The organism is Paraglaciecola hydrolytica (assembly GCF_001565895.1).
In the GTDB taxonomy this organism is placed as follows: domain Bacteria; phylum Pseudomonadota; class Gammaproteobacteria; order Enterobacterales; family Alteromonadaceae; genus Paraglaciecola; species Paraglaciecola hydrolytica.
In genome coordinates, this window is record NZ_LSNE01000005.1 from 51,629 (window position 1) to 93,524 (window position 41,896).

The following is a 41,896-nucleotide window of genomic DNA, read 5'->3' on the forward strand; positions in this document are numbered from 1 at the left end:
TTAGAAGATTTTTTGTCGATGAAACTTTTTATGCGAAAAAATCGCTCGTTGTTGTTAACCGATGAAGGTCAAAGCTATTTTCTGGATTTGAAAGAGATTTTTCGCAGCCTGCAAGATGCTACTGAGCGTTTAGTGGCCAGAGGCGCCAAAGGTACTATTACGGTGGCCTTACCGCCCAGTTTTGCTATTCAATGGTTGGTACCGCGTATTAGCCGTTTTAGCCAGCTTAATCCTGATATTGATGTGCGCATTAAAGCCGTGGATTTTGATGAGGGTTTTTTAAGCGATGATGTGGATGTAGCCATTTATTATGGTCGCGGTAAATGGTCGGGGGTCGTCGCAGAAAAACTCCATACAGAATATCTAACACCAGTTTGTTCGCCCTTATTATTCCAGAGTAACAAACCCTTAAGCCAGTTAGATGATTTACGTCACCATGTACTCTTACACGATTCATCGCGTGAGGCGTGGAAGGGCTGGATCAAACAATTTAATATCCAAGGCGTAAATGTTAATCACGGCCCCATATTCAGTCATTCAATGTTAATATTACAAGCCGCGGCTCTAGGGCAGGGCATTGCATTGGGGCATAGTGTTCTGGCGCGACCTGAAATTGAATCAGGCCGTTTGGTTTGCCCTTTTGAAGAAAAACAAATTACCAATAATGCTTATTATTTTGTGTGTCAGCAGTCGCAAGCCGAACTAGGCAAAATAGCAGCCTTTAGGCAGTGGTTGATGGAACAGGTGCGGGAAGATCAGCAAGATGAAGATTTTGTGTAAACCCTTCACCTTGATTGAAACTTAAGTTTGTTGGCCAGCAAAGCTGGCGGGCTGAAATCCGAGCTAAATATGATGCTAAGCTCATGGGGCTTCATTCATATGCCACCGCCGTGTAATTCCAATGATTTTTGGTAAAGCTCTAATGTATTAACCGAATAATTTAACCAAGAGAGATGTATGAAGTTTTATTTAGTCGCTGCAGCAACTAGTGCCATGTTAGCGGTGATCTTAGGTGCGTTTGCTGCCCATGGCCTTAAATCGAGATTAAGCGAAAGCATGTTAGCTGTGTTTCAGACTGGCGTGCATTATCAGTTTTTACATAGTTTAGGCATTATTTTATTAGTTCTACTTTATCGCCAGCACACTCAAAGTTTATTAGTTTGGAGTGCGGGTTTTATGCTGGCAGGTATTGTTTTGTTTAGTGGCAGTTTGTATGCCTTAGCGTTGACACAAATTAAGTGGTTTGGGCCAATTACCCCACTGGGTGGCTTATGTTTTATTCTAGGTTGGGCGATGTTGATCGTAGCAGCCATTAAAAGTGGACAATAATAAATGTTAGGATTATTACTCTATTGCCGTAGCGGTTTTGAAAAAGACCTGGCTAATGAAATCCAAGATAAAGCCAGTCAGCTCAACGTTTATGGTTTTGCTAAAGTAGAGCCTGAATCGGGTTATGTAGTATTTCAATGTTATCAGCCTGATGAAGCTGAAAAGCTGCTTAAAGGTTTAGATTTTTCCCGTTTAATTTTTGCCCGCCAGATGTTTGCCACTAGCGCACTGATTGAGGAAATGGATGTAGTTGATAGGGTCAAACCCATATTGGCTGCCTGTGCAGAGTTTCCATTGTGTGGTGATGTACGGGTTGAATACGCTGATACTACAGATGGCCGTGAACTGTCTAAATTTTGTCGTAAGATCAGCGTTCCTTTGCGACAGCATTTGCGTAAGAACAATAAACTCACTCACAAAGAAAACCCCAATAAGCCGGTATTACATGTGTTTTTTACTGCTACCGATGCGGCTTATGTAGGTTATTCGTTTAGCCATAATAATTCGCCTCTGCCGCTTGGGATCTTGCGTTTAAAAATGCCTCATGATGCACCAAGTCGTTCTACTCTTAAGCTCGACGAAGCCTTTCAAACCTTTATCCCAAAAAACGAGCATGATGAACGTCTACGTGGCAGTTTACATGCAGTTGATTTAGGCGCATGCCCGGGCGGTTGGACTTATCAATTGGTTAGGCGCTCTATTTTTGTTGAAGCCGTGGATAACGGCGCCATGGATAAAGCCCTGATGGACAGCGGTTTAGTCACTTATTGCCCGGAAGATGGCTTTAAATTTAAACCGCGTAAAAACAATATTTACTGGTTAGTGTGCGACATGATTGAGCAGCCACAAAAAGTCGCTAAGTTGATGGCCCAATGGGTAGCCAGTGGGCGCTGTAAAGAAGCCATGTTTAACTTAAAGTTACCCATGAAAAAACGTTATGAATCGGTACAAGAGTCTTTACAAATCATTGACGATGAAATTCAAACCCAACAAGCGGGTAAGTACCAATTACAGGTTAAACATCTTTACCATAATCGTGAAGAAGTGACTGTGCATTTGCGGCTTTTAAATAAATAAATTGTGTAGTAAATTTTTCAAGTTGGTAAAACTAGGCCATAAAGCAACGACCATATTAGAGTCATATTGTAATTGTATGGTTGGGGCGAAATCGCCCAGCCATGCACTGGCTGTCCTATTAGGTCAATGTTAAAACTGTGGTAGTTAAGCAGGGTAAAATACAGACTAAACATTTAAGATTTTGATTTATTGAATAAAACGTGGCATACAGGATTAATAATAACAATGCCTATAAAAATAGTAGTAAATAGCAACCATGACAATTACTCCACACAGGTCTAAACCTGCGACTAAATCAAAAATAAACAAACAAAAACCAATTCGCACCTTTAGTGCAAGTGCATTAAAACGGCGCAGCAAAGCTAAAGAAAGTAAACGCAAAGTGATTATGCATGCCGCACTTGATTTGTTTTCCCGCAGTGGTGTACATGGAACTAGCGTAGAGCAAGTCGCGGCACTGGCCGAAGTCTCAAAAACTAATCTGTTGTATTATTTTAATAGCAAAGAGCAACTCTATATAGAGGTTTTGCAACAATTACTGGATGTGTGGTTGTTGCCATTACAGGGTTTTAGTGTAGAGCAAGATCCCATCGTGGCGATCACTGATTACATCAGGGTTAAACTTGAGTTATCGCGGGATAATCCGGCGGAATCCCGCTTGTTTTGTATGGAAATTATTCAAGGCGCGCCCTTATTACTTAAGGAGCTTGAATCGCCCTTAAAAAATTTGGTGGAGTCAAAAGTTGAAGTTATCAATAGCTGGATTACCGAAGGTAAACTGGCACCCATCGACCCTTACCACCTTATTTTTACTATTTGGGCAACTACTCAGCATTACGCCGATTTTAGGGTGCAGGTTGAGGCTGTGAGTGGTAAAAATCTTAATGATCCAGAATTTTTTGCCCAGACCCTGCACAATATCCAAAATATTGTACTCAATGGCGTAAGCCCTCGGTAGTTTTCAAGGTTAAGCGCATTACAAGAACTGATGTTTACTCAGCTGGTTTTTGAGAAGTCTGAGTTCGCGGCGCATTGTGTTGATCGATTTTTTGTGTGATACAGATTTATGTTTATCCTGCCCTTGAGTTTGATAATTAAGCTGCAAATATGACTCAGTTAAACGTTTGAATGGTTGACTGATGGCCTCTGGCAGGTGTTGTTGTATGTGCAGGCTAAAATCTAGCGGCCCTTGCCAATGTGCGCGAATTTGCCCGTTTTTACCCAGTAAAGTAAGAGCTTTTTGATATAAAGCTTGCACAGGATTAAGACGATTAGCATACCAGTGAGGCATAAAAAACAAGGTTAACAATAAGCCTATTACCGCCACTATCGCCAGACCAAGCATGGCTAGCCGTTGAGGGGTTAACTTGCCGACTATGGCTTTAAATAAATCTTGTTGTTTTTGACTATCAAATCCAAGTACCCAACGACTCCAGTTGTAATCCATGTCGGCTAATAACAAACGCAAGTTATTAAACAGCGCGATATTGGTAAGCCGCGCCAAGGCAAAAGGCGAATCCGCCAAAAAACTCCCTTCTTCTTGCATGGCTTGACGTAAACCAAAGTTGATCCGATCAGGGGCAACTAGGGTAGTTGGGTCAAGTCTTGTCCAACCTGAGTCAGGCAGCCAAGCTTCGACCCACGCATGAGCATCATACTGATAAACACTTAAATATTGCTGCTGTCTGGCTTTGGCCATCAACTCGCCACCCTGATAACCCGCAACAATGCGCGCAGGTATGCCTCCTAGGCGCAAACTGTAAGCTAAGGCACTTGCATAGTGACTGCAAAAACCTGCCTGTTGCTCAAATAAAAAAGTATCAACGGGATCAACAAACATAGGTTTCGGGCGCAGGGTATAGCTAAAGTTTTCTGTTTTAAAATAGTCCAGTAAAACATTAATAAAAGCCTGCTCATGGGGATACTGTTGGCGTAAGGTGCTTACCCACTTTTGAGTGAGTGGGTTACCTTGTGTGGGCAGGCTTAAATTGAGTTTACGATCAAGCTCACTGAGGGGTTGGCGCGGCATCGTTTGCACATAGGAACGCAATGCATACTGATATTGGCTCACCAAAGGTTGGTGACTGATCAATTGAAATTCGTCACTTTGCCATATCTCACTTTGGCTTTTAACTGTGCGTGGTACAGCGATATCCAAAGCATATAACCAATGTTGCTGAGTAGGCTCGGCAATAACATCATAGTCAATACTAGGCCCTGCCACTATAGGTGAAAATTCTTGTTGGACTAATTGTTGGAAACGCCGATTTTGTTTACGCAAGGGATGAATTTGCCAACTCCTGCCGTCAAAATCCTCCATAACAATAGCGCGCCAATAACGATTTTGTTGGGTTGGTGCATTGCCCTCAAAGGTGGCTCTAAAAGCTAATTCGCTTGACTGAGATAGGCGGGCAATATCACCTGGGGTGATTTTATCGGCCAAACCAGTTTCGCTACTTTTTGCTTTTGGGGTTTGCCATAAAGGCGGCAACTGAGGCAGCAATAAAAACAGTAACAAACCAATTGGCAAAGCTTGCAGGCATAACATAGTGAGTTGTTTTAGTTGCTGTTTAACCTTTAGATTAGGGGCATGAAAAAATCCCAAAGCGAGGATCACTGCAAGACTTAACAGCGAATACAACAAGGTAAACGCCATGGATTGTTGGAAGATAAAACCACAACCAAGTAAAAATAATAAACTGACCACTAACTGGTAAAAATCACGCTGGCTACGTACTTGCATCAGTTTTAGTGCACAGGCTAAAACCAGTAAGTTAACCATGCCAATCAAAAAGCCCAGAGGCCAAGCTGAATATATCAGCCCAATAATACTCAGCAGCGCCAGTAAGTTTAAGGTGCGCAGGGTAGGCATATGTTTTTGATAGGCAAAATAAATCGCAATACGGATGGTGACACTGCAAGCGACCAACAGACTGATCCAACCAAGCACGGTATCGAGTAGACTTAAATCAAAAATTATAAGTACAAGGCTGCAGATAATAAAAGCCGGATTGTTTGCCTGATGCTGGCGATCTCGGGCGGCTGATTGTTTTACTTTGTTGCGTTTACTCTTAAATATGAACTTGTGCCACAGTGACATTAGTTAAACCCTGCTTTGTCCGCAATGGTCGGGTATTGTGCTAAAGCAGTCAGACACGCCAGCCGGTGATTTTCGCCCGAAGCAGGAGCGATGCGGATATAGGCTAAATCCAAACCAAATTGCTGATCTGCACGGCTGAGTTCAAGTACTTGAAAACACAATTTGCTGAGTGTCTTTTCAATGTGCTCAGCTGTGCTGTTGTTGAGTGTAAGCCAGGCCACGTTATGACTACTACCATTGAACTCTTTACTTAACATGCCGCGCCCTTTGGCCACCTGTTTCCAGGCTACATGACGTAAAGGCTCGCCAATTTGGTAGGCTTTCAAGTGGGAAAAATCATCTTGATTAGTATTGAGGCTAAGGTTATTTGAGGCTCTTGGTGTTTCTTCACTCGATAAGGGCGCAGGTACAAGTTCGAGCGGGCAGGCTAGTGGTTTGGGAAAAACCAAAATTTTGCGGTTAAAAGCCAAATGAGTCCAACATTTGAACAAGCCCAAGGGATAATAACAACTAAAGGTGATGCGCTCAGCCTGTTGCCAGCCGCGATGCTGGCATGGATAACTCAGGCTAACCGGGTTACTGAAGGCATCGCAGTCAAACCACTGATTGACTTTTTGCCCCATAAATCCGATGTTTACGATACCGTGCATAGGGGTTTTTAGGCTTTTGTCGGCATTGATCCATAAGGGCAAGTAAACATCGTCGCTGGCATAAACTTCGGGGATTTTTCCCATGCTTACTGACAGTCGCGCAAAGTTCACATAAGCGCTAAGTAGATTGACCAAAAACAATGCGAGTAAAAAATAGCACAGCAACAGCATCAAATTATTTTGATAGTTAGTGCCCAATAAAAATAACAGTAAACATAACATTAAATACAGCAGGCCAAACTTGGCCGGAAAGATAAAAATGTTGCGATGATCCAATTGAAAAGCATTGGCGGCCGGTATGCGTTTATCCAGCCATTGGTTAATACGTTGTTGGCTTATGATGTTCACAAACCCGCCTTTAGGCTAAAGGATCAACTGCTTCGAGCAGTGCCTGACTTAAACTGCCTTGGGCATTGATGTCGCTGGAGTTACTGCGCAATCTATGTTCTGCCACGGCAGGTAATATAGCTTGCACATCTTCTGGCAAAACATAATCACGATTATTGATAAAGGCCCAGCATTTTGCTGCGCTTAACAAGGCTTTTGTCGCGCGGGGGGATAAAGGGTTAGCAAACTGCTGACTTTCGCGGCTAAAGGTCACTAAGCGAATAATGTAGTTAAGCAATTCATCTGAAGCATGTACGCCGACAGTGAGTTGTTGGGCTGCGGTAAATTGGGCATAACTCATCACTTCACTGACTTGTGGTTTTTCACCATTATATTGCTGTAACAGCATGGTTTTTTCGGCTTCTCTATCAGGGTAACCCAGTTGGATACGCATTAAAAAACGATCTAACTGCGACTCGGGTAGCGGATACGTACCCGCTTGATGAGCAGGGTTTTGGGTACCAATTACAAAAAATGGTGAAGGTAATGTGCGGGTCACTCCATCCAAACTAACCTGACGTTCTTCCATGGCTTCAAGTAAGGCACTTTGGGTTTTAGGGCTAGCACGGTTTATTTCGTCAGCCAGTACAAGTTGACTGAATATAGGGCCGGGATGAAATTGAAAAGTTTGGGCCTGATTATCAAATATATTGATCCCCAACATGTCAGCGGGAAGCAAATCAGAGGTAAATTGAATACGTGAATACTGCAATCCCAGTACCTTAGCCAGAGTATGAGATAAGGTGGTTTTGCCCATACCGGGTAAATCTTCAATCAACAGATGGCCGTTGGCTAATAGACAAGTGATCGCCAGTTTAATTTGCTGCTGTTTGCCGATCAGGATACGGCTGCAGTGGTGAATAGCTTGGTTGAGAAGTTGTTGGGTCATTATTGTCCGTTTAATGTTGTAGTATGTTTATACTGTAGCCCATCTTACTGAGTTTTAAGATAATTTTGCTTAATACCTGCGTATTTATATTGCAAGGTAAGTTCACCAATCTGAACTCTTTTGCAATTAAACGGTGATTTGCCAATAGCAATCCGTATAATAAAATTCATCGTTAAATTTACCGCAGCAACTCATGAAAACAATCGAAATAGAAGAAGACCTTTACCATTTTATTGCCTCACAAACACAACATATTGGCGAGAGTGCCTCGGATATCTTACGTCGCTTGGTAATGCCAAATTCGCCTGTAGCACCGAAAGCATCCGCGCCTAAGGTGGTCATAAACAATGAGTCAGTCGCTGCTCATGTTACATTTTTAAGTGAACTAGAAAAATTAGATTTGCTGGAAATGCCAAAGGTGGTTAACCGCTTTTTAGCCGTGTTAGGTTTATTACATCATCATCATGCCAGCAGTTTTGCAGGCGTATTAAATATGAGTGGCCGTAATCGCACTTATTTTGCTACCAGTAAAGAGGCGTTATTAGCCACAGGAAGTAGCACCAATCCCAAACAAGTGCCTGATTCAGAATATTGGGTGATTACCAATAATAATACCCAAAAGAAAGTCACTATGATCAAAGAGGTGGCGCTATTATTGGGCTATTCTGGATCTCAGGTAGAAAAAGTGGTTAATTTATTTTGTCCAGAAGAACAAATCACACCCTAATAAAAGGAACGTTATGGCACTTCATCCCCAAGCTGGTAAACCAGCAACTAAGCAGCAGTTAGTTAATGTTGCACGTTTAATTAGCGCGTATTACACCAATAAGCCCGAAACAGGTAATGTAATGCAAGCCGTTGCTTTTGGTACATCAGGACATCGGGGCAGTGCATTTTTAAACACCTTTACGGATACACACATTGCGGCGATTTGTCAGGCTTTAGCCGAGTATCGATTGGGCCAGGGCACAACTGGCCCTTTGTACATGGGCATGGATACCCACGCCTTATCTGAAGCTGCATTTTCTACCGCAGTTGAAGTGCTAGCCGCCAATGGTGTGCATTTGTTGGTGCAAGAAAATCGTGGTTACACGCCCACTCCAGTTATTTCACATGCGATTTTGGACTATAACCAAGGCAAAACCTCAGGCTTGGCTGATGGAGTGGTGATCACGCCATCACATAATCCACCTGAAGATGGCGGCTTTAAATACAATCCTCCCCATGGTGGTCCCGCCGACAGTGATGTGACCAATATTATTCAGCAACGTGCCAATGAACTAATCGCTCAGGATTTACAGGGCGTTAAACGTATGTCATTGGCAGAGGCATATGCTTCTGAATTTGTTAAAGAAATGGATTTTGCCGAAAACTACATTGCTCAGCTTGATCAAGTCATTGATATGCAAGCCATTGCCAAAGCGGGATTGCGTTTAGGAACGGATCCTCTTGGTGGTGCAGGTTTGGCTTATTGGGATAAAATTGCAGCTCGCTACAATATAAAAATTGAGGTAGTGAACAACAATGTAGATCAGCAGTTTGGTTTTATGCGTTGTGACAAAGACGGCAAAATTCGCATGGATTGCTCTTCGCCTTATGCCATGGCTGGCTTAATAGATTTAAAAGACAAGTTTGATATTGCCTTTGGTAACGATCCTGACTTTGACCGTCACGGCATAGTCACTACTAAAAGTGGTTTAATGAATCCCAATCATTATTTGGCTGTGGCGATTAACTACTTGTTTCAACATCGTCCCAACTGGCCACAAAATGTCAAAGTAGGTAAAACTCTAGTATCGAGCAGTATGATTGACCGAGTTGTTGCTAGCTTAGGTCGTGACTTAGCTGAAATGCCAGTTGGTTTTAAGTGGTTTGTACAAGGGCTACTCGGTGGTGAGATTGGTTTTGCTGGTGAAGAAAGCGCCGGTGGGATCTTTTTGCGTCGTAATGGCCAACCTTGGGCTACCGATAAAGATGGCATTATCTTATGTTTATTAGCCGCTGAAATCATGGCGGTGACGGGCAAAGACCCAGGTGAACATTATCAAGAATTGACCAAACGTTTTGCTGCACCGGTTTATACCCGCATTGACGTTGCGGCCAACCATCAGCAAAAACAAGTACTGAGCAAAATGGATAAAAGTGTGATCACTAATACAGAGCTTGCGGGCGAAGCCATTTTGCAAATTCAAACCCATGCGTCAGGTAATAATGCGGCCATTGGTGGAGTAAAAGTCAGTACTGAAAATGGCTGGTTTGCAGCGCGTCCTTCAGGCACGGAAGATGTGTATAAAATTTATGCCGAAAGTTTCAATGGTCAAGCTCATTTAGATGCATTGGTAAAAGAAGCCCAAGCCTTGGTTGATCAAGTGTTCAAAACGGCAAATGTTAAATAGTAGCAGTTGGCTCGTTAATAAAATGTTAAATAATTGAGGTTAGACAGTGAAATGTCTGACCTTTTTTGTTTTTTTAACAAAGATTTAACAGAAACCTTGGAAAAATACTGCTAAAACTACCACCAGACAATTAAAATGTAATTTTATTACTACTTTTTTGGCTCAGAATAACTGAGCATAATGAATATAAAATTGTGACTTTGGATAAGGTAGAGGCAGCAGCTCATGACATCAAAAACGACAACTAAAACGCCAAAAGCTAGATTGAGTACTCCAATCGATAAGAGTATCAAGTTAGATAAAAAAATCATCAAGGATGCCATCGTCAGACATCTGCATTGCAGCTTAGGTACAGATGAAAACAAAGCGAATAATCATGCATGGTGGAAGGCAACTTGTGCCGCAGTACAAGAGCAAGTATTAGAACAATTACGCAAGACCCAAAAATCTCACTATTTAAACGATACTCGCGCAGTACACTATTTTTCGGCTGAATTTTTAATGGGCCGTTTAATGTCGAACAACCTGCACAATCTTGGCATGTTTGAGCAGACTCAGCAGGCTTTAACCGAACTTGGCGTAAACTTAACGGATATCATGGAAGAAGAGCCTGACATGGCCCTTGGCAATGGTGGTTTAGGTCGTTTGGCGGCGTGTTTTATTGATTCATTAGCTACTTTGGATTTACCGGCCGTAGGTTATGGTTTGCATTATGAACATGGTTTGTTTCGTCAAGAAATTAAAAATGGAGAGCAAATCGAGCGTCCGGATAGTTGGCGTGACTATGGTAATCCTTGGGAAATTTGCCGTCCTGAATCTATTCAGGAAATTCCGCTTTATGGATATGTTGAAACTAAATACGGTGACAATGGCCGTATCAAAAAAGAATGGCATCCAGGCCTTATCGTTAAAGGTTTACCTTGGGATATCCCAGTGGTCGGTTATGGCGGCAAAACGGTAAACGTCTTACGATTGTGGCAAAGTCAGGCTTCTGATTATTTTAATTGGGATGTATTTAATGCTGGTGGTTATTTAGATGCACAAAAAGAAAACGTGCAAGCTGAAACCATCTCTAAGGTACTTTACCCCAATGACGAAACCGAAGCGGGTAAAGAGCTGCGCTTAATACAGCAGTACTTTTTCAGTGCGTGTTCACTGAAAGATATTATTCGTCGTTATAAACGTGCTCATGGTGACAACTGGAGCCGTTTTTCTTCCCAAGTGGTAATCCAATTAAATGATACCCATCCGGCTATCGCCATCCCTGAATTAATGCGGATTTTACTCGATCGTGCAGAGCTTGATTGGGATACCGCGTGGGCTATATCCAGTAATACTTTTGCTTATACCAACCATACTTTGTTGCCTGAAGCCTTAGAAAAATGGCCTGCACGCATGTTTGAAAAAATCCTTCCCCGTCACTTAGAGATTATCTATGAGATTAACCATAGATTTATGCTCGAAGTAGAAAAAGTATGGCCTGGTAATGTGGCGATGAAACAAAAACTGTCCATCATCGAAGAAGGCAGCGATAAGATGGTGCGCATGGGTAACCTTAGCGTGGTTGGCTCTTTTAAAGTTAACGGTGTGGCAGAAATCCACTCGGCGCTGGTGAAAAAGAATCTCTTCCCCGAGTTTGATCACATGTGGCCGGGTAAACTGACCAATGTCACCAATGGCATAACACCACGTCGTTGGTTGAAGGCTTGTAATCCTAAATTATCTAATTTGATTGATGACAAGATTGGCAGTGATTGGCCCTTAGATCTGAATAAATTACAAGAACTTGCAAACTACGCAGACAATGCCAAGTTCCAAAAACAGTTTATGCAGATTAAGTTTGAAAACAAACAAGCGTTAGCCATCGAAATAAAAGCCTTAACGGGTATAGATGTTGATCCAAAAGCGATTTTTGATGTGCAAATTAAACGTTTGCACGAATATAAACGACAACATTTAAATTTGTTGCACATTATGGCCTTGTACCGTCGTTTATTGGCTAACCCCAATTACGACATGCACCCGCGTGTCTTTATCTTTGGGGCTAAAGCAGCACCGGGTTATAAGTTGGCTAAGGATATTATCTATGCCATTAACCAAGTTGCCACACGCATTAACAATGACAAACGAGTGAATGGCAAATTAAAAGTGGTGTTTTTGCCCAATTACCGCGTGAGTTTGGCAGAAAAAATCATCCCTGCGGCAGATGTATCTGAGCAAATATCTACAGCAGGTAAAGAAGCCTCTGGTACAGGTAACATGAAACTGTCATTAAATGGCGCGCTGACCATAGGTACGCTGGACGGTGCCAACATTGAAATAGCCGAAGAAGTGGGTGATGAAAACATCTTTATCTTTGGTTTGACGGTAGATGAAATTGATGCTCTGCATAAAACAGGCTACAACCCCTTTGATTATTACGATAACAATCGTGAGATAAAAGCTATTCTTGACTGGCTTGAGACCGATTACTTTACTCCAGGTAAACCAGGAGCTTTAGCCTCGCTTAAACATAGTTTATTGGAAGGTGGTGATCCTTATAAAGTATTGGCAGATTTTGAATCCTATTCAGCGGCCCATGAAAAAGTCGACGCCGCTTATAAAGACACAACACGTTGGGCCAAAATGGCGATCTTAAATTCAGCAAAAATGGGTAAGTTTACCTCTGATCGTTCAATTAAGGATTATGTTGAGCGGATCTGGAAATTAGAAGCCTGTAAAGTAGATGAGTAGAAATTATTACATTTATACCTTTCACTCTTGAAACTGCATGTTTATTGGCTGCACTCTTCGCCATAGCCCTGCAATTCCAATGGTAGGGGGTATATATAATATTTCTTTATGGTCTAAAGCAATGTTATTACGTTATAATTAGGTCTATTAAACAAGCTCAAACAGTTGTTTGGGCTTTTTTTATGGGAAACTTTCGTTAAGATGGACGAATAGTTAAGCCTAATAAATTTATCGACCAGCGAACACTCTTGGAGTGCATAGGATTTAATGAAGAAGTTGCATGATTCGTTAATTAGTATCCCTAATCGACACGTATTTTTAGAGCAAGTTAATCAGTTGATCCAAATCGATCCTGAGCAGTCATTGTTATTGGTTGATGTGGTCAGATTTTCGGATGTCAGCAGCAGTTTTGGTTATGACGTTGGCGATAAAATTCTGTTAGAAATTGCTAATCGAATCGCTAAGTTGTTTCACAGCAAAGCATTGCTTGGCCGCGTAAGTGGAGATATTTTTGGTTTAGTAATTCATGGCTTACATACTCATGATCAACTGCATGCTTTTTATTGCCATTTAGTCGAACACTTTAAAACACCGATATCCTGTGAAGACCATGCTTTTATCGCCGACTTTAATGTAGGTGGGGCGAGTAATCCTCTGAAAAATCGCAATGTTAATAGCTTTTTTTCTTTAGCCGAATCCGCCTTAAAACAAGCCAAAAGTAATAAATTTGATAATTTCCAATATGCTAAAGCTTTTAAGGATCAAAGCAGTGGGCGCTCGTTGGCCTTAAAAGCCGATATCGCTAGAGCGTTTAGCAATGATGAGCTAGAAATCTATTTTCAACCCAAGATTGATCTGCAAAATTTAAAAATTGTGGGTGCTGAATGTTTACTGCGTTGGAATCATCCACTGGATGGCGTTTTGTTTCCCGGCGCTTTAATTGAAGCGGCTGAATCATACAACATGATGAATGAAGTAGGGTATTGGACCTTAGAGCAAGCCTTTAAGAGTGCGGTAACGCTCAATAATTGTGGTTTGGAATTAAAAATATCCGTCAATATGTCACCCACTCAACTCTATGATTTAAATTTTGTCAGTAATTTGTCTCTTTTGGCGGCAAAGTATCAGGTGAACTTCAAACAATTTGAGCTGGAATTAACCGAAGATGTGGCCCTATCCAATTCGTTTTTAGTCAAAAATCAATTAGCGGAAATTCGTGCTTTGGGAATGACTATTGCGATTGATGATTTTGGGAAGGGCTATTCAAATCTTGCTTATATGCGGGATATCGTGATTGATACCATAAAAATTGATAAAACCTTTGTGATGGAGCTTGATCAAACGCCAGTAAATCGCGCGATTATCGAAGCAACCCAGCTTATTGCCAAAGCCGCCAATTGTGGGATCGTGGCTGAAGGGATCGAAACACTAGAGCACTTACATATCCTTAGAGAGATAGGAATAAGTCAGGGACAGGGTTTTTTGTTTTCTAAAGCCGTACCGATTGCGCAATTTATTGAACTTGCCCAACAAGAGTTAATTGTAGGTTCTTCTTTAGTCAGAAAGCAGCGAACTAGCGGCTAATCCAACATCATATTTCAACTTAAACGGCCAGAATAACACTATGTTGAATCACAGCGTGCAGCAAAACAAAGAATTGATTACCTTGTTAAAATCTACTGGTAAGTTTTTACAACTGAGCCGTATGCAACCAGAGTATTTTAGCCAGAGTCTTGAGTTTGTTTTGGATAATCAAACTAAGGTACTTATTACTGCACCAGGCATTATCTGTTTTGAACCTTGTTTGACTCAGGGTAAAGATATTGTGCTGTCGAGTGGTGTACATGGTAATGAAACCGCACCGATAGAAATATGTGAACAGTATGTTGAGCAAATAATACGTGAAGAAATAGTGCTGGCTAACCGTGTACTGTTTTTGTTTGGTAATTTACCTGCGATGGATGTGGGTAAACGTTTTATTGACGAAAACATGAATCGGCTGTTCAGTGGGGCACACAGTGATAACTCTCAACCGGTTAATACCGAGCGTTTGCGTGCTAAACAATTGGAAGAAGCAGTAAGTGCGTTTTATCAGAGTGCAAGCCAATCCAAACAGCGTATTCATTACGATTTGCATACGGCTATTAAGCCTTCAAAAAATGACAAATTTGCTGTTTATCCCTTCAGACATGGTAAACCGTGGAATAAAGCTGAACTGCAATTTTTACTAGCTTGTGGTATCAACACTATTTTATTGTCGGGCAGTGCCACAACTACCTTTAGTTATTACTCCTCTAATACCTTTGGTGCCGATGCCTTTACCGTAGAACTGGGTAAAGTGAAGCCCTTTGGGCAAAATGATATGGGTCAATTCAGTGCAGTTATCCGTAGTTTAAAAGCCTTAATCTGCGGCGCCAGTTTAGAGTTGAAACCCTTTGATAACAGTGATTTTCTGATCTATCAGGTGAATCAAGTTATTAATAAATGTAGTGACGCTTTTCGTTTTACCTTTAGTGATGACGCCGCTAATTTTAGTGATTTTCCTAAGAATTATGTGTTGGCAAACGATGGTGAAATTGAATATCGTTGCCAGTATGATGGTGAGGCGATAGTGTTTCCCAATGCTAATGTAGCTTTAGGTCAACGTGCAGTATTAACCGTGATACCAACCACAATTTAGAGGCTTTAAATGTCGGAATTTAGTTTGGCGCCGCAGTTAGCCGCAGACTGTGAGTGGATAGTTGATTTGGATTTGTGCAAAGTATTGTTACTCAAGGATGCAAATTATCCTTGGTTGGTACTGGTGCCTGAGGTGCCAAATTGTAAAGAAATTATAGACTTATCAGATAAGCAGCAAGCCGTATTTTGGCGTGAATCTGCCAAGGTGAGTCGGGTACTACAGCAGCTATTTACCCCAGATAAGCTAAATATTGCGGCCCTAGGTAATATGGTTCCTCAACTGCATATTCACCATATTGCACGTTATAAAGATGATGTCGCTTGGCCAAAACCGGTGTGGGGACAACACCCTGCAAAAAGTTATGATGCCACTTTATTAACTGAGCGCGTGGCGCAAATTAAGCAACAACTAATGTTATAAGGAAAATAATATGATCATTACCACCACTAATAATTTAGAAGGCAAAAAAATCGAACAGTATATTGGCATCGTAGTCGGTGAGGCCGTAATGGGCGCCAATATGTTTAAAGATATTTTTGCTTCTATCAGAGACATAGTTGGTGGCCGCTCAGGTGCTTACGAAGACGAGTTAACCAAAGCGCGCAAAATAGGTTTTACCGAGTTAGAGCAAGAAGCGCGTGCTATGGGGGCTAATGCGGTGGTAGGTGTGGATATTGACTATGAAGTAGTAGGCAAGGGCGGCAGTATGTTGATGGTCAGTATTAGTGGCACTGCAGTCAAATACGTTGATATCAAAGACTAAATCCTCGCGGTTTTGTTACCGCGACTTGAAGTAGCAGTGTTGTTGACTGTTGCTATTCACCCAACAAAGTCAGTGACTTAGCACTACTTCCAGTCATCATCTTCATCCTTGTCGTAGTTGGCGTTATTGTCTTTAGTTACTTTGGGTAGCGGTCGTTTGGCCGTATCTTTTAACAACAGTAAACTGCCGACTATCATCCCAAGTACCAGTAAACCTACAATGATCATCATCCACATACGTATTCTCCTCGCTTTATTAACTATGGCCTTTGTTTAACACATAACGTTGATAAATGCTGGGTAGATTGTCCAATATCAAGTGTAAACCACCGATATTGTGTTCACTTAGTCGCTTTGTTAGAGCAACAATATCAAAAACCTGCACGGCTTCCTCTGCCAACGGATGATAACTTAAATGCCAAGGCTCTGCGGCCACTCCACCTTTATAAGTTTGATAAGGGCGAATAAAACCAAAGTTTTCAGCATGTTTATCTAGCCAATTATTGAGTGTAAAACACGGGCCATCAGGATCTTGATATTCACTTTGCACTAATTGAAATGGTGCGCCACATTGTTTAACACTGGCACGGTCGTACACATCTAAATCGGTACCCCAGTGATGCCTGCTCGTGCCAGGTAAGGCTGACCAAGTAAGGATGGCATGTAGTTTTTCTTCTTCATTAAGCGAAGAAAACACAAGGGCTTGTTCATTAATATCGAGCAGGACTTTTTCACCTGCCCACTTCTTTTGCCAAATAATTAACTGCTGAGCAAAACCGCGATAAGCGCTGACAATCTGGCAATCAATACCATCTGCCAGCGCTGCCTTTTGCATAGCGTTAAAGGCCTGACAAACCTGAGGCTGTAACTTGTGTTGAAACTGGCACTCAACTAAATGACTGTCATCCAAACCCATCAGGTTAAGCGCGGTGATCATGCCAGTAAACGTCGCAGTATGTCTTGATAGACATCGGTTAACTTATATAAGTCGTCAATTTTCACACATTCATCGATCTTATGAATTGTCGCGTTTACTGGGCCAAGTTCAACCACTTGTGCTCCGGTTGGCGCTATAAAACGTCCATCAGAGGTGCCACCTGCAGTGGATAACTCAGTATCAAGACCAGTACAGTGTTTGATGGCGTCCACAGTGGCTGCCACTAAATCGCCTGAATCAGTTAAAAACGGCTGGCCGTTAAAGGTCCACTTTATTTCATAATCTAGTTGATGTTTTTCAAGGATGGCTGTTACTCGCTCAATAAGCTCTTGATCGGTCACTTCGGTAGAAAAACGGAAGTTAAAACACACGGTTAACTCCCCCGGAATTACATTGCCTGCGCCGGTTCCACCATTAATATTGGAAATTTGAAAACTAGTAGGCGGAAAAAACTCATTGCCGTTATCCCAATGAGCAGAGGCGAGTTCACTCAATGCGGGTGAGGCTTCATGTATGGGGTTACGGGCTAAGTGAGGGTAGGCTACATGACCTTGCACACCTTTTACGACGAGATCACCTGTCAATGAGCCACGACGCCCGTTTTTAACCACATCACCTATTTGCTTGGTACTAGAGGGTTCACCGACAATGCACCAAGTGATTTTTTCATTACGCTTTTCTAAGGTGTCGATGACCTTAATCGTGCCATTGATAAAGGGGCCTTCTTCATCACTGGTAAGTAAAAAAGCAATTGAGCCTTTATGATCTGGATGTTGTTCAACAAAGTTTTTAGCGGCAAGGGTCATGGCGGCTAGGCTGCCTTTCATATCCGCTGCACCGCGACCATATAACATGCCGTCTTTTTCGGTAGCGCTAAACGGTGGCGTTTGCCATTTGCTGGCAGGGCCTGAAGGCACTACATCGGTATGGCCGGCAAAACAAAAAACCGGATATTGGTTGCCCTTACGGATCCAAACATTCTGGGTATCACCAAAATCCATAGCGTCGACTTTGAATCCAAGTGGTGTTAGCAAGCTAGCAAGTAAGTCCATGCAACCTGCATCTTCAGGAGTAACAGACTGACGGTCGATAAGGGCTTTGGTTAAACTTAATACATCATTCATTGGCTAAATATCTCGTGGTATTGCTCAGCTTTAAATCCACAATAATAGTGTTGTTGGTGGATAAGGATAGGGCGTTTAATCATGGCTGGAAATTCAAGCATCAGGCTTAAGGCTGACTCTTGGTTTAGGTCTTGTTTTTGGCTTTCACTCAACTGGCGAAAGGTAGTGCCTTTTTTATTCAGCATCAGTTCCCAGCCCAGATGTTTTTCAGTCTCTTTTAACCACTCAGCAGTAATGCCGTCAGTGCGGTAATCATGAAACTGAAAAGCGATTTCTTGTTGAGTTAACCAGGTTTTGGCTTTTTTAATCGTATCGCAATTTTTTATGCCGTATAAATAAGTCATTTGATCCTTATGATTTTTCCGTCATCCTTGAAACTGCACGTTTGTTGGCTTCACTCATTTGCACTCAATCGCTCTAGTCTCTTAGTGAACTAAGTTCATGGGGGCTTATTCGTTTGCCACCGCCGAGCAATTCCAATAATAAGAGGAATAGTTTAGTTAGGTGACGATCCTGATGTGCAAACTATACCGACAAAGACGTGTTAGGCGAAGTGCAAAATTGGTCTGACTAATAATTTCAGTAAAGGTTTATATAGTTGTTTACTTAGTTGGATTTTTGTAGTCGTTTAGCTAGGCTCTAAGTGAATTTGCAGTTTTTAAGGTGAAACTTTATTCATTAAAATGTGCCTTTATCCACTCAATCTGTGGATAACTCTGTTGAATACTCGTTATATGTTCACTAAAAAGCTGATATATATAGGAAAAATGCCATTGGTTGTTAATTGCTCGCTAAAAAACGCATTTAACTAAAAACATCAAAAGTAAATAGATAAGGATAAAAAAATGGAAAAAAATGAGGTAGGAAATATAGCCTGGTTTGATCTAACCGTCGCGGATGCAGATAGTGTAAAAGAGTTTTATAAGTCGGTAATTGGCTGGCAAGAAAACCCCATTGATATGGGAGGCTATAACGATTATTCCATGCAGACGCCAGATTCATTAACTGATGTTGCAGGCATTTGTCATGCACGTGGTCCAAACAAGGATCTGCCTGCGCAGTGGTTACTGTATTTTAAAGTAGCCGATCTAAAAGCATCTATTCATGCTGTTACACAAGCGGGTGGGGAAGTGCTGATGCCAGTTAAAAATCTCAGCAGTAGCAGTCATTATACTGTGATTAAAGATCCTGCCGGTGCTGTTTGCGCCATTTATGCTGATATTTAACCTTTAAATAGCGGCTGATTACAGAGCTTTAATCAGTGACAGGTCTTGTTTGTGCACAAAATTGGCAAATGCTTCGGCGAGACGGTCTGTTTCGGCTAATACGGTTTTCCAATACTTAATTCGCTCTGGAGCTGCCATAGCGGTAAAGTCTTCTCGGTCGGGGATTTTAGCGTAGGGCAGGCTACTGATAAATGCCGCAGAAGGTACTAACATCACGGTATTGCTGTAGTTGTGTGGATTAACTGGGCGTTTGAGGTTTTTATCAAACCAACCGGCCTTAGGGTTAGCGTTAAAATGGGGGTATAAAATCAGACCACTGGGGCTCTCGATTTTTATATCAAAATGATAATCAATGATGCCACCATCCCGATACATGCCTTTGGGCGAACCCGCGATATTTTTGATTCCCTGCATGACCAGCGGAATTGAGCCAGAAGCCAGTAAAGCATCTGAAATATTCTGAGATGTTAAGTCAATGTGGTGGGTGGCAAAGCGACTTTCATCTTGCAGTTTAAATTGGCTGTAAGGACTTTGGTAAATAACCCTTTCATATTGGCTGCGCAACAAAGAACGGTTCATTCGGTTCATGGTGTAACTTTTTAATAAACCAGTCAGTTGTAAGGCTTTATTTTCAAATGACACTAATCCCTTGGTTCTGGCAACGATAAAATGCGCCTGAAAAATGGGGTTTTGGATAACGTGCGCTGCCCCATCAGGCCCAAATACCTCAGCCAGTAATATGCGGGCTTTGCTGCTGATTTCTGCAGGAGTAACTTTATCGGAATAAACGGTTTCTGAGTAAGATTTGGCCAAGCGGGAAATGGCGGCTACGGGGTCTTTTTGGGCAAAACAAGCTGCTCTAAAGGCACCTGCAGATGAGCCAATTAAGGCCAGAGGTTGGGTTCGATGTTTAAAAAACTCACCAAAAAGATATTTATCTAAACCAAACAAGCTAAACCACTTTGGTCCACCACTGGCACCTAAAAACGAGCTAAAAACATCACTGTTCAAGCCGTCTTGTTCAAGGGTTTTTATGGCATTTTCGCCAGCATATATTTCTAACATCACTATCTTATTTGGAAAGTTTTATGGTGTATCGACACAAATTTGATTTCTGCCCGCGGCCTTGGCTTGATATAAAGCAGCATCTGCTGCGGCGATCAGTTCACTGAGTTTGTCGTAGTTTTCAGAACTGGCGAGTCCGACGCTAAAAGTACAGTTAAATTGTTTATCGTTTACGTTGAAATCGATATGTCTAAATGCAGTTAAAATACTTTGCATTTTGTGTTCAATTACCTCGCAATCGGCATCACTAAATACCACCATAAACTCCTCTCCGCCATAACGGCCAACAAAGTCGGTCTCACGTACCGATTGCAATAATAATTGGCCAAGGGATACCAGTACTTTATCACCACCCATGTGGCCATAACTGTCATTTACTTGTTTGAAATAATCGAGATCTATCATTACCAAAACCACAGGTTTGATATGTCGGGTTGCCAGTCGTAAAGCATGCGCCGCGGCGTCCATGATTTGGCCGTGGTTGAGCACCCCCGTTAAACTGTCTCTCGAAGCAAGGTATCTGACTTGTTGACTACGTTGAATACGGCTGTCTATTTGCTGCAGGATCAAATCAGGTGGTGTTTGTTTGGGAATAACATCGTCAGCACCACATTCTAAGGCGAGTAACTTGGTATTGATGTCATTATCATCGGTTAAAAATACGATGGGCACATAGTCGTATTTAGATTGTTGCCGAATGAGCTTAGCCACTTCTAAGCCATTAACGTCAGGCATGTGCATATCAAGTAAAAATATGTCAGGTGGAAATGATTCTAAAGCCGCCATAATTTGGTCGGCAGAGGTTAAAGCCACCACCTCTATACCTTGAGTTTCAAGCAAGGTTTTATAAAACCTACCCACCACCAATTGATCATCCAACAATAAAATACGGTAAGGTCGAACCAAATCAATTTTGAAGTTTTTACGAATTTTAGTTACTAGATTAGTAACATTCACAGGCTTTAGCAGGTAGTCGCTAACGTTAGCCCTAATGGCTAATAAACGTGCATCAAAGGTATCAAGGGATGAAATAATAAAAACATCGATGGCTTGTTGTTGCAGTGTTTTGGCAAAACTAAATAATTCCGTTGATGCATCTTCGCAGGCAGGTAAATCGAGTATCGCAATACTAAAACTTTGTTTTTCAAGGACATCCGTTAACTGATTGAGTGAGCAAAAGTGGCTGCACTCAAAACCAAATGTTGTTAACAGTCTACTTAGCAATGTACCTGCGCCCTCATCGCTATCGACGATGGCAATAGAAATATCTCGATGGGATTTTAAACTAATGTCATTGGCCGAAGGTTTAAGTTTTTGTACTGAAACTTGACTACTTTGCTTCGCAAAATTGATTATTTCCAGTAAAGGACAGGGACTAAGCTGGGCACCACGGCTTAACTCCGCCATCAAACTATCAATGTGGCTATTGATGCTGTTGAGCGCTGCTAAATTTGCCTCATTATCCACAAGATGTTGTTCAATTTTTTCTAGCAATGCACTTAACTTTAAAAAATTTAAGGTGCTACTTGAACCCTTTAAACTATGGATTTCAAAACGAAATGTTTTTAAGTGGACTAAATCACCTGAGCTTTTAAGGTTTTCCCAAAGCTCATTTAGATCGGCTAATGTAGAGTCAAACTCTCGACTGAACACATCGCGAAATTCGTTTAACTTTTGTTCTAATGTTGATGACACTCTTTTACCTCTCGGTATTCCACTGACTTATTGTTATTCGTTTTATTGTCAGCATACAAATAGTGGTTCAGATTTTGGTCTCAAACCGCTGCTTCTATCCTGAAGGCACTGCTTTTGTGTGGAATCGCTATAAGGTACAAGAATGCACGGAATAGTGAAACTTGAAAATGGTTAAAACTGATTTTGCAGGAACTTAAATTAATGATTACGCTGAAATTTGTGACTGAATTAACCTTAGAGTTGTTAATGTTTACGAGAAACTAGATTAAACATGTTGTTTTGAAGGGCATGAATGCAATGTACATTATTAAGTTGTTTGATCGTTTTATGGTATTCACATTAAAAAAGAGTTGCCGAACAGGCGGTACATGGCAAGATTTTTGGGATTTTAAGATTTTTAGCAGAGTATTAAGGCTTTGTTTAATCATACGTTTTGGTACAACCGAGTGGACTCGAACCACCGACCCCTACCATGTCAAGGTGGTATCGTCAGTGTATTATATAGTCTGATAAATCCTCCTAGTTTGCTCAAAAGCCTTATTTTAAAAGGCTTTCGCTATTGTTTTTCTATTACAGTTTTAATGAATAGAACTATATCCAATATTATTTACCCTTTATTTGGTCACAAAAGTGGCACAAGTAAAATGTTTCCAAAATGACCACTATTTTTTATCACGTAACGTATATTGCGAGGTATTCATTACATGATCTGTTTTTGTAAACAATATTTTTAATTGTTAACAATATGCAATTGGCATATATTAGCTGCTTATCTTTAGTGTATTGAGCATTGTGTTAAAAAGTGAATATTGGATCACAGCCCAATGTTACTCATCTTTAACAAAAAGCAAGGTAGAGAAAGGCATAGAAATAAATGATGAAAGAACAAATTACCCGTCGTGATGCTCTTAAAATTGCAGCAGCAGGTTTGGCTGCCAGCACCCTAGGTTGTGCGTCTGTAGCTACACCACAAAAAAATGTTGGTGTTTTAAAGCAAAAGATTGTGGATAGCTGGAGCAATACTCACGATCGCGTATGGATCGGTGGCGAATACTGGGCTAATCCCATGGAGGATTGGCATATTGTGGATGGTGGCGCCGAATGCTTGAGTACAGGTGGGCGGCGCAGTATTCATTCGTTAACGCATCAGCTCACCCAAGCTAAAAATTTTAGTATTGCTGTCGGAATAAAAAGGTTAAACCTTGGTGCTAGTGATGGTGGTGCTGGCCTGCAATTAGGTTTGCGTAGTGATATTAACGAATATCGTAGTAACTGTTTTGAGCAAAAGGGCTATGCGGCCGGCATTATAAAAAACCAGTTAATACTTGGCACGCAAAATACCGACTTGTCGCAAATGCTGGGTTTAGATGAAGTTGAATTAAGTTTGCAGGGCGAACCCAGATTAGGCGTGATGCAATTAGTACTGCAAGCGAAACTTATCAGTACTGGGCAGATATTGGCTCAACTTGAAGATCTCGTTGCCTTCACTAAGTTAGAAGGTAACGTAAGTGTGATCAGCAATTTCACTGACTCATCTGAGTCACAAGCCCTCGAAAATGGCACCCGTTACCGCTTTTCCCTGTGGGCGCTAAGTGGCGAAGCCTTTAATGCTAAACCAGAACAAAAGTTTGGCCCCATTTTATGGACCATGTACACCCTTAACGACACCCTGTCAGAGGAAGGTTTTGTTTTAAAACTCAGTGCCTTAACTGGTCCCTTGGGCGTTAATGACAACCACGAGCTAGAGTTGCAAGTTCAAGACGCAGGCATATGGCAAACATTGGCTACTGCTACATTAGATAGGGATGCTTGGGTGGCAACCTTTCGTATTACTAACTGGGATGAGAAAAAAGCCAAGTCTTATCGAGTGGTTTATGCTGAAAAGCGCCGTGATGGCAGTGTGCTTACTGATGTATATAGTGGCCTTATTAAAGCTAATCCGGTAGGTAAAAAATTACGCATGGCGGCCTTAACCTGTCAAAATGACTATGCCTTTCCTTATGCGCCCGTCGCTGACAATGTGGTGAAATTAGATCCTGATTTAATTTTATTTTCAGGGGATCAAATTTACGAAAACCACGGTGGTTTTGGTTATATTCGTGCTCCAGTAGCGCCAGCTATTCTTAACTATTTACGTAAATATTATCAATTTGGTTGGGCCTTTCGTGAATCAATGCGTAACTCGCCTACTGTGTGTTTGCCCGATGATCATGACGTGATGCAAGGCAATCTGTGGGGCGAGGCGGGTGAGCCTATGGCCGTCGATCCTGTTAATCCTGATCGTAGTGACGCAGCGGGGGGCTATATTCAACCCATTCGTATGTTAAATACTGTGCATCTAACTCACACTGCTCATTTACCTGAACCTTTTGATCCCATGCCAACCTCAACCGGTCTGAGTTCGTATTACACTACCTTGCTTTATGGCAATGTGGGTTTTGCTATTTTGGCTGATCGCCAATGGAAAAGCGGGCCCCAGCAACTCAATATAAAAGTGGGTGAAACCGGTCAGGGCGAAGATCCACACATTATTAATCCAGCTTATGATCGCGAGGATTTGCAGTTATTGGGCAAACGCCAAGAGGCCTTTTTACAAACATGGGGACAGGATTGGCGTGGCCATGAGTTAAAAGCCGTATTGAGTCAAACCGTGTTTGCGGGCATTTCTACCCACCAACCCTTACCAGACAGATATTTGAAATACGACTTTGACAGCAGTGGTTGGCCTGCAACAGCAAGAAACCGTGCCATTGATATCATGCGAGCATCAAAAGCCCTGCATATTTGCGGAGATACCCATTTAGGCACACTGTCACAATATGGGGTACATACTCAGCGCGACAGCAATTGGGCCTTTTGCACCCCAGCTATTGCTGCAGGTTGGCCACGGTGGTGGCGACCTGATGATCTGAATCTGGCAATGAAGAATCGTCCATCACATGGTTTGTCACAAACGGGTGAATATCTGGATAGTTTTGGCAACAAAATCTACGTCTATGCGGTGGCTAATCCTGAGGTAGGTAAGTCAGATAATCGTTACATCATGGCCCACGAAAAAGGCAGTGGTTTTGGTTTTATCACATTTGATAGCGCAGCGCTGACTTACAATATGCAAGCATTTCGATTTTTGGTGGATGTCACGGAAAATGGGGCAAGCAATCAATTCCCCGGCTGGCCTGTAGTGATCCATAAAGACGAAAATGCTGGGGCTAATATCTTGGGTTAAGGTGTGAAACCTCATCGAATCTTACCATAGTTACTATTTCTGTTGCACAAATTCCGCTTTGTGCAACAGCTTTACTAGCTAGTGATTAATAAGTGGAAAATCTTTACAGGAGTAGTATTTTGCGTGTTTTTAAATTTTTAGGCTTAATGCTTTTTACGGCCATCTATTCTTGTGTTGCTGTTGCCCAAACTAATGGGCCAACTAACGCTCAAACCAGCAATCGTGAGCAGGATTTCAATTTTGATTGGAAATTCACTTTATTAAGTGACACAACGTTGCCAAGTCAATTACCACTTGTAGACACGAAGTGGCGAGATGTGCGTTTACCCCATGACTGGAGTGTCGAAGCCTCATTTGACGAGGCACTGGAAGGCGCGACGGGATATTTGCCAGGTGGCGTAGGGGTCTATCAAAAACATTTTAAAACGCCTGCCAATCCAATAGAAAAATCGGTTTTTGTTTTATTTGATGGCGTGTATAACAATGCCACGTTTTGGTTAAATGGCCAGCAATTAGGCATTAATCCTTATGGCTATTCCCCCGTTTATTTTGAGCTAACAGACAAACTCAAAACGGATGGCACTGATAACGTTTTGACCGTACATGTTGACCATTCACGTTATGTTGATAGTCGTTGGTATACGGGCAGTGGAATATACCGCAATGTTAAATTAATTATGGTTGATAAGTTACACATACCAATTTGGGGGACCTTTGTTACCACACCTGAAATATCAAAAAATGAAGCAACAGTTAATATCGCAGTAAAGGTTATCAACGACAGCACCGAAGCGAGTGATTTTCAGTTGAGTACCGTTATTGTTGATAACGAAGGAAAAAAGGTCGCACAAAGCTCACAAGCACTTTCTATAAATTCATCTAACGAACTCACATTCACCCAAACGTTGGCGGTCGCCAATCCAAAACTTTGGGATACCCATACCCCAAATTTGTATAAAGCTCTAACCACAATTGCGCGCAGCAATAAAATTATCGATACCTACGAAAGTCCTTTTGGTATACGCCACATTGAATTTATAAATAATCAGGGCTTTTTCTTAAATGGCAAAGCCACCCAGATGCAAGGCGTAAGTTTGCATCACGATGGTGGTCTGGTGGGGGCGGCTGTGCCCAAAGGAGTTTGGAAACGTAGACTGCAAAAGCTTAAAGACGCCGGGGTAAATGCAATACGTACTGCTCATAATCCGTTTTCTGCAGAGTTTTTAACCTTGTGTGACGAAATGGGTTTTTTGGTGCAAAACGAGTTTTTTGATGAGTTTGATTATCCAAAAGATAAACGTTTGAATAAACACGAACGCCACAATGATTATATTAGTCGTGGCTACACTGAACATTTTCAGCAGTGGGCAAAAAGTGATTTAACTCGCACCATGCTGCGCGACCGCAATCACCCCAGTGTTGTGCAGTGGAGTTTAGGTAATGAAATAGAATGGACTTATTTAAATTACCGCGAAGTTACGGGCTTTTGGGATACAACTAACGACGATATTTCTGACAATTTTTGGGGCGGTGCACCTAAATTTACGGTTGAAGAGCTAAGGCAGCGATATAACGACACACCCAAAAAAGAGTTTGTTTTGGCCCAAACTGCAAAAAAATTGAGTAACTGGACGCGGGAACTTGATCCAACTAGGCCAATTACCACCAACATGATTATTCCTCAGGTTAGTTTAGTCAGCGGATATGCTGATGCTGTGGACATAGCAGGATTTAGTTACCGTAACGTTTCCTTAACCTGGGCATTGCAAAACTTTCCTGATAAGCATATTACGATCAACGAAAACCCAGGTACGTGGGATGACTTATTGTATGTATATCAATACCCAGAAATATTCAGCCAGTTTATGTGGACGGGAATAGATTATATGGGAGAGATGCATAAAAAGTGGCCACACAAAAGTGGTTGGGGCGATATTCTTGATTTAGCTGGCTTTCCTATGCAGGGGCATAATTACTACAAAAGCGTGTGGGTGAATGAGCCACACCTTTCCTTAGGTACGCTTCCTTTAAGTGAATCTGGCTTTGCACTGGATGTAAAAACGGGCTTAGCGGTTTCTGACAGTGCTAGGGCGTATTGGTGGAGAGACTCAAATAGGCACTGGAATTACCAACAAGGCGACTTGGTATTAGTTGAAGTCGCTAGTAATCATGCCATGGTTGAGTTGATGTTAAACGGGCGCTCATTGGGTTTTAGAAGTATGTCTGAAAGCCCTGATCGTTTACTTCGTTGGGTAGTGCCTTATGAAGAAGGTGAGTTACTCGCTCGTGCTGGTTTTAAAAATCAAGAACAAACTACAAGCCTAAGCACTGCGGGTAAGGCCGTGTCCCTGCACGTTAGCACCGACAACATCGACCTGCTTGCTGATGGTTATGATGTGGCACACATCGTTGTGCAACTTCAAGACTCGCAAGGAACGCCAGTGATGACCGAAAATGTAAAGCTAAGCTTTGAGGTACAAGGTGCAGCACGTTTACTCGGCGTTGATAACGGTGCCAGCGATAATATTCAAGATTTTCAATCAAATAGCTTAGTCAGTGCTAAAGGGCGGGCGTTGGCAATAATACAAAGCGAGTTACATGGTTCCGGCCTTGTCAAAGTAATTGTTAGCGCCGATGGATTTGCAGAGCAGGTTCTAACATTCACACTTAATAGAACTTAAGTCGTTTGAATTTAATAGGCGTTTAGCATAATGACAGCGAATCAAAAAACACGCATCTTCCTCATAATATTAGTAGGCATTGCAGGTTTAACGTCCTGCTCAGAAAGATCTAGCCAAGTAGCAAGTCAAACTAGCGTGGCGCCCGAGCGCTACAAAACTGGAGCGCAGCGGAATGAAAAGCTGCAACAAATTGTCCAAGTTGCTAATTCAGGGCCGTTCACACCCACTTGGGAGTCGTTTACCGCATACCAAATTCCCGCTTGGTATCAAGATGCAAAATTTGGGATTTTTATTCATTGGGGCGTGTATTCCGTGCCCGCGCACAACGGTGAATGGTATCCACGTAACATGTATTTACCAAACTCTGAAGAGTTTACTTATCATAAGGAAAACTTTGGGGAGCAAGAGGCTTTTGGCTACAAAGATTTTGTCCCGCAGTTTAAGGCCGAAAAGTTTAACGCTGATGAATGGCTCAAAGTAGTTAAAAATTCAGGCGCAAAATACATTGTGCCTGTAGCTGAACACCATGACGGTTTTTCACTTTATGACAACTCTTACTCACGCTGGGACTCAGTAGAAATGGGTCCTAAACGGGATGTCATCGCTGAACTTAAAACCGCCGCAGAAAAAGCTGGGATCTACTTTGGTGTATCGAGTCATCGCGCTGAAAACTGGTGGTTTTTTGCTGGTGGGCGGGAGTTTCCATCCGACGTGCAAAATGAAGAATATCGCGATTTTTATGGACCAGCGGTAAATCGTGAAAGCTCAGAGTCGGGTCTTACGCCACCGAGTAAAGAATTCATGGATGATTGGTTGCTACGTACCGTGGAAATTGTTGATAAATACCAACCTGACCTTATTTGGTTTGATTGGTGGATGGCATCTGAAGCTTTTCATGAGCATGTTAGAACTTTCACCAGCTATTATTATAACAAGGGCCTTAACAAAGACCGGATGCCAGCCTTAAACTACAAAGACTTAGGCGACTTTCGTTCCTTTAAACCAGGCAGTGCGGTACTAGATATTGAACGCGGTCAAATGTCTGATACCTACGCGCATTTTTGGCAAACCGACACCTCAGTTTCGCTAACCTCTTGGGGTTATGTGACTAACCATACCTACCGAGACTCAAATTCCTTGATTGATGACTTAATAGACATTGTCAGTAAAAATGGCTCTATGTTACTGAATATAGGCCCAAAGTCTGACGGCACCATTCCTCAAGCTGAAATTGATTTGTTAACGGAAATAGGCGCTTGGTTGTCGTTAAACGGCGAGGCAATATATGATACAAGGCCCTGGATCACCTTTGGTGAGGGCTCCACTGAAGTCATAGACGGAACAAATTCAAACCATGGTGAAAAACACCGCAAAGACTTTAACAGCAGCGATATTCGATTTACCAAAAATGCTGAAATCCTTTACGCTATTTTGATGGCGTGGCCAGAAAATACCAACACGCTGACTATTAATAGTGTTAATAAAGTGAATCATCCAGAAAAAATCACAAAGGTAACTCTGTTAGGTTCCAGTGAAGATATTGCCTTTACTCAAGGCGAGAATGGATTAAACATACTTTTGCCATTAGTTTCACCGTCTAACTATGCTCAAGTCATTAAAATTGAATAGTATAAACAAAGGCGTGACTATTAGCCTTTATGTGACGGGCAGAGGGACTGTTGTGGTAAGGGGAAGAGGTATGGTGCCACAAACTATTAGCTTAGATATAAACAAATGAAACCCTAAGTCACTGATTTGTATTCTTTAGCTTAAGAAGGTGCTGTTTATATCAATAGTCTTCTTTGCTACGTCTTGAATAAAACGAGCGTTAACCCCTCTTGGTCGATGAGTTAACGCTTATCAATAATAGATTAATAGACTGTTTTAATGACACTGAGTACATCATAACAGGCACCCATAGTGTGGTAATCGGTTTTGCCAATAGGGCTTTTGGTCTTTTCTATTTTTTGATTGTCCCGAGTTAAAATTCTAAACCAAGCACCGTATTGATGGTCAACCATATGTTGCCATGAATAAGCCCAAATTTTGTCATACCACTGCCAGTATTGCTCGTCACCCGTGGCCTCGGCTAATAAAGCCGCACAGGCAAAAGATTCAGCTTGTACCCAAAAATATTTGTCATCGTCACAGATACTGAAGTCTGGAGCAAAACCGTAGTTTAAGCCGCCATATTCTTTGTCCCATGCCACGTCGATGACATCATTAAATAGCGCTACAGCACGCTCAACTAACCAAGTTTCTGGTCTTAGGCGATTGAGTAATAACAGCAATTTTGACCACTCGGTATGATGTCCAGGCTGAAAACCCCAGGGTCTAAATAAGTTTTTAGGGTCATTTTTATTGTATTGCCAATCGATTTGCCAGTTTTCAGCATAGTGCTCCCAAATTAATCCATTGCTCAAGCTCGCTTGGCGATTCACTATATTGTTAGCCAGTAAAAATGCTCTGTTTAAATAGTGGGGCTCTTTAGTTGCTTGATATGCCGCTATTAAGGCTTCACAGCTATGCATGTTGGCATTTTGGCCACGGTAAGGACTAATATGACTAAAATCATGGTTGGCTTCATCTTTATACAAGCCTGCGGCAGGATCCCAAAAGTGGGTCTCCATTACTTTCCATGTTTCCTGCAAGTAGGCTTTGGCCTCAGCTAAACCAGCTCGATAAGCCCAGCTATAAGCCAACATGACAAAAGCCAAACCATAACAGTGATTGCTGTCATCTTTTACTTCTACTTTATTGCCATCTACGTCAAGTAACCAATAGTAGCCACCAGTTTGCTGATTAAGATGTTTCTCACGGATGAACTTTATACCTGACTTAACTCTGTCTAAGTCAATCTGCTGTTCAAATTGCAGGTAGGCTCGAGCATAGTTAAAGACAAATCGGGTCGAGCTCACTAAATGGCGTGTATTTTTATCGTAGATCTCACCGTTATCCAAAAAATTTTGATAAAAACCACCCTCAATATCATCGACCCTTGGCTCATAAAAATTGAGGGTATCTTGAATGTGATTCAATAAAAACTCACGGCTGCGAAACTTTGGTTTACTCACGGGCTCCCCCCTTAAAAAAATCTTGTAATGTGTCTTGGTTTGGTAATGAGGGAAAAGCCCCTCGATGAGCGGCGGCATAGGCGCCACATTGACTGGCAAAGTTGAGGGCTGATTCAAGTTTTAATGTGTTGCTTAACCATGTTGTAAAATCATTGCTAATGATGTTTTTTTGACTTAGTTGAAACAATACACCGCCCATAAAAGCATCACCTGCAGCTGTGGCATCACACATTACTATTGCGGGCGGAGTGATGGTTCCGGAGCTTGATGCGGTGTACCAACATAAAGGTTCGGCACCGTTAGTTAGCAGGACTAATTGACAGCCATTATTGAGTAATTGCTGAATAAATTGCTGTGGTTTAATGTCCTTAGCTAAAAACAACAATTCTTCAAGGGCAAATTTTACCACATCAGCATGGTGTATTAAGCCTAAAATCATATCCCGTGGAGATGCATCTGGCTGCCACAAGTTAGTTCTTAGGTTGACGTCAAAACTGATCAACCAGTCCTGTTTTTTAGCTAATTGAATGCCTTTTTCGGTGGCCTGATATATGCCTGTTTCGGTAAGGCTATTGGAACAAAAATGAAAGATACCCGGTTCATCAAACCACCTTATGTTGAAATGATCTACGGTAAAACACAGATCGGCGGCAGGTGGTCGGTAAAATTCGAAGGTACGTTCACCGTGTTGATCTAACGAAACAAACGCCAATGCGGTTTTAGCTTGCTTGGTAAATTGCACGTAGTCAGTTTTTACCCCTTGTTCAGCCAACTCTTTGCTTAAAAACTGGCCGAACATATCTTGACCTAACATACCGGCAAAATAGGCATTGCCACCTAATTTGGCTAAGGCAACACTGACATTAGCCGGTGCCCCCCCTGCAAATTTAGTGAATCGTTCGTGGCCTTGAGTATCACCAGCCGTTTTGTCAGATAACAAGTCAATGAGTGCCTCACCAAAACAAATTACTTTTTGCATATCATTGGGCTCCTAAGCTTGAAGAGTGTCTTATAACAACCAATACAGGGCGATAGCAGCTGTCCATGAAAAGTCACCACCACCACAGCCTTCACCAGTGTCTGCGTTGAAATATTCAAAGTAGCCAGACTTATTAATCAGCGCTAAGGATGAATTTTTGATTTTCTCCGATAGTTGAGGGTAGTTATAGGCCTCAAGTCCAAGGGCTATCATCCAGTTAATATGTAACCAAACTGGACCGCGCCAGTATCTTTGTGGCTCGTAGAGCTCACTATCTGGATGAGTCGAGGATACGGCATAAGCGGACGCGCTAAGCCAAGATGTGCTCAAGTCTTTTAACGCTATAGCTTGTTTTTGGTCGGCTAATTCAGCAAACAAGGTTAACAATGAGCCGTTAGTTTTTACTCGACACAGTTGCTTAGTAATTACATCACGGTTGTAAAAAAACTGGTCATTTTCACACCAAAGTTGGTTTATTGCTGATTCAGTTAATTTTACTTTTTGCTCAAGTATGTCAAGCGCGTCATCTTGCAGATTAACTGAAGCACATACACTCAGAAGGTCCTTGGTGGCTTTATGCAAAATGGAAATAATGCCAATATCGTTAACTTTATAGGGGCAATTAGCGTAAATTTTCTCACTATCAAACTGATTGTTTTTGAAAAATTCCACTAAATATAGATAGCGGTCATATTCTTTTTTCTTAGGCCTTTGTGATGAATCAATGTGATTAAGATCTCGGCGTTGATATTCCCAAGTTACAGCAGGGACCGCTGCCAATGCATCATCCCAAGCAGGGCTATTGTCCATACCTGATTCCCAAGGATGATAACTGACCACCAAACCGGTATTTTCAGGATCTCGCTCCCTATACCACCATAAATGATATTCAATTAACTTAGGTAAGAACTGGGCTAAATTTTGTTTGAGTAAATCTTTATCTTGGCATTGTTCAACCATAATTTTAATGGCACTTGCCAAAACAGGCGGTTGGGAGATAGAGGTACTTTTAAGTTTTAGATGAGAACCCCATACGTCTGGACCAGGAAAGTAGGTATCTGAATCTTTGTGGAAAAGTACATGAGGGATCATGCCGTTGTCCCACTGTCCAGAAAGCAACAACTCTATTTCTTTCCATGCCCGCGCTTCATCAAACATCATCCAACCTAATGCAGTAATAGCGGAATCCCAGTTCCATTGAAATGGGTATAAACCATGGGTGGGCACGGTGTAACCACCAAGATCATTTTTTTTCAAAATTAATTTTGCTTGCTCTATGTGAGCAGCAACACCTGATATCTGCTGTGCAATATTAGACATTGTTTTACCTTTTCAAATGATGCGTTTAAACCCATTATGAGTTTATATTAATCATTTAACAAGCATAAAGTTTAAATTTAAACCCAAAATGAGTTGAAAGATGTTATTTGCTGTGCTTTACTGTTTACAAATAAACAACAATACATTTATTTATTCACAATATTATTTGTATTGCGTAGGTACACATAACCGGAGAAACACTATGAAAATGCCCCCAATTGCATGCGCCGTTTCAATGCTTTTTGCCCTGCCGCTGTTTGCGCAAGAACAAAAACAAGCAACAGAAAAAGAACAGGATGTTGAACAGATTATTGTGACGGGATCCAGCGTTGCTCGTACTGAAGCAGGTACGCCGGCAAAAACCACCCTAATTAGCCAAGAAGAAATTGCGAAGTCTGGTTTTATGAGTCAAGCGGACATACTCATGAGCGTACCAGGTATTAAGGTAGAAGGTGGTGGAGGTGAAGTCGCAACCAATGCTTTTGTTAGAGGTTTGCCCTCTGGCGGTCAATTTCAGTTTACTCCGCTAAATTACGATGGCATGCCAGCTTTTCAATCTGGCATGACGTCATCGGCACAAGATATTTACTTCCGCCCGGATATCGGCATTGAAAGAGTTGAGTACGTCAGTGGCGGTGTATCTAATTTATTTGGCCCAGGTTCAGTGGCAGGTATCATTAACTATATTTCACGTAAAGGTGGAGATGATCCTGAAAGCACCATTCAAGTAGAAATTGCCGAAGATGGTCGTTTGAGAACTGACTTTTTTAACAGTGGTGCCTTGTCTACCACTGATGGCCTCTATTATGCGATTTCTGGATTCTATCGATATGACGAAGGTCCTTTAGATACGGGGTTGCCGACTAAAGGTTATCAACTCAGAGGGAATCTACGCAAAGAGTTTGACGATGGACAAATCACATTCCATGGTCAATTAATCAATGACAAAGTGCAGTTTTTCTTACCCTTACCTTTGGAGGGGGGCAGTCGTGATCGTTTAACAGGGAATGATGGTTCAACGGTTTATGTTGCCCAAACGGTAGCAGCTACTGAGTTGAGTTACCCCACAGCGAATGGCACTTATGAGTCGCCTATACGGGATGGTGTATCAGTTGAAGGTGGCTCTTTTGGCGTTGATTTTGAAAAAGAACTGTCAGATACCTGGCGGATTAACGCAAAAGCAAAAGCCGCTGACTATGCTCATCAGTTTAATCTCTTTTTAGATGGAGACGGTATTGCTAATACACCGGAAACCTTAAATGACTATGTGAGTAACTCAAATAGATTGGTTAACGGTGAATTATTATCTAGCTTGGGTACTGCAAATTATACATGGTCTGAAACCGGTAGTGCAGTGCCTGATGATTATTTGTTATTTGGCAATCGTTTATTAGACCGTCAACGTGATGGTGATTTTTTCAGTACCGAATTTAACTTAACCGGCGCAATAGATGGCGGAAATTTTGACCATACTATTAATATTGGCACCTTCTTCATTCATTCCCAACAAATGGATTTCAATATTATTTCCAGTTATCTAGCGGATTTTAGTAATGGTAAAAATGCGCGTTTAGTGGATTTATCTTTTACTGATACCGTTGGTAATGTGGTGCAATATTCACGTAATGGTGTGGTGGGACCGGGTATTAGCTACACCAACAATAAACTGACTAGTAACCGTATGGCTTTTTATATTACGGATCAATTTGAAAACGAACGCTGGACCTTTGACTTAGGTATGCGTATCGAGCGAGCTGAAGGTACCTCTAAATCAGAAGGTAGTGAAGTAGTAACTATTTCAGATGACCCTACTTTAGCAGCTAACTTACAAGTTAATACCACAGGTAGTGGTCGCTATACCTATGGTGAAGTCGCCACTACGGAATCGGCTTTCTCTGCTGCAGCATTATATAAAATGGATAATCAGGATTTAAACTTTTACGCCAACGCATCAAAAGGCTATTTCTTCCCACAGATCAGAAGTATTAGGTTTAACGCTAATGGTGAGCCGCAAAGTTATGAAGGCGAAGACATTACTCTAGGCGCTATTGGTTTAAAATACTTTCCTAGAGGAATCTACATAGATGCGTCGTTATTTATGGCCAACTTAGACAACAGGCGCACAGTGGATTTTGAAAATGATGGCTCAGGTGGTTTGATCGAGGTAGTGAAAGAACAATCTACTGAAACCGTTGGGGCAGAAGTAATTACCCGTTGGAATGTTTCTGATGAAGTTGTATTAGAAGGCAACGTTACCTATCAAGACGCTGAGTTCAGTGCGGGTAACAGCAAAGGCAATCAGCCTAGCAGACAACCTGAATTTACTGGAAACGTCGCACTTAGCTATGATAATGGCTTTGTTGACGCTCGCTTAGGTGTTAGCTACTTTGGTGATGCTTACGCCAATGATGCTAATACAGTTGAGTTAGATAGCCACAGTATCGCTACCTTAAGTGCAGGATATACATGGGAGCTCGCCAACAATCAAACCATCCGCGTAGGTTTAGGTGTTTGGAATGTGTTTAATAACGAAGGCATTACTGAAGGTTCTCCGCGTCAAGCAAATAGCCAAGTATCTGGTGCTGAGTATTTTGTTGGTCGTCCTGTATTACCTCGAAGAATAAGTCTTACAGCAAGATACGACTTCTAGAATGGCAATGCTGATTGACTGATTAAATATAAAAATATAAGGGTGGTTTCATTCTTGTATTTTTATATAGGACGTCGTGAGCAAGTATTCAATAATTAGGCGGTACCCATAATAGGTGGGTACATTTTAAAACAGACTGTTTAGCTACCATTGAGTGATCACACACTGATGAATATTTTTGATTACAGCATAGTTGTTATTTATTTGGTTTTGTTAGTCGCCATGGGATTTAGCTTTAGGCAGCAAACAACCAAAAATGATTATTTTCTTGGCGGCAGAAACTTAGGGTGGAAGGCTTTGACCTTGTCGGTTATGGCGACCCAACTTTCTGCTATTAGTTTTGTGTCAGCGCCTGCTTTTGTGGGCTTACGAGAAGGCGGTGGCTTACACTGGCTATCCTATGAATTGGGCGTGCCCTTGGCCATGTTGCTCATCTTGAGCACCATTTTGCCTGCCCTTTATCGCACCGGTTTTATCAGTATCTATGATTACCTAGAACAGCGTTTTGGTCGTTCTACGCGTATTTTAATTAGTTTTGTCTTTCAATTTAGCCGTGCCTTTGCAACGGGCATCATGATTTACGCTGTGTCCTTAATTTTACAGGGCACCATGGGCATTGAAGCGTGGCAGGCAATAGTGCTGACGGGCGTCATTACTGTTTTATATTCCTTACAAGGGGGTATGAAAGCAGTGGTTTACGGTGATGCCATTCAAATGATTATCATCGTACTCGGTACTGTCGCGTGTATTGGTTTTGGTTTGTATCATTTGGGTGGGGTTGATGCCTTTGTCAGTCAAGTTGATCCAAGCCGATTGCAAGCGATTAAGCCAGACTCTTTTGGTTTTGATGGTGAAGGTTTTGGTTTATTACCCATGATTTTTGGTGGTTTTGTTTTGTATGCCTCATATTATGGTTGTGATCAAACCCAAGCACAGCGCGCACTGGCAGCAAAAAATACGCGTGAACTTAAGTTTATGATGTTGGCCAATGCCACCATACGATTCCCAATCACTTTGTTGTATTGTTTTTCTGGATTAATCGTTGGTACGTTGGCAATGAGCGACTCAAGCTTTATGCAGCAGATCCCAACAGAAAATCCAGATTGGATGATGCCTATCTTTATTTTGAATTATTTACCTCATGGCATGATTGGTATTTTGGTGGTGGCAATTCTGGCCGCCGCCATGTCGTCCTTAAGTTCAGCGATCAACTCCCTGGCTGCCGTGAGTATTGAGGACTATTGCCGTTTAACCAATAAAACTTATGCACCACATGAGTACCTAAAAAAGGCTAAATATGTAGGCTTAACATGGGGGGTTATTACTCTGGTTTTATCGCTATATGCTGGCGATATTGCACCAACCGTGATTGAAGCCATTAATAAAGTAGGCTCGGTGTTTTATGGACCCATATTGGCGGTGTTTTTATTGGCGGTGATAGATAAAAAATTAGTCGCGCGTCACATCAACCTAGGTTTAATCATGGGAGTCGCCATTAATATATTTGTTTGGCTTGTTTTGGAAAATATATTTTGGTTTTGGTGGAATTTCATTGGCTTTGTTAGCGCAATATTTGTGGCCTACGTGATGAAATTGCTACTAGGTGGTGAGATTAAGAAGTCTGTAGCAGAACTAACCCTTGAAAAAGCCGATTCCATTTTAACTAAAACCGATGTTGTTATTTTGCTAGGTGCTTTTGTCACTATGATAGTGATTTGCCTACTTCTCCCCTCACTTTTTGTTTAGGAAATGTGCAGTCAAATGGAAAATGCTCAATCTTTTTTAATGTCATTATTTAATCGGGCTGTATTTACTTGTCTGCCTAGCGTTTGTCTGGGTATTCATCTAGACAACATTGATACCAGCAAAGGAGTTTGTGTTATCGGGGCCGGCAAAGCAGCGGCTGATATGGCTGCGGCGGTATATAAAAAATATGGTGATGCCTGTTTTGGTAAGGTTGTTACGCGTTATGGCTATGGTACCGATTTGCCCACGGGTAACATAGAAGTGCTTTATGCTGGACATCCAGTGCCCGATGACAATAGCTTAGCGGCGGGTCAAGCCTTATTGCAGCTGGCAGCTCAAAATCCCGCTGATATTCCCATCGTTTTTCTAATCTCTGGTGGGGGTTCAGCGCTGATGTCTTTACCCGTAGAAGGCGTTTCTTTTGCAGAAAAGTTAGCCTTGCACCGCTTTTTGTTAAGAAGTGGTGCCTCTATTGATGAAATGAATGTGGTACGTAAGCAGTTGTCACAAGTTAAAGGCGGCCGCTTAGCCCTTGCCGCAAAAAGTGAATTTTACACTTATGTTATTTCTGATGTAGTAGGTGATGATCCAAGCCTGATTGCTTCTGGTCCAACCGTAATTGATCACAGCACACCCGCCCAAGCGTTGGCTATTCTCAAAAAATACCATTGGCCAACAGTGCCTTCGATTGTCCAATATTTAAGCCGTAACATAGCTGAACAACACAAGAAAGAAGTTAAATGTCAGTACTCAGTAATTGCTAATGCTCACAGTGCCATTGATAGTGCAATTGAATTAGCCAAACAACAAGGCTGGCACACGCAAGTACTCAATTACGAACAGCAAGGCGAAGCCGCAGAGGTGGCAGCGCAACATGCGGTAATAGCTAAAAACTTACTATTAGAGGGTAAAAAAATATTGTTGTTTTCGGGGGGAGAATTAACGGTTTCGGTTAATGATGCCTGTGGGGAAGGTGGCCCTAATCAGGAATACCTGTTAGCCATGGCCATTGCCTTAAACGGTGTGAAAGGAATTAGTGTATTGTCATGTGATACTGATGGGGTAGACGGCAGTCAGGATGTTGCTGGTGCCTATATTGATCAATGGACCTTGGAAAAAGCCCAACATAAAGACATCAATCCAAGTACTTATTTAAGTCAACATGATAGTTACCACTTTTTTAAGTCTATCGATTCTTTGGTGGTAACCGGTCCTACCCAAACCAATATGAATGACTTTAGGGTGATCATGATTAACCCACCAGAGCAAGAAGCGGATTGATTTATCAGGAATTTTTCCTTAGCCTAGCCGTGATTAAAAAGGAAAATAAAACAGCATGCTTTCATCAAATAACAGTAATCATTTACGGGCTGGGTTCGAGTTAGGTAAAGGCAATAAATTATTTCAGGATATTGAACGTGAAATAATTAGAATGGTATTTTGGAATAAAGACATAACCCAAAGCCGTATTGTGGAGTTGACCCGTATTCCACAACAAACAGTTTCTCGTTTAGTCAACTCATTGATTGAAGGTGGTGTATTACAACAAGCGAATAAAGTACCCGTGGGCGCACGAGGTAAACCCGGTTTAGAGTTAGAGCCTAATCCTAATTTTGCTTACAGTTTTGGTATATCGATTTTATTAGATGCTATTGCTGTTACTTTAATGAATTTTAAGGGCGAGGTCATGTGTTCTCGTCTGCATGAAATGTCGGATATGAGTATTGAAAATGTGCTGCAGCACGGTGAAAGTCTGGTGGCCGAGATTATACAAAACTGTCATGTGTCTTCAGACAAAATCCTTGGTTTAGGCGTAGGTATTTCAGGTTTCTTTAGCTCTATGGATGGCAAGATGAATACTCACCATGCCTTAGAAGAATGGGCCGAGATCGACATCGCTAAAATAATGTCAAGCCGCTTTGATTTGCCCACTTGGGTTGTCAATGACGCAACAGCTGCCGCGGCTGGAGAAGGTATTGCCGGAGTGGGAAGAAACTATAAAAACTTTGTTTATTTGTTTATTTCATCGGCTTTTGGTGGTGGGTTGATCACCAATGGCGAGATGTTTCGCGGTACCTTTGGTAATGCGGGTGAGCTGGGTGACATGTTGCCACCTAAACAATATGTGCACCCCAACTTAGACTTGTTAAAACGCATACTGATAAAAAATAACGTCGAGGTTGGCTCTATTTATGACATGAGTAAAAACTTTGATATTAATTGGCCGGGTGTTGATGAATGGATTTATAAGGTACAAGATTCCTTGGATTTAGTGGCGACGTCTTGTTCCGCTTTACTTGATACCCAAGCAATCATTTTGGGCGGCCACATACCCAAAGCGCTTGCTGAAAAAGTGATCCCCAGAATTGATGTATACGCGCAATTTCGTCGAGGGGCTAAGCGACCCTTGCCTGAAATCATTGTGGCCGAAATAAACGACAGCCCAGTAGCGGTGGGAGCCGCCAGTTTACCCTTAAGGGAGTTGTGTCTTTAGATGAAAAAGCTTTTACAAGAGTGTATTTAAACACGTTATCATCAATCGACTTAGGTGTGGCACACATAAATGTGCCAGCACATTAGGCGTCAATAATCGTTGTTAGTGTTGTTTCATAACTGATTTTAGGTTTGTAAAAGTAGATCTGAATTATATTCTAACTAATTTCATCGGATAACTTTGTTTGGCATTCCATTGGCCAACATAAAGATTATCGTCGTTGTCGATACACAGGCCGTGACAATGATTAAACACATCCCAGGTGCTATGCATATCTTGTAATACGCCATCAATATATTCGGGTTGAGTGCCGCCCAAGTTGGCTACCACTTGGTTGTTAGCATCAAAGATGCTGATAAAACCCGAGTCATGCTGATTTTTGCCATCTATGTGCGACCAGCAAACTGGCGCATAAAAATGCTCGCCTTTAAATATTGGGCCACCAATATAAGCGCCTGCAGCTGAGATAGTACCGAGATAGTCACCACTGAGCGAAAACTGCTTAAGACAGCGTTCTCCCCTTGAGCTCACAATAAGTTTAGGCTCCTTGTCCAAGCGCAAATCAATACCAATGCCGTGGGTGTTAACTAAATTAAGGCTAGTATCTTGATTGTCATGCCCACCCCAATGACGAATAAAGCGCCCCTGACTATCATATTGCAGCAAATAATCTGAGCCATAACCGTCGGTGACATACAAGTCACCATTGGGGGCAATGGCGATGTCAGTGGGTCTGAAGGGCTGGTCAGGACGATAAACGCCTATGGTTTGTGGGTGACCGATAGTAAAAATCAAACGACCATTCATGCTTAACTTGGCAATAAATCCGGCTTGCGCGACTACGCGATTAAAAGGGGAGTCCCACTGATCAGTAGAATGGCCATCCCAGTGGCGATTAAGTACCCAACCGCTGTCCACCACATATAAAAAGTCTTCGCCGTTTTCATGTACCACTTTAAGGGCATGGCCACCAGGAAACTCACTGCCAAAGGCTTCCAGTAGTTTGCCATCTTGGTTATAGATAATGATGTTGTTTCTGGTATTGTCGGTGACCATGATAATGCGACCTTGCGAGTCCATATCGAGTCCATGGCAGTTTTCAACAGGCACTTTAGTGGGATCTAATTGGCCCCAGTGCGCATCTACCCGATAACAAAAATCGCCATCGCCGACAATCATGCCGTGAGGATCAATATTAGATTTGGGTAAGACCAAGGACGGTTTTTCAAGGTGGAATAATTCGGTTTGGCGAGTCATGTTTTTTACCTTTATAAATAAAAAAGGGGTAAAACCTGCGTTTTACCCCTTTAATTTGAATTGCTATTAAGCGACTTGAGTTTTGAAGTCAGGTGTCCAATTAAGAATCGCGTCATCCTCAACTCGGTTAAGAGGAAAATATTTAGCTTCGTTTTCTCTAAAAGACTGATTACTAATAGCGTTATAGGCGCAAATCATTGACCAACGTGGTTCGGCGGAACGATTTTGATTAGACTTGTGAAGCAAATTGCAATGGAAGAATAAGACGTCCCCTGGCTCTAACTCTACGTTTATTAAGGCGTGATATTTCATTGCTTCTTCCACAAACTCCAAGGCAGCACCTTTTTGGTCGCCGGTTTTATTGTGATCTAAACGGCCAAGGTGATGTGAACCTTTAAGTACCTGTAAACAACCGTTTT

At 41.9% G+C, this 41,896-nt stretch carries 33 protein-coding genes; 19 read left to right on the forward strand and 14 right to left on the reverse strand.

From position 1 onward, the window contains the following. The 4 genes from AX660_RS08285 to rutR all read left to right on the forward strand — a co-directional run. Window positions 1–780 (forward strand): transcriptional regulator GcvA (locus AX660_RS08285; protein WP_068375490.1); only part of this gene is annotated, 780 nt, incomplete at its 5' end. 177 nt (window positions 781–957) lie between these two features. Then, a complete protein-coding gene (locus AX660_RS08290) occupies window positions 958–1,329 on the forward strand; it encodes a DUF423 domain-containing protein (protein ID WP_068375493.1) in 372 nt (123 codons plus the stop codon). A 3-nt stretch (window positions 1,330–1,332) separates the two neighbouring features. Then, window positions 1,333–2,406 carry a 23S rRNA (cytidine(2498)-2'-O)-methyltransferase RlmM gene (gene rlmM / locus AX660_RS08295; RefSeq protein WP_068375496.1) on the forward strand — a complete coding sequence of 358 codons (1,074 nt, stop codon included), beginning with the start codon at window positions 1,333–1,335 and terminating at the stop codon, window positions 2,404–2,406. A 256-nt stretch (window positions 2,407–2,662) separates the two neighbouring features. Then, on the forward strand, window positions 2,663–3,364 hold the full coding sequence (gene rutR, locus AX660_RS08300; RefSeq protein WP_068375500.1) for an HTH-type transcriptional regulator RutR: 702 nt from the start codon (window positions 2,663–2,665) through the stop codon (window positions 3,362–3,364). Between the two features lie 18 nt (window positions 3,365–3,382). Here rutR and AX660_RS08305 read toward each other — a convergent pair whose 3' ends face one another. Genes AX660_RS08305 through AX660_RS08315 form a run of 3 tightly spaced genes read right to left on the reverse strand, consistent with a single transcriptional unit; the run spans window position 3,383 to window position 7,432 of the window. After that, window positions 3,383–5,506, reverse strand: a complete 2,124-nt coding sequence (locus AX660_RS08305) for a transglutaminase family protein (RefSeq protein ID WP_082768811.1) — start codon at window positions 5,504–5,506, stop codon at window positions 3,383–3,385. After that, the gene (locus AX660_RS08310; protein ID WP_235594691.1) at window positions 5,506–6,504 is read right to left on the reverse strand and encodes a DUF58 domain-containing protein; all 999 of its coding nucleotides are present in this window, start codon (window positions 6,502–6,504) and stop codon (window positions 5,506–5,508) included. The genes AX660_RS08305 and AX660_RS08310 overlap by 1 nt, the downstream gene beginning before the upstream one ends. Before the next feature lie 10 nt (window positions 6,505–6,514). Continuing rightward, on the reverse strand, window positions 6,515–7,432 hold the full coding sequence (locus AX660_RS08315; RefSeq protein ID WP_068375502.1) for an AAA family ATPase: 918 nt from the start codon (window positions 7,430–7,432) through the stop codon (window positions 6,515–6,517). A gap of 193 nt (window positions 7,433–7,625) precedes the next feature. On the opposite strand from AX660_RS08315, the gene AX660_RS08320 reads away from it, so the two are divergent. The 7 genes from AX660_RS08320 (at window position 7,626) to AX660_RS08350 (ending at window position 16,004) form a co-directional block, all read left to right on the forward strand. After that, the gene (locus tag AX660_RS08320) at window positions 7,626–8,159 is read left to right on the forward strand and encodes a Negative modulator of initiation of replication (protein WP_068375505.1); all 534 of its coding nucleotides are present in this window, start codon (window positions 7,626–7,628) and stop codon (window positions 8,157–8,159) included. A gap of 13 nt (window positions 8,160–8,172) precedes the next feature. Beyond that, the gene (pgm, locus tag AX660_RS08325; RefSeq protein ID WP_068375507.1) at window positions 8,173–9,828 is read left to right on the forward strand and encodes a phosphoglucomutase (alpha-D-glucose-1,6-bisphosphate-dependent); all 1,656 of its coding nucleotides are present in this window, start codon (window positions 8,173–8,175) and stop codon (window positions 9,826–9,828) included. 225 nt (window positions 9,829–10,053) lie between these two features. After that, window positions 10,054–12,561, forward strand: coding sequence for a glycogen/starch/alpha-glucan phosphorylase (locus tag AX660_RS08330; protein WP_068375510.1), 2,508 nt, complete (start codon window positions 10,054–10,056; stop codon window positions 12,559–12,561). Between the two features lie 267 nt (window positions 12,562–12,828). Further along, window positions 12,829–14,145 carry a putative bifunctional diguanylate cyclase/phosphodiesterase gene (locus AX660_RS08335; protein ID WP_068375512.1) on the forward strand — a complete coding sequence of 439 codons (1,317 nt, stop codon included), beginning with the start codon at window positions 12,829–12,831 and terminating at the stop codon, window positions 14,143–14,145. A gap of 40 nt (window positions 14,146–14,185) precedes the next feature. Continuing rightward, window positions 14,186–15,241, forward strand: a complete 1,056-nt coding sequence (gene astE, locus AX660_RS08340; protein ID WP_068375514.1) for a succinylglutamate desuccinylase — start codon at window positions 14,186–14,188, stop codon at window positions 15,239–15,241. A gap of 9 nt (window positions 15,242–15,250) precedes the next feature. Further along, on the forward strand, window positions 15,251–15,661 hold the full coding sequence (locus tag AX660_RS08345) for an HIT domain-containing protein (RefSeq protein ID WP_068375516.1): 411 nt from the start codon (window positions 15,251–15,253) through the stop codon (window positions 15,659–15,661). Between the two features lie 10 nt (window positions 15,662–15,671). Beyond that, window positions 15,672–16,004 (forward strand): heavy metal-binding domain-containing protein, encoded by a 333-nt coding sequence (locus AX660_RS08350; protein ID WP_068375518.1) that lies wholly within the window; start codon window positions 15,672–15,674, stop codon window positions 16,002–16,004. 83 nt (window positions 16,005–16,087) lie between these two features. On the opposite strand, the gene AX660_RS22800 is transcribed toward AX660_RS08350, so the two are convergent. From AX660_RS22800 to AX660_RS08365, 4 genes are read right to left on the reverse strand one after another with little or no spacing between them, the layout of a single operon-like run. Further along, window positions 16,088–16,240, reverse strand: coding sequence for a DUF2897 family protein (locus tag AX660_RS22800; RefSeq protein ID WP_235594692.1), 153 nt, complete (start codon window positions 16,238–16,240; stop codon window positions 16,088–16,090). A 19-nt stretch (window positions 16,241–16,259) separates the two neighbouring features. Further along, on the reverse strand, window positions 16,260–16,940 hold the full coding sequence (locus AX660_RS08355; protein ID WP_068375521.1) for a M15 family metallopeptidase: 681 nt from the start codon (window positions 16,938–16,940) through the stop codon (window positions 16,260–16,262). After that, complete coding sequence (dapE, locus tag AX660_RS08360; protein ID WP_068375524.1) at window positions 16,937–18,064, reverse strand: succinyl-diaminopimelate desuccinylase; 1,128 nt, start codon at window positions 18,062–18,064, stop codon at window positions 16,937–16,939. Before dapE ends, AX660_RS08355 begins: the two co-directional genes overlap by 4 nt. Next, on the reverse strand, window positions 18,061–18,408 hold the full coding sequence (locus AX660_RS08365) for an ArsC family reductase (protein WP_068375526.1): 348 nt from the start codon (window positions 18,406–18,408) through the stop codon (window positions 18,061–18,063). Before AX660_RS08365 ends, dapE begins: the two co-directional genes overlap by 4 nt. A 501-nt stretch (window positions 18,409–18,909) precedes the next feature. Here AX660_RS08365 and AX660_RS08370 point away from each other — a divergent pair. After that, window positions 18,910–19,290 carry a VOC family protein gene (locus AX660_RS08370; protein ID WP_068375529.1) on the forward strand — a complete coding sequence of 127 codons (381 nt, stop codon included), beginning with the start codon at window positions 18,910–18,912 and terminating at the stop codon, window positions 19,288–19,290. 18 nt (window positions 19,291–19,308) lie between these two features. On the opposite strand, the gene AX660_RS08375 is transcribed toward AX660_RS08370, so the two are convergent. Then, window positions 19,309–20,355: a patatin-like phospholipase family protein gene (locus AX660_RS08375; RefSeq protein WP_068375532.1), complete on the reverse strand. Its 1,047-nt coding sequence runs from the start codon at window positions 20,353–20,355 to the stop codon at window positions 19,309–19,311. A gap of 21 nt (window positions 20,356–20,376) precedes the next feature. Continuing rightward, the gene (locus tag AX660_RS08380; protein ID WP_068375535.1) at window positions 20,377–22,050 is read right to left on the reverse strand and encodes a diguanylate cyclase; all 1,674 of its coding nucleotides are present in this window, start codon (window positions 22,048–22,050) and stop codon (window positions 20,377–20,379) included. Window positions 22,051–22,927: 877 nt separating this feature from the next. Here AX660_RS08380 and AX660_RS08385 point away from each other — a divergent pair. The 3 genes from AX660_RS08385 (at window position 22,928) to AX660_RS08395 (ending at window position 29,586) form a co-directional block, all read left to right on the forward strand. Further along, complete coding sequence (locus AX660_RS08385; RefSeq protein WP_068376949.1) at window positions 22,928–25,276, forward strand: alkaline phosphatase D family protein; 2,349 nt, start codon at window positions 22,928–22,930, stop codon at window positions 25,274–25,276. A gap of 119 nt (window positions 25,277–25,395) precedes the next feature. Further along, the gene (locus AX660_RS08390) at window positions 25,396–27,957 is read left to right on the forward strand and encodes a glycoside hydrolase family 2 TIM barrel-domain containing protein (protein WP_235594693.1); all 2,562 of its coding nucleotides are present in this window, start codon (window positions 25,396–25,398) and stop codon (window positions 27,955–27,957) included. Window positions 27,958–27,987: 30 nt separating this feature from the next. Then, window positions 27,988–29,586: an alpha-L-fucosidase gene (locus tag AX660_RS08395; protein WP_068375537.1), complete on the forward strand. Its 1,599-nt coding sequence runs from the start codon at window positions 27,988–27,990 to the stop codon at window positions 29,584–29,586. 242 nt (window positions 29,587–29,828) lie between these two features. Here AX660_RS08395 and AX660_RS08400 read toward each other — a convergent pair whose 3' ends face one another. The 3 genes from AX660_RS08400 to AX660_RS08410 are packed head-to-tail and all read right to left on the reverse strand — an operon-like array spanning window position 29,829 to window position 33,330. Next, entirely contained in the window at window positions 29,829–31,031 is a 1,203-nt protein-coding gene (locus tag AX660_RS08400; protein ID WP_068375539.1) for an AGE family epimerase/isomerase, read from the reverse strand. After that, the gene (locus tag AX660_RS08405; protein ID WP_068375542.1) at window positions 31,024–32,010 is read right to left on the reverse strand and encodes a carbohydrate kinase family protein; all 987 of its coding nucleotides are present in this window, start codon (window positions 32,008–32,010) and stop codon (window positions 31,024–31,026) included. Before AX660_RS08405 ends, AX660_RS08400 begins: the two co-directional genes overlap by 8 nt. 30 nt (window positions 32,011–32,040) lie before the next feature. Beyond that, window positions 32,041–33,330 carry an MGH1-like glycoside hydrolase domain-containing protein gene (locus AX660_RS08410; protein ID WP_068375545.1) on the reverse strand — a complete coding sequence of 430 codons (1,290 nt, stop codon included), beginning with the start codon at window positions 33,328–33,330 and terminating at the stop codon, window positions 32,041–32,043. A gap of 202 nt (window positions 33,331–33,532) precedes the next feature. Here AX660_RS08410 and AX660_RS08415 point away from each other — a divergent pair, with 202 nt between their 5' ends. The 4 genes from AX660_RS08415 to AX660_RS08430 all read left to right on the forward strand — a co-directional run bounded on the left by AX660_RS08415 (window position 33,533) and on the right by AX660_RS08430 (window position 40,220). After that, the gene (locus tag AX660_RS08415) at window positions 33,533–35,980 is read left to right on the forward strand and encodes a TonB-dependent receptor plug domain-containing protein (protein ID WP_068375547.1); all 2,448 of its coding nucleotides are present in this window, start codon (window positions 33,533–33,535) and stop codon (window positions 35,978–35,980) included. Between the two features lie 168 nt (window positions 35,981–36,148). Continuing rightward, window positions 36,149–37,726 carry a sodium:solute symporter gene (locus AX660_RS08420; RefSeq protein WP_068375550.1) on the forward strand — a complete coding sequence of 526 codons (1,578 nt, stop codon included), beginning with the start codon at window positions 36,149–36,151 and terminating at the stop codon, window positions 37,724–37,726. 15 nt (window positions 37,727–37,741) lie between these two features. Then, the gene (locus AX660_RS08425) at window positions 37,742–39,007 is read left to right on the forward strand and encodes a glycerate kinase type-2 family protein (protein ID WP_068375554.1); all 1,266 of its coding nucleotides are present in this window, start codon (window positions 37,742–37,744) and stop codon (window positions 39,005–39,007) included. A gap of 55 nt (window positions 39,008–39,062) precedes the next feature. Further along, complete coding sequence (locus AX660_RS08430) at window positions 39,063–40,220, forward strand: ROK family transcriptional regulator (protein WP_068375556.1); 1,158 nt, start codon at window positions 39,063–39,065, stop codon at window positions 40,218–40,220. Window positions 40,221–40,370: 150 nt separating this feature from the next. Here AX660_RS08430 and AX660_RS08435 read toward each other — a convergent pair whose 3' ends face one another. Together AX660_RS08435 and AX660_RS08440 are read right to left on the reverse strand one after the other, a co-directional pair. Next, a complete protein-coding gene (locus AX660_RS08435; protein ID WP_068375558.1) occupies window positions 40,371–41,477 on the reverse strand; it encodes an NHL repeat-containing protein in 1,107 nt (368 codons plus the stop codon). 66 nt (window positions 41,478–41,543) lie between these two features. Next, window positions 41,544–41,896: phytanoyl-CoA dioxygenase family protein (locus AX660_RS08440; RefSeq protein WP_162266408.1), on the reverse strand; the 353-nt coding region annotated here is incomplete at its 5' end.

Excerpts from the sequence above, each read along its gene's own strand:
- AX660_RS08290 (WP_068375493.1), top strand. The coding sequence starts at position 958 with ATGAAGTTTTATTTAGTCGCTGCAGCAACTAGTGCCATGTTAGCGGTG.
- rlmM (WP_068375496.1), top strand. The coding sequence starts at position 1,333 with ATGTTAGGATTATTACTCTATTGCCGTAGCGGTTTTGAAAAAGACCTG.
- rutR (WP_068375500.1), top strand. The coding sequence starts at position 2,663 with ATGACAATTACTCCACACAGGTCTAAACCTGCGACTAAATCAAAAATA.
- AX660_RS08305 (WP_082768811.1), bottom strand. The coding sequence starts at position 5,506 with ATGTCACTGTGGCACAAGTTCATATTTAAGAGTAAACGCAACAAAGTA.
- AX660_RS08315 (WP_068375502.1), bottom strand. The coding sequence starts at position 7,432 with ATGACCCAACAACTTCTCAACCAAGCTATTCACCACTGCAGCCGTATC.
- AX660_RS08320 (WP_068375505.1), top strand. The coding sequence starts at position 7,626 with ATGAAAACAATCGAAATAGAAGAAGACCTTTACCATTTTATTGCCTCA.
- pgm (WP_068375507.1), top strand. The coding sequence starts at position 8,173 with ATGGCACTTCATCCCCAAGCTGGTAAACCAGCAACTAAGCAGCAGTTA.
- AX660_RS08330 (WP_068375510.1), top strand. The coding sequence starts at position 10,054 with ATGACATCAAAAACGACAACTAAAACGCCAAAAGCTAGATTGAGTACT.
- AX660_RS08335 (WP_068375512.1), top strand. The coding sequence starts at position 12,829 with ATGAAGAAGTTGCATGATTCGTTAATTAGTATCCCTAATCGACACGTA.
- astE (WP_068375514.1), top strand. The coding sequence starts at position 14,186 with ATGTTGAATCACAGCGTGCAGCAAAACAAAGAATTGATTACCTTGTTA.
- AX660_RS08345 (WP_068375516.1), top strand. The coding sequence starts at position 15,251 with ATGTCGGAATTTAGTTTGGCGCCGCAGTTAGCCGCAGACTGTGAGTGG.
- AX660_RS08350 (WP_068375518.1), top strand. The coding sequence starts at position 15,672 with ATGATCATTACCACCACTAATAATTTAGAAGGCAAAAAAATCGAACAG.
- AX660_RS22800 (WP_235594692.1), bottom strand. The coding sequence starts at position 16,240 with ATGTGGATGATGATCATTGTAGGTTTACTGGTACTTGGGATGATAGTC.
- AX660_RS08355 (WP_068375521.1), bottom strand. The coding sequence starts at position 16,940 with ATGATCACCGCGCTTAACCTGATGGGTTTGGATGACAGTCATTTAGTT.
- dapE (WP_068375524.1), bottom strand. The coding sequence starts at position 18,064 with ATGAATGATGTATTAAGTTTAACCAAAGCCCTTATCGACCGTCAGTCT.
- AX660_RS08365 (WP_068375526.1), bottom strand. The coding sequence starts at position 18,408 with ATGACTTATTTATACGGCATAAAAAATTGCGATACGATTAAAAAAGCC.
- AX660_RS08370 (WP_068375529.1), top strand. The coding sequence starts at position 18,910 with ATGGAAAAAAATGAGGTAGGAAATATAGCCTGGTTTGATCTAACCGTC.
- AX660_RS08375 (WP_068375532.1), bottom strand. The coding sequence starts at position 20,355 with ATGTTAGAAATATATGCTGGCGAAAATGCCATAAAAACCCTTGAACAA.
- AX660_RS08385 (WP_068376949.1), top strand. The coding sequence starts at position 22,928 with ATGAAAGAACAAATTACCCGTCGTGATGCTCTTAAAATTGCAGCAGCA.
- AX660_RS08395 (WP_068375537.1), top strand. The coding sequence starts at position 27,988 with ATGACAGCGAATCAAAAAACACGCATCTTCCTCATAATATTAGTAGGC.
- AX660_RS08405 (WP_068375542.1), bottom strand. The coding sequence starts at position 32,010 with ATGCAAAAAGTAATTTGTTTTGGTGAGGCACTCATTGACTTGTTATCT.
- AX660_RS08410 (WP_068375545.1), bottom strand. The coding sequence starts at position 33,330 with ATGTCTAATATTGCACAGCAGATATCAGGTGTTGCTGCTCACATAGAG.
- AX660_RS08415 (WP_068375547.1), top strand. The coding sequence starts at position 33,533 with ATGAAAATGCCCCCAATTGCATGCGCCGTTTCAATGCTTTTTGCCCTG.
- AX660_RS08420 (WP_068375550.1), top strand. The coding sequence starts at position 36,149 with ATGAATATTTTTGATTACAGCATAGTTGTTATTTATTTGGTTTTGTTA.
- AX660_RS08425 (WP_068375554.1), top strand. The coding sequence starts at position 37,742 with ATGGAAAATGCTCAATCTTTTTTAATGTCATTATTTAATCGGGCTGTA.
- AX660_RS08430 (WP_068375556.1), top strand. The coding sequence starts at position 39,063 with ATGCTTTCATCAAATAACAGTAATCATTTACGGGCTGGGTTCGAGTTA.
- AX660_RS08435 (WP_068375558.1), bottom strand. The coding sequence starts at position 41,477 with ATGACTCGCCAAACCGAATTATTCCACCTTGAAAAACCGTCCTTGGTC.